This is a genomic window from Antiquaquibacter soli, assembly GCF_030580675.1.
Lineage (GTDB): Bacteria > Actinomycetota > Actinomycetes > Actinomycetales > Microbacteriaceae > Rhodoglobus > Rhodoglobus soli.
The window spans coordinates 111,149-167,499 of sequence record NZ_JAUQUB010000003.1 but is presented as its reverse complement, the minus strand read 5'-3'; the positions used below and the strand labels follow the sequence as shown (position 1 = coordinate 167,499).

At 68.1% G+C, this 56,351-nt stretch carries 56 protein-coding genes and 1 tRNA gene (2 of these 57 running past the window's edge); 35 read left to right on the top strand and 22 right to left on the bottom strand.

The features are described from left to right. Positions 1 to 18: the 3' portion of a restriction endonuclease gene (locus Q5716_RS12835; protein WP_305003547.1), read on the top strand. Its footprint begins 1,056 nt before the window's first position; only the last 18 of its 1,074 coding nucleotides appear in the window; its start codon lies beyond the left edge, outside the window; the stop codon is at positions 16 to 18. 48 nt (positions 19 to 66) lie between these two features. On the opposite strand, the gene Q5716_RS12830 is transcribed toward Q5716_RS12835, so the two are convergent. The 3 genes from Q5716_RS12830 to Q5716_RS12820 are packed head-to-tail and all read right to left on the bottom strand — an operon-like array spanning position 67 to position 6,253. Continuing rightward, positions 67 to 3,162: a type I restriction endonuclease subunit R gene (locus Q5716_RS12830; protein ID WP_305003546.1), complete on the bottom strand. Its 3,096-nt coding sequence runs from the start codon at positions 3,160 to 3,162 to the stop codon at positions 67 to 69. Beyond that, complete coding sequence (locus Q5716_RS12825; protein WP_305003545.1) at positions 3,159 to 4,307, bottom strand: restriction endonuclease subunit S domain-containing protein; 1,149 nt, start codon at positions 4,305 to 4,307, stop codon at positions 3,159 to 3,161. Before Q5716_RS12825 ends, Q5716_RS12830 begins: the two co-directional genes overlap by 4 nt. Beyond that, complete coding sequence (locus tag Q5716_RS12820; RefSeq protein WP_305003544.1) at positions 4,304 to 6,253, bottom strand: type I restriction-modification system subunit M; 1,950 nt, start codon at positions 6,251 to 6,253, stop codon at positions 4,304 to 4,306. The genes Q5716_RS12825 and Q5716_RS12820 overlap by 4 nt, the downstream gene beginning before the upstream one ends. A gap of 337 nt (positions 6,254 to 6,590) precedes the next feature. Between Q5716_RS12820 and rpmB the strand changes: the two genes are divergently transcribed. The 5 genes from rpmB to Q5716_RS12795 all read left to right on the top strand — a co-directional run bounded on the left by rpmB (position 6,591) and on the right by Q5716_RS12795 (position 9,719). Further along, positions 6,591 to 6,827 (top strand): 50S ribosomal protein L28, encoded by a 237-nt coding sequence (gene rpmB / locus Q5716_RS12815; protein WP_305003543.1) that lies wholly within the window; start codon positions 6,591 to 6,593, stop codon positions 6,825 to 6,827. Further along, on the top strand, positions 6,827 to 6,994 hold the full coding sequence (gene rpmG / locus Q5716_RS12810; RefSeq protein WP_305003542.1) for a 50S ribosomal protein L33: 168 nt from the start codon (positions 6,827 to 6,829) through the stop codon (positions 6,992 to 6,994). Before rpmB ends, rpmG begins: the two co-directional genes overlap by 1 nt. Before the next feature lie 2 nt (positions 6,995 to 6,996). Beyond that, on the top strand, positions 6,997 to 7,302 hold the full coding sequence (gene rpsN, locus Q5716_RS12805) for a 30S ribosomal protein S14 (protein WP_305003541.1): 306 nt from the start codon (positions 6,997 to 6,999) through the stop codon (positions 7,300 to 7,302). A 53-nt stretch (positions 7,303 to 7,355) separates the two neighbouring features. Beyond that, complete coding sequence (locus Q5716_RS12800; protein WP_305003540.1) at positions 7,356 to 7,643, top strand: HU family DNA-binding protein; 288 nt, start codon at positions 7,356 to 7,358, stop codon at positions 7,641 to 7,643. A gap of 87 nt (positions 7,644 to 7,730) precedes the next feature. Next, complete coding sequence (locus Q5716_RS12795) at positions 7,731 to 9,719, top strand: bifunctional copper resistance protein CopD/cytochrome c oxidase assembly protein (RefSeq protein WP_305003539.1); 1,989 nt, start codon at positions 7,731 to 7,733, stop codon at positions 9,717 to 9,719. 128 nt (positions 9,720 to 9,847) lie between these two features. On the opposite strand, the gene Q5716_RS12790 is transcribed toward Q5716_RS12795, so the two are convergent. After that, a complete protein-coding gene (locus Q5716_RS12790) occupies positions 9,848 to 10,816 on the bottom strand; it encodes a hypothetical protein (RefSeq protein ID WP_305003538.1) in 969 nt (322 codons plus the stop codon). A 73-nt stretch (positions 10,817 to 10,889) separates the two neighbouring features. Between Q5716_RS12790 and Q5716_RS12785 the strand changes: the two genes are divergently transcribed. Next, positions 10,890 to 12,191 carry an ATP-dependent DNA helicase gene (locus tag Q5716_RS12785; RefSeq protein WP_305003537.1) on the top strand — a complete coding sequence of 434 codons (1,302 nt, stop codon included), beginning with the start codon at positions 10,890 to 10,892 and terminating at the stop codon, positions 12,189 to 12,191. A 9-nt stretch (positions 12,192 to 12,200) separates the two neighbouring features. Here the strand turns inward: Q5716_RS12785 and Q5716_RS12780 are convergent, their stop codons facing one another. Genes Q5716_RS12780 through Q5716_RS12760 form a run of 5 tightly spaced genes read right to left on the bottom strand, consistent with a single transcriptional unit; the run spans position 12,201 to position 14,752 of the window. Further along, positions 12,201 to 12,848 (bottom strand): biliverdin-producing heme oxygenase, encoded by a 648-nt coding sequence (locus Q5716_RS12780; protein ID WP_305003535.1) that lies wholly within the window; start codon positions 12,846 to 12,848, stop codon positions 12,201 to 12,203. A 53-nt stretch (positions 12,849 to 12,901) separates the two neighbouring features. Next, entirely contained in the window at positions 12,902 to 13,399 is a 498-nt protein-coding gene (locus tag Q5716_RS12775) for a hypothetical protein (protein WP_305003534.1), read from the bottom strand. After that, positions 13,396 to 13,782: a DUF4383 domain-containing protein gene (locus Q5716_RS12770; RefSeq protein ID WP_305003533.1), complete on the bottom strand. Its 387-nt coding sequence runs from the start codon at positions 13,780 to 13,782 to the stop codon at positions 13,396 to 13,398. Before Q5716_RS12770 ends, Q5716_RS12775 begins: the two co-directional genes overlap by 4 nt. Positions 13,783 to 13,784: 2 nt before the next feature. Further along, positions 13,785 to 14,081: a DUF2470 domain-containing protein gene (locus Q5716_RS12765; RefSeq protein ID WP_305003532.1), complete on the bottom strand. Its 297-nt coding sequence runs from the start codon at positions 14,079 to 14,081 to the stop codon at positions 13,785 to 13,787. Positions 14,082 to 14,104: 23 nt separating this feature from the next. Beyond that, positions 14,105 to 14,752 carry a dienelactone hydrolase family protein gene (locus Q5716_RS12760; RefSeq protein WP_305003531.1) on the bottom strand — a complete coding sequence of 216 codons (648 nt, stop codon included), beginning with the start codon at positions 14,750 to 14,752 and terminating at the stop codon, positions 14,105 to 14,107. Positions 14,753 to 14,875: 123 nt separating this feature from the next. Here Q5716_RS12760 and Q5716_RS12755 point away from each other — a divergent pair, with 123 nt between their 5' ends. Next, a complete protein-coding gene (locus tag Q5716_RS12755; RefSeq protein ID WP_434056616.1) occupies positions 14,876 to 16,180 on the top strand; it encodes an ATP-binding protein in 1,305 nt (434 codons plus the stop codon). Beyond that, positions 16,177 to 17,910: a tetratricopeptide repeat protein gene (locus Q5716_RS12750; RefSeq protein ID WP_305003529.1), complete on the top strand. Its 1,734-nt coding sequence runs from the start codon at positions 16,177 to 16,179 to the stop codon at positions 17,908 to 17,910. Before Q5716_RS12755 ends, Q5716_RS12750 begins: the two co-directional genes overlap by 4 nt. Before the next feature lie 69 nt (positions 17,911 to 17,979). Here the strand turns inward: Q5716_RS12750 and Q5716_RS12745 are convergent, their stop codons facing one another. Continuing rightward, the gene (locus Q5716_RS12745) at positions 17,980 to 18,207 is read right to left on the bottom strand and encodes a LysM peptidoglycan-binding domain-containing protein (RefSeq protein ID WP_305003528.1); all 228 of its coding nucleotides are present in this window, start codon (positions 18,205 to 18,207) and stop codon (positions 17,980 to 17,982) included. 212 nt (positions 18,208 to 18,419) lie between these two features. Beyond that, entirely contained in the window at positions 18,420 to 19,718 is a 1,299-nt protein-coding gene (locus tag Q5716_RS12740; protein ID WP_305003527.1) for an MFS transporter, read from the bottom strand. Positions 19,719 to 19,831: 113 nt separating this feature from the next. Here Q5716_RS12740 and Q5716_RS12735 point away from each other — a divergent pair, with 113 nt between their 5' ends. Beyond that, complete coding sequence (locus Q5716_RS12735; protein WP_305003526.1) at positions 19,832 to 20,524, top strand: RraA family protein; 693 nt, start codon at positions 19,832 to 19,834, stop codon at positions 20,522 to 20,524. Here the strand turns inward: Q5716_RS12735 and Q5716_RS12730 are convergent. After that, entirely contained in the window at positions 20,521 to 21,189 is a 669-nt protein-coding gene (locus Q5716_RS12730) for a GntR family transcriptional regulator (RefSeq protein WP_305003525.1), read from the bottom strand. The genes Q5716_RS12735 and Q5716_RS12730 overlap by 4 nt on opposite strands. Positions 21,190 to 21,283: 94 nt before the next feature. On the opposite strand from Q5716_RS12730, the gene Q5716_RS12725 reads away from it, so the two are divergent. Further along, on the top strand, positions 21,284 to 22,681 hold the full coding sequence (locus tag Q5716_RS12725; protein WP_305003524.1) for an acyclic terpene utilization AtuA family protein: 1,398 nt from the start codon (positions 21,284 to 21,286) through the stop codon (positions 22,679 to 22,681). Further along, a complete protein-coding gene (locus Q5716_RS12720) occupies positions 22,674 to 22,988 on the top strand; it encodes a DUF4387 domain-containing protein (RefSeq protein WP_305003523.1) in 315 nt (104 codons plus the stop codon). The genes Q5716_RS12725 and Q5716_RS12720 overlap by 8 nt, the downstream gene beginning before the upstream one ends. A gap of 289 nt (positions 22,989 to 23,277) precedes the next feature. Here Q5716_RS12720 and Q5716_RS12715 read toward each other — a convergent pair. Further along, positions 23,278 to 23,351 (bottom strand) — tRNA-Gly (locus Q5716_RS12715). Between the two features lie 105 nt (positions 23,352 to 23,456). On the opposite strand from Q5716_RS12715, the gene Q5716_RS12710 reads away from it, so the two are divergent. Both Q5716_RS12710 and Q5716_RS12705 read left to right on the top strand, forming a co-directional pair. Beyond that, positions 23,457 to 29,213 carry an RICIN domain-containing protein gene (locus tag Q5716_RS12710; RefSeq protein ID WP_305003522.1) on the top strand — a complete coding sequence of 1,919 codons (5,757 nt, stop codon included), beginning with the start codon at positions 23,457 to 23,459 and terminating at the stop codon, positions 29,211 to 29,213. 101 nt (positions 29,214 to 29,314) lie between these two features. Next, the gene (locus tag Q5716_RS12705) at positions 29,315 to 29,614 is read left to right on the top strand and encodes a hypothetical protein (protein ID WP_305003521.1); all 300 of its coding nucleotides are present in this window, start codon (positions 29,315 to 29,317) and stop codon (positions 29,612 to 29,614) included. Here the strand turns inward: Q5716_RS12705 and Q5716_RS12700 are convergent. Further along, positions 29,611 to 29,823 carry a hypothetical protein gene (locus tag Q5716_RS12700; RefSeq protein WP_305003520.1) on the bottom strand — a complete coding sequence of 71 codons (213 nt, stop codon included), beginning with the start codon at positions 29,821 to 29,823 and terminating at the stop codon, positions 29,611 to 29,613. The two genes, Q5716_RS12705 and Q5716_RS12700, sit on opposite strands and share 4 nt — an antisense overlap. An 81-nt stretch (positions 29,824 to 29,904) precedes the next feature. Here Q5716_RS12700 and dcd point away from each other — a divergent pair, with 81 nt between their 5' ends. Beyond that, positions 29,905 to 30,510: a dCTP deaminase gene (gene dcd, locus Q5716_RS12695; RefSeq protein WP_305003519.1), complete on the top strand. Its 606-nt coding sequence runs from the start codon at positions 29,905 to 29,907 to the stop codon at positions 30,508 to 30,510. 29 nt (positions 30,511 to 30,539) lie between these two features. Here dcd and Q5716_RS12690 read toward each other — a convergent pair whose 3' ends face one another. Further along, a complete protein-coding gene (locus tag Q5716_RS12690) occupies positions 30,540 to 31,163 on the bottom strand; it encodes an NADPH-dependent F420 reductase (RefSeq protein ID WP_305003518.1) in 624 nt (207 codons plus the stop codon). A 75-nt stretch (positions 31,164 to 31,238) separates the two neighbouring features. On the opposite strand from Q5716_RS12690, the gene Q5716_RS12685 reads away from it, so the two are divergent. Beyond that, entirely contained in the window at positions 31,239 to 31,736 is a 498-nt protein-coding gene (locus Q5716_RS12685) for a MarR family winged helix-turn-helix transcriptional regulator (RefSeq protein WP_305003517.1), read from the top strand. Here Q5716_RS12685 and idi read toward each other — a convergent pair. Next, complete coding sequence (gene idi, locus Q5716_RS12680; protein ID WP_305003516.1) at positions 31,733 to 32,248, bottom strand: isopentenyl-diphosphate Delta-isomerase; 516 nt, start codon at positions 32,246 to 32,248, stop codon at positions 31,733 to 31,735. The genes Q5716_RS12685 and idi overlap by 4 nt on opposite strands. Before the next feature lie 17 nt (positions 32,249 to 32,265). On the opposite strand from idi, the gene Q5716_RS12675 reads away from it, so the two are divergent. The 6 genes from Q5716_RS12675 to Q5716_RS12650 are packed head-to-tail and all read left to right on the top strand — an operon-like array spanning position 32,266 to position 37,236. Further along, the gene (locus tag Q5716_RS12675; protein ID WP_305003515.1) at positions 32,266 to 33,336 is read left to right on the top strand and encodes a polyprenyl synthetase family protein; all 1,071 of its coding nucleotides are present in this window, start codon (positions 32,266 to 32,268) and stop codon (positions 33,334 to 33,336) included. Then, entirely contained in the window at positions 33,333 to 34,196 is an 864-nt protein-coding gene (locus Q5716_RS12670; protein ID WP_305003514.1) for a phytoene/squalene synthase family protein, read from the top strand. Before Q5716_RS12675 ends, Q5716_RS12670 begins: the two co-directional genes overlap by 4 nt. After that, complete coding sequence (crtI, locus tag Q5716_RS12665) at positions 34,193 to 35,773, top strand: phytoene desaturase family protein (RefSeq protein WP_305003513.1); 1,581 nt, start codon at positions 34,193 to 34,195, stop codon at positions 35,771 to 35,773. The genes Q5716_RS12670 and crtI overlap by 4 nt, the downstream gene beginning before the upstream one ends. Next, on the top strand, positions 35,773 to 36,087 hold the full coding sequence (locus Q5716_RS12660; RefSeq protein ID WP_305003512.1) for a lycopene cyclase domain-containing protein: 315 nt from the start codon (positions 35,773 to 35,775) through the stop codon (positions 36,085 to 36,087). Before crtI ends, Q5716_RS12660 begins: the two co-directional genes overlap by 1 nt. Further along, a complete protein-coding gene (locus tag Q5716_RS12655) occupies positions 36,084 to 36,383 on the top strand; it encodes a lycopene cyclase domain-containing protein (protein ID WP_305003511.1) in 300 nt (99 codons plus the stop codon). Before Q5716_RS12660 ends, Q5716_RS12655 begins: the two co-directional genes overlap by 4 nt. Further along, positions 36,376 to 37,236: a prenyltransferase gene (locus Q5716_RS12650; protein WP_305003510.1), complete on the top strand. Its 861-nt coding sequence runs from the start codon at positions 36,376 to 36,378 to the stop codon at positions 37,234 to 37,236. The genes Q5716_RS12655 and Q5716_RS12650 overlap by 8 nt, the downstream gene beginning before the upstream one ends. Before the next feature lie 99 nt (positions 37,237 to 37,335). On the opposite strand, the gene Q5716_RS12645 is transcribed toward Q5716_RS12650, so the two are convergent. After that, positions 37,336 to 39,222: a glycoside hydrolase family 2 protein gene (locus tag Q5716_RS12645; protein WP_305003509.1), complete on the bottom strand. Its 1,887-nt coding sequence runs from the start codon at positions 39,220 to 39,222 to the stop codon at positions 37,336 to 37,338. A 167-nt stretch (positions 39,223 to 39,389) separates the two neighbouring features. Between Q5716_RS12645 and Q5716_RS12640 the strand changes: the two genes are divergently transcribed. The 8 genes from Q5716_RS12640 (at position 39,390) to Q5716_RS12605 (ending at position 48,632) form a co-directional block, all read left to right on the top strand. Beyond that, positions 39,390 to 40,679: an ABC transporter substrate-binding protein gene (locus tag Q5716_RS12640; protein ID WP_305003508.1), complete on the top strand. Its 1,290-nt coding sequence runs from the start codon at positions 39,390 to 39,392 to the stop codon at positions 40,677 to 40,679. A 61-nt stretch (positions 40,680 to 40,740) separates the two neighbouring features. Continuing rightward, positions 40,741 to 41,673 carry a carbohydrate ABC transporter permease gene (locus Q5716_RS12635; protein ID WP_305003507.1) on the top strand — a complete coding sequence of 311 codons (933 nt, stop codon included), beginning with the start codon at positions 40,741 to 40,743 and terminating at the stop codon, positions 41,671 to 41,673. Positions 41,674 to 41,692: 19 nt separating this feature from the next. Further along, positions 41,693 to 42,535, top strand: a complete 843-nt coding sequence (locus tag Q5716_RS12630; RefSeq protein WP_305003506.1) for a carbohydrate ABC transporter permease — start codon at positions 41,693 to 41,695, stop codon at positions 42,533 to 42,535. A 63-nt stretch (positions 42,536 to 42,598) separates the two neighbouring features. Further along, positions 42,599 to 43,618 (top strand): LacI family DNA-binding transcriptional regulator, encoded by a 1,020-nt coding sequence (locus Q5716_RS12625; RefSeq protein ID WP_305003505.1) that lies wholly within the window; start codon positions 42,599 to 42,601, stop codon positions 43,616 to 43,618. 107 nt (positions 43,619 to 43,725) lie between these two features. Beyond that, positions 43,726 to 46,668, top strand: a complete 2,943-nt coding sequence (locus Q5716_RS12620) for a hypothetical protein (protein ID WP_305003504.1) — start codon at positions 43,726 to 43,728, stop codon at positions 46,666 to 46,668. A gap of 44 nt (positions 46,669 to 46,712) precedes the next feature. Then, positions 46,713 to 47,264: a TetR/AcrR family transcriptional regulator gene (locus tag Q5716_RS12615; protein ID WP_305003503.1), complete on the top strand. Its 552-nt coding sequence runs from the start codon at positions 46,713 to 46,715 to the stop codon at positions 47,262 to 47,264. Further along, a complete protein-coding gene (locus tag Q5716_RS12610) occupies positions 47,257 to 47,982 on the top strand; it encodes an ABC transporter ATP-binding protein (protein WP_305003502.1) in 726 nt (241 codons plus the stop codon). The genes Q5716_RS12615 and Q5716_RS12610 overlap by 8 nt, the downstream gene beginning before the upstream one ends. Further along, positions 47,979 to 48,632 carry an ABC transporter permease gene (locus Q5716_RS12605; protein ID WP_305003501.1) on the top strand — a complete coding sequence of 218 codons (654 nt, stop codon included), beginning with the start codon at positions 47,979 to 47,981 and terminating at the stop codon, positions 48,630 to 48,632. Before Q5716_RS12610 ends, Q5716_RS12605 begins: the two co-directional genes overlap by 4 nt. Before the next feature lie 102 nt (positions 48,633 to 48,734). Here the strand turns inward: Q5716_RS12605 and Q5716_RS12600 are convergent, their stop codons facing one another. Beyond that, positions 48,735 to 49,181, bottom strand: a complete 447-nt coding sequence (locus Q5716_RS12600; protein ID WP_305003500.1) for a MarR family winged helix-turn-helix transcriptional regulator — start codon at positions 49,179 to 49,181, stop codon at positions 48,735 to 48,737. 9 nt (positions 49,182 to 49,190) lie between these two features. Further along, positions 49,191 to 49,529, bottom strand: coding sequence for a hypothetical protein (locus Q5716_RS12595; RefSeq protein ID WP_305003499.1), 339 nt, complete (start codon positions 49,527 to 49,529; stop codon positions 49,191 to 49,193). 56 nt (positions 49,530 to 49,585) lie between these two features. Here Q5716_RS12595 and Q5716_RS12590 point away from each other — a divergent pair, with 56 nt between their 5' ends. Then, complete coding sequence (locus Q5716_RS12590; RefSeq protein WP_305003498.1) at positions 49,586 to 50,137, top strand: MarR family winged helix-turn-helix transcriptional regulator; 552 nt, start codon at positions 49,586 to 49,588, stop codon at positions 50,135 to 50,137. A 5-nt stretch (positions 50,138 to 50,142) separates the two neighbouring features. On the opposite strand, the gene Q5716_RS12585 is transcribed toward Q5716_RS12590, so the two are convergent. Continuing rightward, entirely contained in the window at positions 50,143 to 51,576 is a 1,434-nt protein-coding gene (locus tag Q5716_RS12585) for an MFS transporter (RefSeq protein ID WP_305003497.1), read from the bottom strand. Between the two features lie 9 nt (positions 51,577 to 51,585). Next, on the bottom strand, positions 51,586 to 52,176 hold the full coding sequence (locus Q5716_RS12580; protein WP_305003496.1) for a DUF2165 domain-containing protein: 591 nt from the start codon (positions 52,174 to 52,176) through the stop codon (positions 51,586 to 51,588). A gap of 158 nt (positions 52,177 to 52,334) precedes the next feature. Here Q5716_RS12580 and dnaK point away from each other — a divergent pair, with 158 nt between their 5' ends. The 4 genes from dnaK to Q5716_RS12560 are packed head-to-tail and all read left to right on the top strand — an operon-like array spanning position 52,335 to position 56,195. Continuing rightward, on the top strand, positions 52,335 to 54,182 hold the full coding sequence (dnaK, locus tag Q5716_RS12575; protein ID WP_305003495.1) for a molecular chaperone DnaK: 1,848 nt from the start codon (positions 52,335 to 52,337) through the stop codon (positions 54,180 to 54,182). A 3-nt stretch (positions 54,183 to 54,185) separates the two neighbouring features. Beyond that, a complete protein-coding gene (locus Q5716_RS12570) occupies positions 54,186 to 54,806 on the top strand; it encodes a nucleotide exchange factor GrpE (protein ID WP_305003494.1) in 621 nt (206 codons plus the stop codon). A 19-nt stretch (positions 54,807 to 54,825) separates the two neighbouring features. Continuing rightward, entirely contained in the window at positions 54,826 to 55,773 is a 948-nt protein-coding gene (locus Q5716_RS12565; RefSeq protein WP_305003493.1) for a DnaJ C-terminal domain-containing protein, read from the top strand. Continuing rightward, positions 55,773 to 56,195: a heat shock protein transcriptional repressor HspR gene (locus Q5716_RS12560; protein ID WP_305003492.1), complete on the top strand. Its 423-nt coding sequence runs from the start codon at positions 55,773 to 55,775 to the stop codon at positions 56,193 to 56,195. Before Q5716_RS12565 ends, Q5716_RS12560 begins: the two co-directional genes overlap by 1 nt. Before the next feature lie 67 nt (positions 56,196 to 56,262). On the opposite strand, the gene Q5716_RS12555 is transcribed toward Q5716_RS12560, so the two are convergent. Then, on the bottom strand, positions 56,263 to 56,351 hold the final stretch of the coding sequence (locus Q5716_RS12555) for a transposase (RefSeq protein WP_305003491.1). 727 nt of this gene lie beyond the right edge of the window; only the last 89 of its 816 coding nucleotides appear in the window; its start codon lies off the right edge, out of view — the gene reads right to left on this strand; it ends in the stop codon at positions 56,263 to 56,265.

Below are 56,351 nucleotides of genomic sequence, written 5' to 3'. Positions count from 1 at the left end.
GACGAGGGCGCGATCTAGCCAAGCCCTGTTGTCGTATCCACGACCGGCCCGGTCACCGCAAGTCGATCAGTCCTCCTTGGACTTCAGAAATTCGTAGAGCATCGCAGGGAGCGCTTTGCTGAGCTCGGCGAAGAGCGCGCTGTCGCCCAAGAGGTCGTCCATGAACTGTGGGGTCTCATCGCGGACCCCCACGACCGCCCTCGCAAAGGCTTTGGGGAGTGCCGGCGATTCGGCGAACTGCTCCGGAGTATTCACCTCCGCCTGATGGATCAGATCCTCGTCGGTTGCGAGTCGGCCAATGACCTGCCCCATGACGAGGGCGGGGGTGCCTTCGCCGTAATTGGCGCCGAACCGCTCGTTGAGCTTGTCGATGATTTCCTGAAGTTTCGTGCGGTGTTTCTCGTGCACTGCGCCAGAGCCGATCGCAGTGATCGGCTCGAGGCTGGCTCCCGCCTCGAGCGTGAGTTTTACGGAACCAGATTTGGTGATGTTGTAGTCCACGAGGGTGACGCTAGAGACGTCCACTGGTTCCATCAGCGTCGCCGTCGACAACTGGGGATAGATCCGCCTGTAGAAATAGTGCCTGCGAGGCAGGTCGGTGTCCTCGAGATTGCGTGCCTGGGAGATGAAGTCGTAGAACTTCACATAGGCTGCGACGTCGCTCTTGAAGAGCTGAAGCAATTCTTGGTCTACCTTCTCAGCATCCGTCACCGCGTCGAACCACCGCTTCGCGAACCTATCGACGGCTGGCGCGGTTGCAGCCGACACCTTGGAGTTCGCTTTCGTGCCCCCAGCGAGCGCGGCATCGAACGCCTGTCGAACTTCGTCCATTGTGTAGATTCCGGACGAGTCGAGCTTGGTCGCCAGGTCGTAAATCAGATTTGGGTCAGTGATCCCCGTCAGTTGCGCCTTTCGGTAGTAGGGCAAGAATGCATCGAGCACATCGCCGGGTTCGTTGACGAAGTCGAGCACGAACGTCTTGTCTTTGGCGGGATACGTGCGGTTCAGGCGGGAGAGCGTCTGCACTGCCTGCACGCCACCGAGCCTCTTGTCGACGTACATCGCGACCAGCCGCGGCTGGTCGAACCCGGTTTGGAACTTCTCGGCGACGATCATCACGTTGTACGTGGATGGTTTGAAGGCCTCCGCTAGGTCGCTTTGAGCGCCAGGGTTTTGGGTGCGTTCGGTGAGGCCCTCGCCGACATCTTCCGGGTCCTCAACCGTGCCGGAGAAGGCGACGAGCGAGCGCACATCGGTGACACCCGCGTAGTCGAGGTACTTATCGAGGTACTTCTTCCAACGCACCGCTTCCTTGCGGGAACCGGTGACAACCATCGCCTTTGCCTTGCCGTCCAGCAGCGGACGCACGTAGGCGCGGAAGTGGTCGACGACAATCTTCGCCTTCTGACTGATGTTCGTCGGGTGCAGCCGAACGTACTGCACGAGCGCCTTCACCGCTGTCGACTCGTCGACTTCCTGGTCGCTGTCGTAGTCGGCGCCAGGATGCTGCAGCTTCCACGCCACCTTGTAGGGCGTGTAATTCTGAAGCACGTCAAGGATGAAGCCCTCCTCGATCGCCTGCTGCATCGAGTACAGGTCGAATGGCTCGGGGGCATCTCCACCTTCCGGCACTCGGCCGAACAGCTCCAGCGTCTTCGCTTTCGGCGTCGCAGTGAACGCGAAGTAGGAGATGTTCGGCGCTGCTGCTGTGACCTCCATTGCCCATTGCAAGTACGCGTCGGAATCGATCGGCGCACCTTCGGCGATCGCGGCTTGCTCGGCCGGCGACAACACCTTGGTGAGCGCACCTGCCGTGGACCCTGTCTGCGATGAGTGCGCTTCGTCGGCGATCACGGCGAAGCGACGTCCCTGCAGCGCGGGGAGAGTCTGGATCGCAGTGATCAGGGCTTCGAACGATTGGATCGTGACGATGACAATGTTCTTCCCGCCGGTCAGCGCTGCCGCAAGCTGCGCGGACTTGGACTCACTGCCGTCTCTCGTGATCGACTGGACCACGCCGGCTTGCTTCTCGAACTGCGTGATGGCGTCTTGCAGCTGCTTGTCGAGCACCGTGCGGTCGGTGACGACGACTACCGTGTCGAAGACCCGGCTGTTGTCTACATCGTGGAGCTGTGAAAGACGGTGGGCGAGCCACGAGATCGAGTTCGTCTTGCCCGACCCTGCGGAGTGCTGCACGAGGTAGCGGTGACCGGGGCCTTCCTCACGGGCAGCTTCGACGAGGCGGGTGACGGCACGCCACTGGTGATAGCGCGGGAAGAGCACCTTTTCGGTGCGGGTCTTCTTGCCCGTGTCGGGGTCGGTATCGATTTCGACCTGCAGGTGCACGAACGACCCGAACAGGTGCAGCCAGCTGTCGCGTTGCAGGATCTCCTCCCAGAAGTAAGAGGATGCTGACCCGTTAGGGTTCGGCGGGTTTCCTGCGCCTTGGTCGTAGCCTTTGTTGAACGGGAGGAACCGCGTCTTCGCTGCCCGCAGGTGCGTCGTCATCCGCACTTCAGAGTTCGACAGCACGAAGTGCACGAGCGCCCGCCTCGCGAACCCGAACAGTGGCTCTCCGGCCGGGTCGCGATCGAAGCGGTACTGGGCAACAGCGTTCCCGATCGGCTGCGTGAAGTTCGTCTTCAACTCGATCGTGGCGACCGGGATGCCGTTGATGAACAGCACCAGATCTAGGGCCTTGTTCGGATGCTTCGCGGAATAATGCACCTGTCGCATTACCCGCAACCGCATCTTCGCGTAGGCACCGAGAGTGTCGGGGTTATGGGTGGTGGCGGGGCGGAACTGCGCCATCTTAAACCTTGCCGTTCCGCCGTGGGGCGGCACAAGCGTGAACCCGTCGTGAAGGACGCGGATGGTGCCGCCGTTCTTCAGCGGATCGTTGTCAAGTGTCTTCGCCAGCCGTTCAAGTAGAAGACGCCGTGCCGCATCCCGCCTCTCCGGAGCGTCGTGCGGGCGCACAACCTTCTCGAACTCCGCCTGTTGCGAGTCCTCGAGCCAGCTGAGCACATCCTCAGGCAGGAGCGCGAGCGAGCGGTCGTAGCCCGCATCGGTCGATGAATACAGCCACCCGTGCGCGGCAAGGTGCTCCGCGATCTCTATCTCAAGCACCGATTCAAGGTGCGCGCCAGCCGCGTTGCTCATGTCGCCACCCCCACATCGACCTTCCCCGTCACCGCCGCCGAGATCAGCGCTGCTCGCCGCTCGCGCGCAAGCTCGATACTCCGGCGCGCAATCGTAACTGCCCTACCCATGCGCTCATCCGCTGCTGACAGGGCTTCAATGACCTCGCGCTGAACATCGATCGCAGGAAGGTCGACAACTAGCTGTGCGAACGTCGACCAGTTCCGGTAGTCGACGCTCCGTTGGCGCACGCTCCATGCGTAGGCTTCGAGAAAGCCGCTCTTTCCGAGCGCCCGAAGCAGCCGGGCAATGTACTCAGGATCTGCCCGCGAAGTCACCTCACACACGTGATAGACGGGCGAGCAAATCCCGTCTGATTCGGCGACGCCCACCGCGCCAGCGAATCCATCGAGTCCGTGATAAACAACGTCGCCCGTCTTTACACCTTGATATGCGCCTCGGCTCTCGGTCTCGGTTTCAGTGAAGCCGTCAATCCGCCGATTTGCCCGGCTCGTGACCTGGCCGTCCCGAAAAGCCGTCACAACTGGGGCATCGTCAGGAGCGATACGACGAAGCTTCCGCAAAACGGCCTTGAGCGGCACCCGCTGGGTCGTCGGCTGCTCGAGAAGTAGCCGCAAACTCTGAGCCTCATGCCGTTCGGTGAGGAGGGCGATCAGTTCCTCGTTCTTCGCGATGAACGCGTCGATCTGCGACGTCTCCCGATCCAGATAGTCCGCAATCGCACGCTGCGCTTCGAGCGCAGGGGCCCACACCCCGATCTGCTTTACTCCGTTCCAGTCCGCTCGCGGCATCTTGGCACCGTAAACCGACGCAATCACTGGCTCCAAGAATGGCTCGGAGAGCACGAGATACGCTAGGTAGCGCGGCACCAATAGCTCGCGATTAGGCCGGTAGACGTGAAAGTCGCCGACTGCTTCCCCATCGCGGCTAGCGAGCCATGCCTTGCGGAGGTTGGGCCGGAGCTTCCCAAAAAGCACGTCCCCGGAACGAAAGACAATTCCGTCGCCGGCATACTCAGCCTCTACGTCGTCGAGAAGTCGCCCGGTCGACTTCTCGACGGCTTCGAGCCCGATGCGGAAGCTTCCGTGTTCGGAAGCTCGCTCGGTTACCAAGCGCACGATGCGCCCGAATGGTGTCCAGGTCACCGTTCTACCTCGGCGAGCATCGCGCGGAGTTCGTCCATAGCGCGTTCAAGGTCGCGGTCGATCTCCTCCAGGGCTCGCGGCGGCATGTACTGATAAAAATGACGCGTGAATGGGATCTCGGCGCCCTCTTTGGTCTTGGTGCGGTCAACCCAGGCCTCCGGGGCGTAGGGGAGCACTTCCCGAGCGGCGTAGGTGTCGATGTCTTCGTCCCACGGGACGTTCTCGGTGTCGCGAAGCGACGGGTCGGGTTCGGGATTGCCCTTAGCGTCGCGGCAAATGTCGGCCGTGTCGTCCTGCTCGCTGAGTTCCGTCGTCACGCTCTTGATCAGCGGTGCGGGCAGGGTCAGGCCTTCGGCTTTCGCAGCATTTTTTAAGGACTTATGAAACTCGGCACGGTTCTTCCAAGCTCGGTCAGGTCCGAGCCGGTTGAGAGTGGCACGAAGGGCGACGGCATCCGCTTCGTTCAATTTCTGCACGGTCTTTGCTTCGAACACGGTGTCGACGCGCTCGGGCGTCGCCCGCCAGTTGAGCTTCAGCGGACGTTCGACTGTGATCGTGCGGTAGAGGAAGTCTTCGTTACGGAAGATCTTGGAGTGCTTGTTTGGTTCAAAAACGGAGTAACACTCGACGATCGTGCGGATGTCCTCGGACGAAAGCTCGTTGCGCTTGGATCCGAGCCCCTTGCGGAGCTTGGTGACCATCTCCCGTGCGTCGATCAGCTGCACGTGCCCGCGGCGTTCGTTCTGCTTGCGGTTAGTGAGCACCCAGATGTAGGTCGAGATGCCGGTGTTGTAAAACATGTCCTTTGGCAGGCCGATGATCGCTTCAACCATGTCGTTCTCAAGGAGCCACTTCCGGATGTTCGACTCGCCGCTGCCGGCGCCGCCGGAGAATAGCGGAGACCCGCTGAGCACTATCGCCATCCGCGACCCGCCGTCTTCGGGCTTGCGCATCTTGGAAACCAGGTGCAGCAGAAACAGCATCGCTCCATCGCTGACGGCCGGAGTGCCCGGTCCGAAGCGACCCTTGAAGCCGAGCTTTGTGTGCTCGTCTTCGATAAGGGCCCGTTGGTCCTTCCAATCGACCCCGAATGGCGGGTTGGAGAGCCCGTAGTCAAACTTCTTGTCCTCGAAGGCGTCCTCGGTGAGGGTGTCGCCGAGCGCGATGTTGTCGACGTCCTGGCCCTTGATGACCATGTCGGCCTTGCAGATCGCGTAGGAGGCGTCGTTGTAGTCCTGGCCATAGAGGCTGAGTTGGATACCGGGATTGAGCCGGCGCAAGTGCTCTTCGGCGACCGACAGCATTCCGCCAGTTCCCGCGGTTGGGTCGTAAATCGATCGAACGACACCCGACTTGGTGAGTGCGTCGTCGTCGAGGGCGAACAGCAGCTGCACCATCAGCGAGATGACCTCGCGGGGAGTGTAGTGGTCGCCGGCGGTCTCGTTCGACCGCTCATTCGCCCACCGGATCAGCTCCTCGAAGACGAGCCCCATCTGGATGTTGCTGACTGTGCGCGGGTGAAAGTCGGCTTGCGCGAACTTCTCCGTCACCGCGAACAGCTTGTTCTTCTCGGTGAGCTTGTTAATAGTCTTCTCGAACTCAAACCGCTCGAAGATGTCTCGCACGTTTGTCGAGAACCCGGCCAGGTAGACGGCCATGTTGGAGCGCAAGTCTTGCGGGTCGGCGATTAGTTTGCCGAAGTCGAATGGGCTTGTGTTGTAGAAGTCTTGCCCGGCCGCCTCGCGCAATTCGAGGTCGCGTAGCACGTCGGGTTTGCCCGCCGTCGTTGAGTATGCCGCGAGCACCTCAGCTTTCGTGTCCGCCAGCACCGCGTCGAGACGGCGCAATACGGTGAAGGGCAGCACTACAGACCCGTACTCGGACGGCTTGAACGGCCCGCGTAGGGACTCGGCGATGTTCCAGATGAAGTTGACGTGATTCACCACAGAGTGGAGCTCCTACTTCCTTAGGCGTTTGTGTGGCTGCAGTTCGAGACACCGGACCCGGGGCAACCGTTCGCCATATGTGTGAATTTAGCTCGGCGGACTTGAAACCGAGCACCCCCACACCGGGGCTGATGCGCGAGGGAATGGAGCGGAGCCACACGTGACTTGCGCAGTTGTGGCGGCGACACAAGTCGCGTACCCTATACAGGTTGCGCATCCGCGCACATCGTATGCCTCCCCACCGCAGCACTCTCGGGGATCAAGGCGTGCCGACAAGTGATCTTGGGTAGGGCATCCCGCAAGGAAGTCCTACGGTAACCAGAACAGGAGTACCGCCATGGCAGCAGTCTGCCAGGTGACCGGAGCCGTTCCCGGCTTTGGGCACAACATCTCGCACTCGCACCGTCGCACCAAGCGTCGGTTCGACCCGAACATCCAGAAGAAGACCTACTACGTGCCTTCGCTTCGTCGTAACGTCACGCTGACGCTGTCCGCCAAGGGCATCAAGGTCATCGACGCACGCGGCATCGAGTCGGTCGTGAAGGACCTGCTCGCGAAGGGGGTCAAGCTCTAATGGCCAAGCAGCAGGACATCCGTCCCATCATCAAGCTCCGCTCCACCGCGGGCACCGGCTACACCTACGTGACGAAGAAGAACCGTCGCAACAACCCCGATCGCCTCGTGCTCAAGAAGTACGACCCGGTGATCCGCCAGCACGTCGAATTCCGCGAGGAGCGCTAACCATGGCCAAGAAGAGCAAGATCGCCAAGAACGAGCAGCGCAAGGTCATCGTCGCGCGCTACGCCGCCCGCCGTCTCGAGCTGAAGAAGGCACTCGTCGACCCCAACGGCACCGACGAGTCGCGAGAGGCCGCTCGCGTCGCCCTGCAGAAGCTCCCGCGCGATGCATCCCCGATCCGCGTCCGTGGACGCGACTCGATCGACGGTCGTCCCCGCGGTTTCCTCTCGCAGTTCGGCATCTCCCGTGTCCGTTTCCGCGATATGGCACACCGGGGCGAGTTGCCCGGAATCACCAAGTCAAGCTGGTAGATTTCAGGCGCTACAAGCGCACCACCTAAATGCATAGTCCGAGGAGGACACCCATGGCTGACAAGTCACTGAACCGTACCGAGTTCGTCGCGGCAGTTGCCGCTGAGTCTGGCCAGAGCCAGGCGACCGTGAACGGCGTCGTCGACGCGATCTTCTCCGTGCTGTCGACCTCGGTCGGCGAGGGCACCAAGGTGTCGATCCCCGGATGGCTCGCCGTCGAGCGCACCCACCGCGCCGCCCGCACCGGCCGCAACCCGCAGACGGGTGAGGCCATCGAGATCAAGGCGTCCTACGGCGTCAAGCTCTCCGCCGGCAGCAAGCTCAAGGCCGCGGCCAAGTAGTAGCCCTACAGACGACAGGGCGGCGATCCGACAGGGTCGCCGCCCTTCGTCGTTAAGTCCCAGCCAGCCCGCCGTAGGGTTAACCCCGTGCCTCGCCTGCTCCGGATCGCCCTGCCCGCGATCCTCCTTCTCGCAGCGCTCGCCGCACTCCTCGTCGGCCTCGCGTTCGGCGGCGGGGCCGACCCCTCCCTCATCGAGAGCCTCGACCCCGGGCCCGTCGTGCGCTACGGGCTCCCCATCTCCACCCTGCTCGTCAACCTCGCCGGCGCCGGCGCGCTCGGGTCCCTCCTCCTCGCCTGCTTCGCGCTGGATGCCACGCGCACCGAGTACAACCAAGCCCTCGACATCGCGGCCGCCTCCGCCGCCGTCTGGACCGTCGCCGCCGGAACCACCGGCTTCTTCACCTTCCTCACCGTCTACAGCCAACCGGTGCGCTTCGACGAAGCATTCGGCGACACCCTCGCCAGCTTCCTCACCACCACCGAGATCGGCCAGGCCTGGCTCACCACCACCCTCGTCGCCGCCGGCGTCACCGCCCTCTGCTTCGCCGTCCGCAACCAGACCCTCGTCGCGTTCGTCACCGCGCTCGCCGCGTACGGGATGCTCCCGCCCACCCTCCAGGGACACCGAGGCGGCACCGCCAACCACGACGCCGCCAGCACCGCCCTGTTCCTCCACGTGCTGTTCGCCGCCGCCTGGCTCGGCGGACTCCTCACCCTCGTGCTCGTGCGCGGCGCCCTTGAGAAAGGCAGGCTCGCCGTCATCCTGCGCCGCTACTCGACGGTGGCACTGGTGTGCTTCGTGGTGGTCGCGGTGTCCGGCTACGTGAGCGCGCTCATCCGCGTCGAGACGATCGAGAACCTGTGGTCGCCGTACGGTGCTCTCGTGATCGTGAAGGTGCTGGCACTGCTGGCACTCGGTGCCTTCGGGGCCGTGCAGCGACGGTTCGTCATCCGGCGCATCGAGAAGCCGGGCACAAGCGAGCGCCCGTGGTTCTGGGCGCTCGTCGCCGGCGAGCTCGCGTTCATGGGCGTCGCCTCGGGTGCGGCCGCCGCCCTCGCCCGCACCGCCACCCCCGTGCCCGAGGTGCCGACGAGCGAGCTCACCGACCCGAGCCCCGCCGAAATCCTCACCGGCAGGCCGCTGCCGCCCCCGCCGAGCTTCGAGAACTACCTCACGATGTGGAACCTCGACATCCTGTGGCTGCTGATCTGCGGCTTCGGCATCCTGTTCTACATCTGGGGGGTCATCCGGCTGCACCGCCGCGGCGACCGCTGGCCCTGGTACCGCACCGTGCTCTGGGTGCTCGGCATGCTCGTGCTGCTGTGGGTCACCAACGGCGGCGTGAACGTGTACGAGAAGTTCCTGTTCAGCTCGCACATGCTCGCCCACATGACCCTCGGGATGATGGTGCCGGTGCTCCTCGTGCCCGGCGCCCCCATCACGCTCGCGCTGCGCGCCATCCACAAGCGGGATGACGGGAGCCGGGGCATCCGCGAGTGGCTGCTCATCCTCGTGCACTCGAAGCCGTTCGCGATCCTCGCCAACCCGATCGTCGCTGCGGCGATCTTCACGGCCTCGCTGTGGGTGTTCTACTACACGCCGGTATTCAGCTGGGCGACCACCAACCACGTCGGGCACGAGTGGATGATCGTGCACTTCCTGCTCTCCGGGTACCTGTTCGTGCAGTCGCTCATCGGCATCGACCCGTCACCGCAGCGGCTGCCCTACCCGGTGCGGCTCGTCATCCTGCTCGCGACGATGGCCTTCCACGCGTTCTTCGGCCTCGCGATCATGAGCGGAACCGGCCTCCTGCTCGCCGACTGGTACGGGGCGATGGGCTGGGACACCGGCGTGACCGCCATCGAGGACCAGCAGGCCGGCGGCGGCATCGCGTGGAGCGTCGGCGAGATCCCCAACGCGATCATCGCTCTCACCATCGTGTTCCTGTGGTCGAGGTCGGACGAACGGGAGACCAAGCGCCGCGACCGGCAGGCCGACCGCGATGGCGACGCCGAGCTCGAGGAGTACAACCGGATGCTCGCCGAGCGGGCGAAGAGCGGGCGGCCGGTCTAGCCGAGGGTGGTTGTCGCTCGCGCGGGAGTTAGTGCGGTGCGCGGGTGTTGCAGCACCCGCGGGCGGCAGCAACTCCCGCGCGAGGAAGAAGGGCGGGGGATGCACGGCCCCCGGGAGGCTAGCCAGCCCTAGAACCGCGTCGTGACCAGCAGCTCGTCGCCCGGCAGGAACGCCACCGAGTAGCTCACCGAGAACGGCACGTCCTCGTCGAACGTCGACACCGAGCCGTCGAACAGGCTCCGCACGTCGACGACGAGGTGCGCCGTCGCGGGCGTCGAGGGGACGATCCAGTCCCCCGACCGGTCGCCGGCGCGCAGGCTCACCTGGGGGTACTGCACGATCGACCACGCCGGGGCGGTGATGATGCGGTTGCCCATGGACTGGCCGAACGGGCATCCCGTCGGCATCAGCACCTGCTGGGTGGCGCACGTGTCGAGGATGTCGTCGACCTGCTCCTGCACCCGCTCGAGCATGAGCGCGTTCGGCTTCACCATGAGCGCGGTGGGCACGGATGCTCCGGCGTCCGCCACCGAGACGGTGACCGGCTCCGCGTCGAGGTAGGTGGTGTCGTGGTTGAGGCGGATGCTCGACGGCGTGAACACCAGGTACCCGGCGGGATCGTTCGGGGTGGGGCTCACGAGGTCGATGCCGTTAGCGGAGAAGCGGGCATCCCCGACGACCGTCACGTACATGGTGGAGAGCGGGCCGGTCACGAACTCCCAGGAGGGGAAGAGCCCGAAGGCGAGCCCCGTCGCCTTCACCTCGAACGTGGTGCGGCCGGGGGCGCCGTCCGCCTTGTAGGTGAACGTGACCTTGTGCACCCCGCCTTCGACCTCGATGTCGCTCGTGAGGCGGATGTCGGTGAGCTCGCTCATGGCGGCGCGGCGCAGCAGGGTGTCGGATGCCTCGTCCGGGTTGTCGTAGGCGCCGATCATCTCGAGGGCCCCCGCCGCATCCTTGCGGGCCAGGGTGTCGAGGTAGCTGCGCACGAAACCGGACGCGTTGTAGACCGTGTTGTTGAGCACGAGCACCGTGAGGCCGAAGGCGCCGAGCAGGATCGCGGCCACCACGGACCAGGTGATCAGCTCGCGGCGCATCCCCACATTCTACGTTTCCTCAGTGCGCCCGAGCCTGAGCGATTGCGCCCGCGCGCGGAACTACAGTGGACCGGTGGCCGACGTCCCTCTCTCCCCCGAGCAGCAGGCCGTCTTCGATCGCATCGAGACGACGATGGACAACATCTTCGTCACCGGCCGCGCCGGCACCGGCAAGTCGACGCTGCTCACCTACCTCTCCGAGGAGACCTCCAAGCAGCTCGTCATCTGCGCGCCGACCGGTGTCGCCGCCCTCAATGTGGGGGGCCAGACCATCCACTCGCTCTTCCGCCTGCCGATCGGGGTCATCGCCGACCACGACATCGAGCAGTCCGATGAGCTGCGCAAACTGCTGAACTCCATCGAGACGCTCGTCATCGACGAGGTCTCCATGGTCAACGCCGACCTGCTGGATGCGATCGACCGGTCGCTGCGCCAGGCCCGCGGCCGCAAGAACGAGGCGTTCGGCGGCGTGCAGGTCGTGCTCTTCGGCGACCCGTACCAGCTCGCCCCGGTGCCCGGCGAGGGCGACGAGCGGGCCTACTTCGCCGACCACTACCGCTCCATGTGGTTCTTCGACGCGAAGGTGTGGGACGAGACCGACCTCACCGTCTACGAGCTCGCGACCATCCACCGGCAGTCCGACAGCGAGTTCAAGTGGATGCTCAACGCCGTGCGACACGGAATGGTGACCGCCGAGATCGCCGAGCGGCTCAACACCACCGGCGCGCGCCCCGCCCCCACGGACGGCGCCATCACGCTCGCCTCCACCAACGCGACCGTCACCCGCATCAACGCGACCGAGCTCTCCCGACTCCCCGGCCGGGCGCTCACGGCGCGGGCGGAGATCAACGGGGAGTTCGGCGGCCGCACCTTCCCGGCCGACGAGGCGCTCGACCTCAAGGTGGGCGCGCGGGTGATGTTCCTCCGCAACGACACCCAGTGGGACGGCGGCCCGCCGCGCTGGGTGAACGGCTCGGTGGGCACGGTGCTCAAGATCGACTCGACCGTGTGGGTGGAGATCGACGGCACCCGGCACGAGGTGAAGCCGGCGGTGTGGGAGAAGTTCCGGTACTCGTACTCGCCGCTCACGAAGTCGCTGCGCAAGGACGTCGTGGCCGAGTTCACCCAGTTCCCGCTGCGGCTCGCGTGGGCGGTGACCATCCACAAGTCGCAGGGCAAGACGTACGACCGGGCGATCGTCGACCTCGGCCCGCGCTCGTTCGCGCCGGGCCAGACGTATGTGGCGCTCAGCCGCATCACCGACCTCGAGGGGCTCTACCTCACCCGCCCCCTGCGCCCGAGCGACATCATCGTCGACGAGAACGTGGTGCGGTTCATGACGCGGGTGCAGGCGATCCCGGCGATTCAGGCGTAGTGGTGCGCGCTACGCCGCCGCCTTCGCCGCGCTCAGGTCGATGAACAGCTCCGTGTTGAAGCGGTATGCGACGATCACCTCGTCGATGACGCGCTCGCGCTCCTCCGGCGACCACTCGACCGCGTCGAGCTGCTCGCGGTAGGTCTCCTTGAACTCCTTGGGGCTCGCGATCTGGTCGAACAGGTAGAACCCGACGCCGTTCGTCTCGAACCCGAAGTGGCGCTGCATGAGCCGCCCGATCGCCTGGCCGCCCGACAGGTCGCCCATGTACCGGGTGTAGTGGTGGGCGATGAAGCCGCCCGCCCAGCCCTCGGCGGCGACCTCGTCGATGCGCTGCACGTAGCGCACGGTCGTCGGGAGCGGGGAGATCGCGGAGCGCCAGTCGGCACCCAGGAGGAACTCGAGGTCCTGCTCGAGGGCGGGCATCCGGGTCAGCTGCGGGGAGATGAACGCGGACGCGACGGGGTCGCTCGCGAAGCGCGCCGCGGCCGCCTCGAGCGCCTCGTAGATGAAGTAGTGCTGGGCGACGAGCGCGATGTAGTCCTCGCGGGTGCCCGCGCCGGTCATGAGGTCCTTCATGAAGCTGGCGCCCTCGCTGTCGCCGTGCGACGACCAGGTGCGCTCGCGGAGTGCCTGCGAGAAGGGGATGACAGACACGGGAGCTCCTGACGTGCGGCGTGCGTGGTGCGGCGGGTAAGGCGACCCTTAGTTTAGCCGCTGTGCCCGTGTTCGTCGAAGGGCGATTCGACGCCCCCGGGGTGGCCGCCGCCCACGACGGTGGCGCCGAGCGCGGGCAGGGTGAGCGCGACCACCACGACGAGCGCGGCGACGAGCCCCACTGCGAATCGGACCGTGCCCGGGATGCCCGCGCGCGGCCCCGACCGCAGGTGCACCCCGAGGGCTGCCGCCACGAACAGCGTGAACAGGCTCGCCACCCCCAGGGATAACGGCGCGAACGTCTCCGGCACGGTGCGCGTCACGAGCCCCACCACCCAGAGCAGCACGGGCACGAGCGCCACGACGAGGGCGACGCGCGGCACGGGCGGGGCGTCACGGGAGAACGTGATGGCGCCCCAGACGAATTCGGCGAGGCCGAGCATCCCGACGAGCACCGCCGCCCACGCGGGGGCGCCGACGACGAGGGCGACGTGGATGAGCCCGGCGCCGATCGCCGCGAACGACACCCAGACGCGCGTGAGCGGGCTCACGAGGGCCGGTTCGCTCCGAGGCCGACGGCGAGCAGGAGAGCCGACGCGGCGAAGTGGATCGCGTTGGCGGTCGAGGTGAGCACGAGCACGTTCGGCTCCGGGCCGACGAGGAACAGCCCGACGAAACCGAGCACGAGGAACCCGAAGCCGACCCACGCGTTCGCGGTGCGCGACGCCCGGAGGCTCACCAGGGCGGCGGCGAGTACGGTGCCCCCGAGGGCGATCAGCATGACCGACAGCGCCGGGTTGATCGCGATAACGCCCCCGAGCGAGACCCCCAGGCCGGCGAAGCCGCCGCCCCACGACACCACGAGTCCGACGAGGCCGAGTAGCACGAAGAGCGACCCGGTCACGAGACCGACCACCCGGTTCGCGACGCGCACAGTCAGTGCTCTCGCGGCTCGACGCCGAGCTTCTCGCACGCGTCGTCGTAGAGGAACACGACCTCGCGGCGGATCTCGGCCCGCTCGGAGATCTCTTTCGACCACGGCACCGTCGCGGTGCGGGTCTGCCCGTCCACCTCGTACTCCCACGTGCCGCCGAGGTGGTCGAGGGTCGTCATCGTGGCCGTGGACGCGGCGGGGTCGGCAAAGGCGCGCACGATGAGCAGGCTGTCGTCGGTGTGGTCGTCGTTCATGTGGTGGAGCACGGCCGCCACGACGTCGTCGGAGAAGGTGGGCACGGGACAACGCTACCCGCCGGCCGCTACTCCTTCAGGTGCTTCTCGAGGAACACGGCAGTGCGGGCGAATGCGAGGGCAGCGGCCTGGGCATCCACCTTTCCCGGCAGACTCGCGTTCGCGAACGAGTGGCGGGTGCCGATGTAGCGGTGCTCGGTGACGGGCGTGCCGTGGTCCTTGAGGCGGGAGACGAACGGCTCGGGCTCCTCGCCCGCGTCCCACTCGTCGGTCTCGGCCCAGTGCAGCAGCACCGGGCAGGGGATGACGCCGTGGTCCTGCGGGGCGAGGCTCGCGTAGTAGGCGACGACGGCGTCCGCGGCCCCGGCCTGCGCGTGCAGGAGCGCGAGCCATCCACCGAGGGAGAAGCCCACGAGGGCGACCTTCTCGTCGCCGGACTCCTGCGCGCCGGCGATGGCATCGTCGATCTCGGCGAGGGCCGTGCCGATGTCGAGGTTGCCCATGAGGCCCTGGGCTGTGGGGGTGTCGACGGTGCACACTCCGTCGTACAGGTCGACGACGGCGACGCGGAGGCCGCGGCTCGCGAGCGCCTCCGCGAACGACACGAGCCCGGGCAACCGGCCGTAGATGTCGTGGACGATCACCACGACGGGGTCCCCCGGTGTGCCGAAGAACACCGGGATGCCCGGCGACGGTATCGGCACGAGCTCGGTCATACCCCCGATGCTAGCCACGGCCCTCGTGTGCGGTCGAGGTCGGCCCTCCGGCATTCGTACCCCGTTCGGGTGACACCCCGCCCGGTCCTCCGGTAGCGTGGAATCCTCGACAACCTTTGGGGGATGCCCGTGAGCGAGATCCTCGACGCCCTGGCCGCTGCCGTCGCGGCGGCTCCGGACTCGACCGCGTTGCGCGTGCACTACGGTCGGCTGCTGCTGGAGGCGGGCCGATCGCCCGAGGCCCTCGAGCAGGCGAGCGCTGCACTGCGGACCGCGCCGAACGACGCCGACGCGCTCGCGCTGCTGCGGGATGCCTCGGCACCCGGCTCCGCCTCACTCACCGACGTCAGCTCGGCGTCCCCGTCGAGTGCCTCAGCGAGCGGCGAGGAGCCGCCCGCGCCCGAGCAACCCGCCACCGCCGTGCCGGCACCGGACCCGGAGCATCCCGACATCGACTGGCACGCCCTCGAGCAGGACTTGGCCGTCGACGTGCCGCCGCCGTTCGCGCAGGCGAGCACCGGCCCCGACCCGCTCGCGTACGAGGGGCTCGGCGAGGTCACCAAGGAGCACATCACCCTCGACGACGTCGGCGGGCTCGACCAGGTGAAGGAGCGCATCCGCATCGCGTTCCTCGAACCGATGCGCAACCCGGAGATCGCGAAGGCGTTCGGCAAGAGCCTCCGCGGCGGGCTGCTGCTGTACGGCCCTCCCGGCACGGGCAAGACGTTCATCGCGCGAGCGATCGCCGGCGAGCTCGGGGCGAACTTCCTGAGCGTGACGCTCGCCGACATCCTCGGCGGCATCATCGGCGAGAGCGAGCAGAACGTGCACCGGGTGTTCCAGCGCGCCCGTCAGCTCGCGCCGTGCGTGGTGTTCATCGACGAGCTCGATGCCCTCGGCGGCAAGCGATCGCAGTACATGAACGTCGGCTGGATGCGCAACGTCGTCAACCAGATGCTGCAGGAGATGGACGGCATCGGCTCCGACAACGACGGCGTCTTCCTCCTCGGCGCGACCAACCACCCGTGGGATGTCGACACCGCCCTCATGCGCCCGGGCCGCTTCGACCGCACGGTGCTCGTGCTCCCGCCCGACGAGCCGGCGCGAGCCGCGATCCTGCGCCACCACTTCTCTGGCCGGCCCATTGCGGGCATCGACATCGACGCGGTCGTCGCCAAGACCGACGGCTTCTCCGGCGCCGACCTCGCGCACATCGTCGCGACGGCCGCCGAGCGCGCGATGAGCGACTCCATCAACTCGGGCACCGTGCGGCCGATCGACATGAAGGACGTCGGCAAGGCGCTCGGCGAGATCAAGCCGAGCATCATGCCGTGGCTCCAGTCGGCCCGCAACGTCGTGACGTTCGCGAACGAGGACGGCCGGTACGACGACCTCGAGGAGTACCTGAAGTCGAGGAAGATGCTGTGACCGGAGCGGGGGCATCCGGAGCATCCGAGCCGATCGACCCGGCCGTTCTCGCGCTGCGGAAGGCGAAAGCGCTCGGCGACCTCGGCAAGCTCGACGACGCGCTCACCGCCGCCGAGGAGGGACTGCGCCACGCTCCGGATGACACCGCCCTCCTCACCCTCGAGGCGTGGCTGCTGCTCAAGGCCGAGCGCCCCGCCGAGGCGAAGCCGCTCCTCGTCGAGCTCGTCGCTGCGCAGCCCGAGGACGCGCTGTGCTTGTTCCTGCTGTCCGTTGCGCACTCGTCGCTCGGTGACCTGAAGGATGCCCGGCTCGCCGCCGACCGTGCGCTCGAGCTCGACCCGCAGACTGCCCGGTACCACCTGCAGATCGCCCTCCTCGCTGTAGAGGGGCCCATCAGCGCCGCGGACCGCGAGCTTGCGATCGCCCGCGTGGCTTCGGCGTTGGAGCTCGAGCCGGAGTCGCCCTCGACGTTGCGCAGCGCGGCCGAGATCTACCGGTCGCTCGGCGACACCGACGCGGCGAAGGGCTTCGTCGCGAGGGGACTCGCGGTCGCCCCCCAGGACCAGTCCCTGCTCTTCATGCGCGCTGTGCTCATCGGCGACTACACCCCGACGAGCGCTACCGACCAGGGCGGACTCCCGCACGTCGCGAACCAGGTCACCGCTCTCGGCGAGCTGCTCGGGATGGCTCCCGACAACGTGCAGGCGGGCCAGGTGCTGTTCGGCCGGGTCTGGGGCCAGCTGCTCCGGCTCGTGGACACACCGCTCATCATGATCGCCATCGTTGCGCTCTCGGTCGGCGCCGCCATGGGCAGCGGTCCGAGCCTGCACAACATCTACTGGGGTGCCGGGTTCGCTGTCGTGTGGCCGCTGTTCCGCGTGATCACGACCAGGTCGGTGCTCTCGAAGGCACCGCGCGGCTACCTGCGTCGGATGACGCGCGGCGGAGCGGATGCCCGGCTCCGGCTCACGGCGAGCGTCGTCACCGTCGGCATCGGCGTCGTGGGTGTGCTGTGCCTGCTGTGGTTGCGCGAAGCATCCCTCGTCCGCTGGCTGCTTCTGCTGCTCGTCGTCGGGGCGGTCGTGGGGGCCGCCGCGTCGGTGCTCTGGTATCGACGCTACTTCGACGCGGCGATCGAGTCCGGAATCTTCGCGCCGACCGAGCTCGGCTTCCGGTCGGCGCGGATCGCCCGGTCGAGCATCGCGCGCAGTCTCACCTGGCGCGTGGTGGTGCTCGTGCTGGCGGGCATCCCTGCCGCCATGATCTCGGTGCTCACGCGCGCGGACGCGGCTCCCGTGCTCATGCTTGCGGTGGCCGCGTGGGTGTCCCCCCTGGTCTACGCGCTGTGGCGCACGCGAGCCATCGCCTCGCGCCTCGCCGACGTGGACCACGCTCCTCCCGGGGTGCGCCCGTCGCTCGTAGGCGGACCGGTCGCTGGGGTCGTTTCGCTCGCCGTCGCCGCGGTCGCGGTGCTCGCGATCGTGCAGGCGCCGTGGCTGCCCTCGGAGCGGGACGCGGCCGGCACCTACATCCAGGTCGACAGCACGAGCGATCTCTACGACGACTGCACCGGCCGCTACGCGTCGCGCCTCACGTGCATCGTCGACAAGAACGAGGAGCGCATCGAGGAGATGAACGACGACCTCGACGAGCTCGACATCCCCGACTTCGATGTGCCGACGCTCCCGCCTCTACCGACGTTCACGCCGCCGCCGACGGTGGGGCCGTAGGGACTAGCCCGCTACGGGTGCGATCACTGCTGCATCCTACGGGCGGCGCGAAGAGGGCGCCGCGATTGTCTAGTCCGGCTCCTCCTCGAAGGCGACGACCGACCCGGTGAAGGTCAACACATCGCCGACGTAGATCGTGGGGATACGGGGAAGCCGCGTGCCCTCGGCGTCGGCGAGCTGATCCCACCAGATGTCGAATCGCGCGCGGATCTGATCCGCGGTGTCGCCTTCGACGACCGTGTAGGTAAGCGGAGTGCCATCGTCGTCCACCGTGACCGGGCCCATTGCGCCCTCCATCGGGCCACCATCGACGACACGCAAGGATGGCACGTCAGTCGGTGCGGGGGCGGCGTGGCTTGCGGTGGGCTCGGGACTCGGCGGCGGCGCGGGGTCAGAGCATCCCGTGAGCACGAGCAGGCCTACTAGGGCGACGCAGGATCGACGATCCCTCATTTAGGCACGCTAACTCAGCCGACCTACATTCGCAACGGCTGAACGCCAACGCCAGCTCAGCCCGCGCGCTCCGCGTCCCCGAACTTCTGCTCGGCGAGCTGCGCGTCTGAGTACTCGCGGCGCACGCCGAACGTCAGCAGCAGGCCGATGAGCGAGAGCACCGCGACGAAGAGCATGAGGAAGCTCCAGTCCGTGGCATCCACGAGTCCACCGACGGCGGCCGGGCCAGCGGACGAGCCGATCGCCTGGGCAACGGCGAAGATGCCGGTGTAGACGCCGAGGAGGCGCTGCGACGGGGCGAGGTTCCACAGCATGACGGCCGCGTTCGCGGCGAAGCCCGCGAAGCCGGCCGCCGCAATGAGGATGCCCACGAGGGTCGCCGTCGTCGAGCCGCTGAAAGCGAACGCGGAGAGTGTGCCGATCGCGAAGACAATGATCCCGATGCGCATCACCCGGCGGCGACCGAAGCGGTCGGAGAGGATGGCGAGGGGGATGATCACCAGGAGGAACGCGACGCTCGCGGGAAGGGTCAGTCCGCCCGCCTCGCCGCGCGAGAGCCCCAGCTGCTCCACCCCGTAGAGGGTGAGCAGGGCGCGCACGGCGGCCCAAGCACCCCACGTCACGATCACCGCAAGGATCATCACGAGTCGACTGCGGTCGCGGTCGGTGACGATGTCTTTGAGCACCCCGAAGAACCCTGTCGTCTCGCGGCCGAGCTCCTTGTCCTCGTCGACGACGGCGCGATAGGCGACCGTGCGCGACTCCTTGAGCGAGACGAGGAGGATCGCGAAGCACGCGATCATCACGACGGCGGAGATGACGTACGCGAGCTCGACGCTCTCATCGACGACGAAGAGGCTCAGCAGCGCCGAGACGATGATTGTGAGCCCGGATGCGAACCTGCCGACCGCATTGGCCTTGCTGCGGTGCTCCGGCACCTGCTGGTCGGCGATGAGCGCCTCGGTGATCGGCTTGAACGAGTTCGCCGTGAGGGAGAACAGCACGATGACCGCGATAAGGATGGGGAAGGTCGGTGCGAGCGGGATGAGCACGAACAGCAGCGCCGCGATCGGCGCCCCCACGACGATGAACGGCGTCCGCCGGCCCCAGCGCCCACGGAAGCGGTCGCTGAAATAGCCCATGAGCGGCTGGACGACGATGCCGATGATGTTGTCGAGCCCCATGATCAGCCCGATGAGGGCGACGCTCGTGGTGTACTCGGCGAGCGTGACCGGGGTCTGCGAGTCGTGGAAGTTCCACACCGACTCCTGCGCGAACACGCCGAGGGCGACGAGGAGGGCGAGGCGCAGCTGGAATCGCCGCTGGGTGGATCGTGCTGGTTGCGCAGTGGTCACGTTGACTCCATTGTCACCGGGGGCACGTCGGCGTGCCGGATGCGCGATGTTACCATTTGATATTGCAAATAGTAAATGGGCGTGGGCCCACCGTCACGAGGGAGTGAAGGACCATGACCGATTCGCGGATGCTCGCTGAAGCGGACCTCGACTACCTCCGCAGCGTCGACAGCCCCACAATCGCCAACGCTCTCGAGCGGCTCGACCTCCGCGACCGGAGCGACGGCTATATCGGTGGCTCCGTCCAGTGCGCGTTCCCGGAGCTCGGCGTCATGGTCGGCACCGCGCTCACGGTCACCGTCGACAACGCCGTCGGCAGGACAGCGCGACAGGAGGGCTACTGGGCGCTGTGGGAGGCTCTCGAGCAGAGCACCGGGCCCACCGTCATCGTCATGAAGGACGCGAGCGGCACCCCGGAGCGCGTGGCCTACGCCGGCGAGATCATGGTCACCCTCGCGAGCCGGCTCGGCGCGATCGGCATCGTCACCGACGGAGCGTTGCGGGATGTCGCGGAGGTTCGCGCTCGGGGCTTCCACTACTTCATGCGCTACCCCGTCGTGTCGCACGCCAACTTCGAGCTCTCGAAGGTCGGCGACCCGGTGCACCTCGACGGGCAGCTGGTGCACACGGGGGACATCCTGCACGGGGATGTGAACGGGGTGGTCATCGTTCCGTGGGAGTCGCTGCCGAGCATCCGCGACGCAGTGTCGGGCATCCAGGCCGCGGAGCGACGCGACCTCGACTACATCGACGGGCCTGATTTCTCGCTCGAGGGCTACAAGCAGATCCGGGGCTACGGCCGTTAGAGGTTCTTGATGGCCGAGCGCGCGTGGCGTCGCATGACCGATTCGGCGGCGTCCTCGTCGCCGGCGGCGAGCGCCTCGACAATCGCGCGGTGGTCGGCGATCCTCCGCTCGACCCAGGCCGGGTCCTTCGCATCCTCGGCGGCTCGGCTCAGCCGGAAGTCGCTGCCGTAGATCGCGTAGCTGTCGAGGAGCGCGCGGAGGGCGGGGTTCGCCGCCGCCCTCGCGATCTCGGCGTCGAAGCGCTGCGCCATCTCGAACTGCTCGGCGAGGGTGAGCGAGTCGCGCGCCGTCACGAGTTCGTCGATGGATGCCCGCATCCGCTCGATCGCGTCGGGCGTGATCTTGCGCGCGGCGAACCGGGCTTCGGCGCCGCGCAGCATGATCTCGACCTCCATGAGCTCGTGGAGGGTCTCGGCGGGATGGTCCGTGACCCGGAGTCGACGGGAGTCGCTGCGCTCGACGAGTCCCTCGTGCTCGAGCTTGCTGAGAGCCTCGCGCACAGGTGTGGGGCTGACGTCGAGGGCGGCGGCGAGCTGTCGCTCGGTGATGCGGCTGCCGGGGGCGAGCCGCCCGTCGGCGATGCTCTCGCGCAGCGACTGGTACACCTGCTCGGACAGCGAGCCGGCTCGCGCCACCTGGGGCAGGACGCGATCGAGACTCTCCACCCCTTCACGCTAGCGGGCGCCGAGCCTCCTGATCGGATGACCCGCTTGACACCATTTGCTATAGCAAATAGATTGCTCCGGGAGAGGGAGCCTCATGACGTCACAGACTCCGGACGCGACGACGCGTTCGGTCCGCATCATCTTCCCCATCGGGATGCTCGGCGGCGGCATCACCGAGGAGACGGTCGCCCGCGGCATCGAGCTCGGCGCCGACGCCATCGCGGTCGACGGGGGCTCGACCGACTCGGGCCCGCACTACCTCGGGTCGGGGATTGCCAAGACCTCGCGTGGATCGCTCAAGCGCGACCTGCGGACGATCCTCGTGGCCGGTCGGCGGGCGGGCATCCCCGTCGTCGTGACGACGTGCGGCACGTCCGGCACCGACTCCGGAGTGGAGTGGGTCGCCGACATCGCCCGCGAGATCGCGGACGAGGAGGGCCTCACCTTCACCCTGGCCCGCATCTACAGCGAGCTCACGCAGCCCACGGTGCTGGATGCCCTGGCCTCAGGTCGCATCGACGCGCTCGAGCCGGCCGGCCCCCTCGATGCCGCCACCGTCACCTCGTGCGAGCACATCGTCGGCCTCATGGGTCACGTGCCGATCACGGAGGCGCTCGCCGCCGGGGCGGACCTGGTGCTCACGGGACGGGCATCCGACACCGCGTCCGTCGCGGGCATCGCGCTCGGTCGGGGCCTCGCCGCCGGACCCACCTGGCACGCCGCCAAGACCGTCGAGTGCGGGAGCCAGTGCACGACCGACCCGATCGGCGGGGGAGTGCTCGTCGAGATCGACGACGAGGGCTTCACCGTGCATCCCCTCACCGAGACGGCGGCCGCGACCCCGATGACGGTCGCCGCCCACATGCTCTACGAGAACGCCGACCCGTACCGACTGCGGGAGCCGGGCGGCACCCTCGACACGAGTGCCGCCGTCTACACGGCGGTCACCGACCGGGTCACCCGCGTCGAGGGCTCGATCTTCGAGGAGGCCGAGCAGGCCACCATTAAGCTCGAGGGTGCGGCGATCGGCGGCTACGAGACCGTCTCGCTCGTCGGCATCCGCGACCCCCACGTGCTCGCCCACATGGACGACTGGATCGCGCGCTTCTCCGGAGAGCTCGCCCGCCGGGTCTCCTCGCACCTCGGCCTGGAGAAGGGGCAGTACGACGCCGAGCTGCGGGCCTACGGCTACAACGCGGTGCTCGGCGACCTCGAGCCGGGCGGCCCGCCACCGCGTGAGGTGGGGGTGCTGTTCCGGGCGCGGGCCGCCGACCAGGCGACGGCGACCGCGATCGCGAAGGTCGCCAACCCGCTCCTGCTGCACCTGCCGCTCGAGGGGATGACCCACCTCCCGAGCTTCGCCTTCGCGACCTCCCCGGCCGAGATGGAGCGGGGTGCGAGCTACGAGTTCGTGCTGCAGCACACCATCGCCGTGGACGACGAGGCCGAGCTGTTCCGCACGGAGTACGAGGAGGTGGCGCCGCGTGGCTAGCCAGACCCTGGACGAGATCGCCGACCTCGTTCGCGCCAAGAACGCGGGGCCGTTCTGGATCACCCTCGACGTCTTCTTGCCGACTGACGAGGCGTATGAGCGGGTGCGAGCATCCGACGTCACCGACCCGCGCGTGATCGCCGAGCTCTACCGCACGACTCCGGAGAAGGTGCGGGTCTTCCCGATGCCGGCGCTCAAGGCGATCAAGATCTCCTTCCCGCGACCGGTGACGCAGGGCAGTTTTGCCGACCGGGACATGCACTCCGGGCAGCAGCATGTGCTGCTGGCGGCGCTGAGCATCCCGTAGGGCTCCCGCAAGCATCGAGCTGAGAGGAGTCGGGGTGCTCGCTCGGATGTGGTGCCCGCCTTGTCTCACCTCGGTGCTGGAGCGGCGGCGGGATGCTCCGCTACCGTGAGCAGATGGCGCGAGCGACGGTCACTGAGCGCGACGATCGGTGGTTTCGCGAGCCCAGGGCGATCGGGGAGGCGAGGCGACGGATCGATCCCTATCGACCACGGTGCGCTCCTCCGGCAAGCCGGACTCGACAAGCGACTGCCCTGGTGGCAGTGGCTGACGGGGATGCGCTGAAGCGCTTTGGAGCGGATGACGGGAATCGAACCCGCGCTATCAGCTTGGGAAGCTGAAGTTCTGCCATTGAACTACATCCGCGAACTGCTTCCCCGATTGTAGCCGGTGTGCCCGCGTCATGTTTGGGCGATGCCGACCTCTTCCCAGGTAACCCTTAACCCGAAGGGCTTACCCGAAGGCTTACCCATGAACATTCGGTCCTTACTGGCGCCTGCGCTCGTCGCGGCGATCATCGTCTCCCTCGTCCCCACGGGCGTCGCGACAGCGGCACCGCTGCCTCCCACCGCCGAGGTGCCCACCGCGGCCACCGTCATGATCCCGTCGACAGAGAAGTCGTCGTGGCAGCGGACCGGTAGCTGGGCGTCGACCTCCGTCGGCACTGGCGCCGAGTCATCCTCGTCGTCCGTTGGCTCGCGAGCGACGCTCCAGTTCGTCGGCAGCGCCGCCGAGATCGTCGGCACGCGCGTGCCTTCGGGCGGCGATTGGCGGATGACCCTCGACTGCACGAAGGTGGTGACCGGCAACTCGTTCTCGGTGCTGACGCAGACCAATCAGACGCTGGCGAGCTTCAGCGGGCTCACCGAGGGACTGCACACTGTGGTGATCGAGGTGCTGGGAACCCAGCCGTGGCCGTCGACCGGATCGATGGTGTCCATCGCCGGTGCACGCGTCACCCCCGGTGCACCCCACCGCGACGCCATGAAGCCCTACATCGGAGGGTCGGGGGACTTCAACGGCGACCCCTGGGAGCTTCGTCGGCCCGGTTGCGGTTCCGCATCCAGCCTTCTGGAGGTCATCAAGTCGCGCACGACCGGTGGCCAGTTCGCCGTGCCCGGTGCCAACGGGATGCTCGGCGAGGTGAACTCGCACGCACTCACCGTCGGTCAGCACCCGTCCGCGATCGATCCGCTGACCGTGGGCGGAGCGCCCCGCGAGGCGGCGTCGCTCCCCATCCTCGATGGGGTGACGCAGCACATCATGCTGGCGCTTCCCGACCGTCCGCGCACGCTCGTGCTCGCCCTTGCGTCCGACGAGGCGATCGGTCGCCCGGTGAGCGTCGCCGTCACGACGGCGGCGGGTGACATCCTTCCCTTCGTCACCGTCGATCAGGACGGCGTCGTCACCGCGCACTCGAGCCCCGCCTCCCTGCCGATCCGATCGCAGTTCGCCGTGCTCGCCGACCTTCGCGACGTTGCCGGCGCCGGCGGCTATGACGACGTCAGGCTGACCGTCATCCCCGACGGACCGCAGCTCGCCGAGCTCACGATTCTCGGCGGACGCACCACCGACGTCGCGTTCGAGAGGGCGGCCAACCAGCTCTCCACGGGCTACGTGACCGCGGATGCCGAGCGCCTGTCAGCCCCCGCGTCGGCGTTCCTCGCCGGCCCCGTCGTGCTCTCGCGTGTCCTCGCCGACGCCAACCGCTACGCCTGGACCGGCACGCAGGCGACGACCCCGACCGACCCGGCACTCGCGGTTCCGCTGCGCTTCGGCACCACCCCCGCCGCCACGGCCCCCTCGGTCAACGGCGTCGCCCAGCCGGTCGACACCGTGACCGTGCAACTTCCGCAGACCCCCGGCCAGGCGACGACCAGTGTCGTGCTCCGCTTCGACATGCAGCAGCGCTGCCGCACCCTCACCGCCTCCGTCGGCATCGACGACAGCACCCCGTCGCGCTCGACCGCGAGCGTCTCGGTCGGCGTCTACGGCGACGGCGAAGCCATGACGATGCACCACAACGGGTCGTGGGCGCCGTCCGTGCAGGCGGGCACCGACAACCCGGTGACCAACGGGTACACCCGCCAGTCGATCGCGTCGCAGCTGCGCGACCTCAAGACCGCCTGGACGACCGGCACGGGCATCCCGGCCGAGTCTGCGAAGGCGCTCACCGCGATCATCAACGCCGAGTACGCGGCCCGCTCCGCCTCAGCCACCGACGGGTCGCACGCGACGATGACCTACCCGCTGCCCAACCCGGCGACCATCGGCGCGGGATCGACCCGCCCGGGACCTCAGATGTACGGACTGCCCCAATCGGATGTCACGTACGCGCACGACACGGCATGGTCGACTCAGCGCCAGGTGAAGGCCACGCCCGAGGCATCCGACTCCCTGCTGCCGATCGCGGTCGACCTGCTCACCGCTCGCGGCAAGGAGATGCTGACTGCCGCCGCGACGCGAGTCCAGGCCGGCGTCGGCCAGGTCGAGAGCGCCCTGCCCCGACTCGTGTCGATCGTGATTTCGGGAACGCCGGGTGCGGTCGTGGACCTCGTCGGTGCCGGCGTCGACTGCGTCAGCGCCCAGCCCGGCGCGGATGGCTCGCCCGCTCCGGTCGCGATGCCGCTGTACTCCCAGCTCGGCGTGCCGCCGCTGTTCCTCCCCGCGCCCCGCAACGCGGCTGGCGACGAGCTCAAGCTGCTCGCCAAGAACCCGGTGTGGTGGGACCTCGCGTGCCCGAACGGCCCGTCGACGACCGGCCTCGAGTACACGGCGACGCGGGAGCGGACCACCACGTACGTGCCCAACTACGGCGCTGCGTCCGGAGGGGGCTACGTCATCGTCGACGGCGGCTACAGCACCGTCGACCGTGCCGTCGCGCAGAAGCCGGCCTGCGGGTTCCCCGCCGACCAGCTCGCCGACGACTACGGAGAATTCGCATTCTCCCACCAGGTTGGCGAGCGCATCCAGCCCGAGTACAAGTACGTCGTGAAGGCGACGATGGTCAAGGACAGCATCCAGGGCCAAATCCAGGAGATCACCAGCAGCTGGACCCTCAGCCAGGCCAACTGGTACGACAAGGTCTGGTCGTGGGCGAGCAATCTCACCCGCGAGACGAGCGAAGACTCGAGCACGATCGCGATCTGGCTTCTCCTGCTGCCGATCGACCTCCCGGGTGCGATCGTGTTCAACCCGATCACTGCGCACGCGCTCCCGCTGTCCGCGCAGGTCGCGCTCGGCGCGGCGATGATGAGCCCGAGCCTCGTCGAAGGGGCGGCCGTGAAGGCACTGCCGGGAGCCTCCGGGCTCGCGCTCGCCGCCGGACGGGGGTTCGAGGCATCCAACGAGCTGCTCCTGCTGAGCACGGAGCAGGCGGCGCGCTCCAACTACGCCGTGCTCAAGGTCGGCGACGAGCTGGCGGTGGGCATTCCGCTGAAGACGGGCACGAGCGAGGTCGTCGCGGATGTCCGCGTGACCACCGAGTCCCGGCAAACCATCGGCACGGATGCTGCGACCTCGCGAATGGCCTCCACCAACGACTTCGCGCCCTGGGTGAGTGACGTGCGGGTGATCGAGCCCGACGAGCCGCACGTAGTGTGCAAGCGCGGGGATGACTTGTGCGATGAGGGGCTGGAGTCCGGCGTCGCGAGCGCTACGTCCCCCCAAAGGCTCACCGCATTCGAGATGCCCGCGAGTGGGCACTCGTTCGGGGGCCGCTACGCAAGCGCCGCTCAGCTCGCGCTCGCACCAGCAGCGAAGAGCGGCCCTGCCGCGTCGGCAGCCTTGAAGGCGACCGAGGCAATGCAGAGCAATACGATCTTCGGAACTCTCGTCTCTGCCGATCAGGTGTTTCTCCAAGATTGGCGCGAGGAGGTCGGACCGGACGCGCCGAAGTTCGCGCCGTGGCTCGCAACGGACACCGCCCCGCTTTACTACTACACGAACCACGACCCGGATGCGGTGTTCGCCTGGGGGCTCGGCCCCGAAATCCACGAGGGAGTTGCGATTCGCGACGCGCACAACCCCTCCGCACCGAACCTCGCCCTCTACAGCTCCCGCACTCGACCGGACGTGACTGGAGCATTCGTGTCCACAAGCCGAGACCCTGACCTTCTCGGGTCGGGGTTCGATTGGGCTGGCGAGGCACCACATTGGCGGTATACCATCGCCCGTCCTGAGGGAGGCGGCGGATTCGACATGGCCGCGAGCCTTGCGGGTGCGGGCGAGCGTGGATTCGATTTCCTCTTGAGCACGCCGAACGTCCAGCACGGCGGCGAGGTGACCTTCTTGTCCGTCCATACGAGCTTCATCGTCCGCGCGGACTACATGGAGTTCGACTCCCTCAGCCACCGGTTCGTCGTCACGGAGACCGTTCAGAACGAGAGGTTCTCCTCCAGTCTTCCTCAATGGACCGGTGCTGGTCGGATCCCTAGCGGAATCGAAGCCGCCGGGGCCTCCGTGAACGGCTCACAGGCGCACAAGTGGGCTGACTTCGACTGGGCGCCGTCAAATGCCGAACAAGATGTCAATATCCCGATCGTCCGGCCTGACGCGTCGCTCTATGAGGCGGCTGCGGCCGGACACGGCACGATCTACTGGTCGCGGGGCTCGCAGAGCTGGCGCATCCTCGATCTCTCGCGGGTCGGGCTTTCCGCGGAAGCGCTTATCACCCGACGGCACGACGGGTTCCAAGCGTGGTTATTCGATCGCAGTGATCGAATCGTATTCATCCCCGAGGAGCGAGTGGGAGAAAACGGAGCGCATCCCGTTGTCGTGGAGGTCTCTGGCGACGACTACTCGGACTTCTATCCGGATACGGACCCAGGATCCGACCCTGACACCGACCCGTTGCCGACCCACTTCGAAGACCTGAATCCGTACGACTTCTATTCAGACGACGACTCCGCGCATACTGCCCCCGCCGCTCGCGGCGAGTGGCCGACCGCGCCCATCACGATCAACTCCGCATCCGGCGTGCTCGCCGACACGGGCACGACGTACCGGGGCATGGGCGGCGTACACGTCGTGGGCGTCTCGACCGGTGGCTCGTTGGCGGGGGCATCCTGGCGCCTGCAGCCCGTGGGGGATGGCTCGTTCCGCATCCTCAACACTGAGACCGGCACCGCGCTGCACGCCACCGGCAACCCGTACGACAACGCGCCGTCCGGCGCTTCCCTGAACGTCGTCGCGACGCCCGAGTCGTGGCACAGCGCGGAGCAGCGGTGGACGCTCACGCAAAACCCGAACGGCACGGTGCGTATCACGAGCACGTCACACCCGGGCCTCTCGCTCCTGAGCGACAAGGGCACGTGCGCGGCGTGCGGTTCAGCGGCCACCTCGGTCGCCGCCGCGACGATGGGCACGGCATGGGGGCTCCGGGCACTCCCGGCGTTGCCCACGTCCACCTTCGCCCTGAGCATCGGCGGTAGCGCGATCGTCGACACCGACGAGACCTATCGGGGCGTCGCTGGCGCCCACGTCGTCGGCGTGACGACGGATGTCGCGGCCGCGGGATCGGGCTGGAAGCTGCAGCCCGTCGGCGACGGAACCTACCGCATCCTCAGCACCACAGAGGGAACTGCGCTGCACGCCACCGCCGACCCGTTCGACGGCGCGCCGGGCAGCGGGGCGATGAACGTCGCGGCCACGGGCGAGTCGTGGAACTCCGTCGAGCAGCGGTGGCGCCCGACAGTGTTCGCCGACGGATCCGCGCAGTTCGAGAGCGTCGGGCATCCCGGCCTCTTCCTCCGACTCGATGGCGGCACGCTGAGCGCCAGCCCGACCGGAGCGGCGGGCAGCATGCGGTGGTACTTCGGTGCCGACGCCAGCGGTGAGCTCACGCTGACCACCCGCGGCGGGTCCATCGTCGACGCGGGAGGCTCCTACCGCGGCGTGGCCGGCGCCTCCACCACCGGGATCTCCACGGCTCCGGCGACCACCGGCCACTGGGTCGTCGAGCGGACAGCGGCGGGGTCGTACCGATTCATCAACAGCGGCAGCGGAAGGGCGCTGCAGTCAACGGGTGAGGCGCTCGACAGCGCGCCGACGAGCGGTGCCTTCAACGTCGCCGTCACGGAGGCGTGGTGGAACCACCCTCACCAGCAGTGGCTCATCACCCGGAACCCCAACGGAAGCCTGCGGATCGAGAGCGTCGGGCACCCCGGCCTCCTCCTCACGGTGAAGAACGGGGCAGTCGCCGTCGCACCCCCGCCGGCCGCGAAGTGAGAGACGGGGCTCGCGCTCGCGCCACAAGCGCGGTGCGAGCCCCGCGCCCACCGCTGTCAATCCCTTCACTGCCTCCGAATCGCGGTGGCAGCGTGGCGGGCATGAACGTGACAAACAACTCGCTCCGCGCGACCCTCCTGTTCGCCGCCACGAGCATCGTCGCCGCGATCGTGGTGGGGGCGATGCTCGTCTCCGGCTGGGGCGGGGGCATCCTCGACAACCGGGTGGAGTGGGTCTACTGGGCGGGGGCGATTTTCGGCGCGGTCGGCATCGGGCTGCTCGGCGCAGCCACCGTGGCGCCGGAGCGAGCTTCGGGGAGGCTTACCGTCGCGGGTGTCGCGCTCTTCCTCGTCGCCCCGGTGCTGTGCGTCGTGGCGGTGTTCACCGACTACTGGATCTAGCGCCCAGCATCCTTCGGCAGCAGGTCATCCGGCACCGGAACCTCCACGACGAGCCGCTGCTCCGCGTCGAGGATGTCGCGCGCGTGCGTCGCCGAGGGCTGCCACACCTGGTCGAGGGATGCCCCGAGCAGCCCCGACCCCGGAGCGCTCGCCCCGCGCATCCCCGGCCGCCGCATCACGAGCCGCGCACCCACGAAGAGCCCCGCCACGACCGCGGCGAGCGCGCCGGTTATCAGCAGCCCCTTGAGGATGCGCCCACCCTACGCCGACGCGTCAATAGACTGAACCGCATGCTGCTGTCAGACCGCGACATCCGGGCCGAGCTGAATGCGGGACGCATCGGGCTCGAGCCGCTCGACCTCGAGATGATCCAGCCGTCGAGCATCGACGTGCGGCTCGACCGGTTCTTCCGGCTCTTCGACAACCACAAGTACCCGTTCATCGACCCCGCCGAGGACCAGCCGGAGCTCACGCGGCTGATCGAGACGAAGGCGGACGAGCCGTTCATCCTGCACCCCGGCGAGTTCGTGCTCGGCTCCACCTTCGAGCTCGTCACCCTGCCCGACGACATCGCCGCCCGCCTCGAGGGCAAGAGCTCGCTCGGGCGCCTCGGCCTCCTCACTCACTCGACCGCGGGCTTCGTCGACCCCGGGTTCTCGGGCCACGTGACGCTCGAACTGAGCAACGTCGCGACCCTGCCGATCAAGCTGTGGCCGGGGATGAAGATCGGGCAGCTGTGCTTCATCCGCACGAGCTCGCCGGTCGACAACCCGTACGGCTCGGGGCAGTACCTCAACCGCTACCAGGGTCAGCGCGGGCCGACGGCATCCCGAAGCTTCCAGAACTTCCACCGCACGGACGTGCGGTCGACGGATGCGGGTGCCGCCGGTAACTAGCCCTGCCGGTGTGAGAAACAGGGTTCGGGCTACTTCGCGACCGCGAAGCCGCCCGTCCACCCGATGACGTCGCGGGCGGCGCGCGAGATCTGAAGGAAGCCGAGCGACTCGAGCTCGCGGGCGCGCTTGAGCGATCCCGCGTCCTCGGCGTTGACGCCGCCGGCGGTGACGAAGGCGATGACGGCATCCTTCGCGTCTTGGTCGTCGCCGGCCACGAGCACGGTCGTGGTTCCGGTACCGACCGAACCCGAGGCGAGGGTCGCGGCGAAGGTGGTGTTGAAGGCCTTCACGACCTTCGCGGTCGGAACCGCGGCGGCGATCACGTCGGCAGCCGAACCGTCGGCGGGGACGACGAGTCCGTCGAACGTGGAGAAGTCGACCGGGTTGGTGATGTCGACGACGATCTTTCCGCCGAGCTGCTCCCCGTAGGTAGCCAGGATCTCCTCGACCGCACCGAAGGGCACGGCGAGGACGACGATGTCGCCGGTGAGGGGGGCGCCGAAGAGTGCTGCGGTCGCGCCGGTTCCGGCGGCGAGGGCATCCACCTTCTCCTGGTCGCGGCCGACGACCTGGACGGACGCTCCGCTCTTCGCGGCGATGCCCGTGATGGCCGAGCCCATGTTCCCGATGCCGATGATGCTGATGCTTGTCATGATGACCTCCATTAGTTGTCGCAACAACTATAAACACAGATTACTTGTAGATACAACCATTGCTACACTGGGGTCATGGCCACCGTCCCCCGGATGAACGAGCAGGAGTCGGCCGCGTGGCTCTCGCTCATCAGCCTGCTCGAACTGCTTCCCGCGGCCCTCGACGCGCAGCTGCAGCGGGATGCCCGACTCACTCACTTCGAATACGTGCTGCTCACCATGCTCCAGCGCGCGCCGAAGCACGTCATGCGCATGAAAGCGCTGGCCGCCGCGACGAGCTCGACGCTTCCGCGGCTCTCGCACGTGGTGTCACGGCTGGAGGGCAGGGGACTGGTCGAGCGCTACCCGTGCGAGGAGGACCGCCGCGCGACCAATGCCCGGCTCACCCCCGAGGGCCGGCGCACTGTCATCCGTGCGACTCCCGAGCACATCGCGACGGTCCGCCGACTCGTCATCGACGTCGTGAGCCCCGAGCAGCTCGATCAGATCGCGGCGATCGGCGATGCGATACTGCCGGGCCTCGATCCCGAACGGCGCCTCACCCGTCTGTTCGACGGCGACGTCGCCGACTAGCCCAGCTGCGCGAGCTGCCACCCGAGCCAGGGGCTGAACGCGTAGGGCGCGGCGGCGGCGGCCGTGGCGAGCGATGCGGGGTCGACCCACGCGAACTCCGCCACTTCGGCCGGGTTCGGCGCCACGACGGACGTCGTGAAGGCCCGATAGACGGGGCACACCTCGTTCTCGACGATGCCCGAGGCATCCACCGCCCGGTAGCGGAAGTCCGGCAGGATGACCTCGAGCCCGGTCACGACGATGCCGAGCTCGTCGGCAGCCCGCCGTGCAATGGCCGACGCGATGTCCTCGTCGGGAGCCGGATGGCCGCAGAAGCTGTTGGTCCACACCCCCGGCCAGGTCTGCTTGGACAGCGCCCGGCGGGTGACGAGCACCTGGCCGGATTCGTTGTAGACGTGGCAGGAGAACGCGAGGTGCAGAGCGGTGTCCGTGGTGTGCACGGCGACCTTGTCCGCGACGCCGATGGCCGAGCCGTTGTCGTCCAGAAGCACTACCTGCTCGGGGTGGGTCATCGCGGTACTCTGCCTATGTGGACGGAACTGGACTGCTCGCACTCTCGGAGGAGAGGCAGGGGCAGGTCGACGCCGTTCTGGCGCGCTTCTTCAGCCTAGCCAAGAACCGCGCGGCCGCCTTCGGGCCGCAGTACGTCACCCTGTGGGAGACCCTCGAGCAGAACACGATCGGCGGCAAGCGCTTCCGGCCCCGCATGGTCATGGCCGCGTACCAGGCGCTCGGCGGGCAGGATGCCGAGGCCGCCGCCAACATCGGGGCCGCGTTCGAGCTGCTCCACACCGCGCTCATCGTCCACGACGACGTCATCGACCACGACTTCGTGCGCCGCGGCGTCCCGAACATCTCGGGCACCTACCGCGACTTCGCGACGGCGAACGGCCGGTCCGATCGGGTCGCCGAGCACAGCGGTATCTCGGCCGCGGTCATCGCCGGCGACCTCGCGCTCTTCAACTCCTACCGGCTCATCGACCGCAGCGGGGTGAACGACGTCACGCGCGCCCGCCTCATCGAGGTCATGGACGAGGCGCTCTTCGCGAGTGCGGCCGGCGAGCTCATCGACGTCGACTTCTCCATTCAGGCGGAGGTGCCGCGCGTCGACGACATCCTCACGATGGAGCGGCTCAAGACCGCGGTCTACTCGTTCGAGTGCCCCCTGCAGGCCGGTGCCATCCTCGCGGGTGCGAGCGACGAGGTCGTCACCACTCTCGGCGACTTCGGCCGCGAGATCGGCATCGCGTACCAGATCGTCGACGACCTGCTCGGCGTCTTCGGCACCGAGGCCGAGACCGGCAAGACCACCGTCGGCGACTTGCGCGAAGGCAAGCGCACCGTCCTGATCGCCTACGCGACGAGCACCCGCGAGTGGGCGGAGGTGGGCGACCTGTTCGGTTGCGAGGACCTGACCGACGAGGATGCCGCGCGCCTGCGCGACGTACTCGTGGCGTGCGGCGCCCGCTCCTTCACCGAGGGGCTCGCGCGCTACTACGCGAACCGCGCCCTCGCTCGCCTGGCGGAGCCGCACATCCCGCCCGCGCTGCGGGCCGAACTCCATCCGGTCGCCGACGCGGTGCTGGGGAGGGTGCGGTGACCACTCGCCTCGCCCTCTACGACCGGGTCGCGGAGGAGACGGCGAGTATCGTCATCCGCCGCTACTCGACGTCCTTCGGTCTCGCCTCGCGCCTCCTCGGCTCGGACGTGCGCCAGCACGTCGAGAACATCTACGCCCTCGTCCGAGTCGCCGACGAGATCGTCGACGGCCCCGCGACGGAGGCCGGTCTCGACACGATCGGGGCGGGGCGCGCGCTGAACGAGCTCGAGCGCGAGACGCACGGCGCGATGGACTCGGGCTTCAGCTCCAACCTCGTCGTGCACGCCTTCGCCATCACCGCCCGCGAGGTCGGCTTCGGCGAGGACCTCACGGCCCCCTTCTTCGAGTCGATGCGCATGGACCTCAGCGAGACGGTCCACGATCAGCCGAGCTTCGAGAGGTACGTGTACGGGTCGGCGGAGGTCGTGGGGCTCATGTGCCTCGAGGCCTTTCTGCACGGGCATCCTGTCGACGACGCGGAGAAGGCGCGATTCGTCACCGGCGCCCGGGCCCTCGGCGCGGCCTTCCAGAAGGTCAACTTCTTGCGCGATCTCGCCGCCGACTTCGAGACGCTGGGCCGCAGCTACTTCCCCGGTGTGAACGTGGGCAGCTTCACCGAGGCGGACAAGCATCGGCTGCTCGACGACATCGACAAGGACCTCTCCGTCTCGGCCGCGGTCGTACCCGACCTGCCGAAGTCGAGCCGTCGCGCGGTCGCGCTCGCCCAGTCCCTCTTCGCGGAGCTGTCGGTGCGCTTGCGCGCGACGCCCGCCGATCAGCTCGTCCGCGCCCGCGTGCGCGTGCCCAACCCGGTCAAGGCGCGGCTCGCGCTCGCGGCCGCACTCGGAGGAAAGCCGTGAGTCGCATCATCGTCATCGGCGGCGGTATCGCCGGGCTCGCGAGCGCCGCCCTGCTCGCTCGCGAGGGCAACGAGGTCACCCTCCTCGAGGGGCGACCGGAGGTCGGCGGTCGTGCGGGCTCGTGGGAGCGCGACGGCTTCCGGTGGGATACGGGGCCGTCCTGGTACCTCATGCCGGAAGTCTTCGACCACTTCTACAAGCTGCTCGGTACTAGTGCCGACGAGCAGCTCAACCTCGTCACGCTCGACCCCGGTTACCGCGTGTACTTCGAGGGGGAGGCGCAGCCGCTGGATGTCGCGGCCGAGGTGGAGGACAACCTCGCGCTCTTCGACCGCGTCGAACCCGGCGCGGGCGATCGGCTGGCGCGCTACCTCGACTCCGCGCGCGAGACATACGAGCTCGCCAAGAAGCGATTCCTCTACACGACGTTCGCCGACTTCCGGCCGCTCCTGCGCAGCGATGTGCTCTCGAAGGCGCCGCGGTTCGTGCAGCTGCTGCTCGAGCCGCTGTCGAGCTTCGTCGGACGCAAGTTCCGCGACCGGCGCCTGCAGCAGCTGCTCGGCTACCCGGCGGTATTCCTCGGCTCGTCGCCGTACCTGACCCCGAGCATGTACCACCTGATGAGCCACCTCGACCTCCAGGACGGTGTGCTCTACCCGCTCGGCGGGTTCACTCGCGTGATCGAGTCGATCGCGGACCTCGCCCGGGCCGAGGGGGTGAGCATCCTCACCGACGCGGAGGTGACGCGCATCGTCGTCGACGACGGCGCCGCCACGGGCGTCGAGTACACCGACGGGGCCGGAGCCTCGCAGCGCCTCGACGCGGACCTCGTCGTCTCGGCTGCGGACCTGCACCACACCGAGACGCAGCTGCTGGCCCCCGAGCAGCAGACCTACCCGCAGGAGTACTGGGATTCCCGCACCCCCGGTCCCTCGGCCCTGCTGCTGTACCTCGGCGTCGAGGGGGAGCTGCCGCAGCTCGAGCACCACACGCTGCTGTTCACGCGCGAGTGGGAGAAGGGCTTCTCCGCCATCTTCGGGCCGGAGCCGAGCATCCCGGAGCCGGCATCGCTGTACATCTGCAAGCCGAGCGGTGTCGACCCGGATGTCGCGCCGGAGGGTTCCGAGAACCTCTTCGTGCTAGTCCCGATCCCCGCGGAGCCGGCGCTCGGCCGCGGCGACGCCGACGGTCACGGGGATGCCGAGCTCGAGGCGGTGGCCGACCGGGTCATCGCGCAGATCGCCGACTGGACGGGCATCCCGGACCTCGCGGAGCGCATCACCGTGCGCCGCACGGTCGGTCCCGGCAACTTCGAGCAGGAGCTCCACGCGTGGCGCGGCACAGCCCTCGGGCCCGCCCACACGCTCAAGCAGAGCGCGTTCTTCCGGGCGGGCAACGTGTCGAAGAAGGTGCGCGGGCTGTACTACGCGGGAGGCTCGAGCATCCCGGGGATCGGGCTGCCGATGTGCCTGATCAGCGCGGAGATCCTCGTGAAGAGGCTGCGGGGCGACACGTCGACGGGCCCGCTGCCGGAGCCTCTGGCGCCCTCGTCCGTTCGAGAGCCGCAGGAAGCCTAGTGCCGCTCGTCTACCTCGCCGCGCTGCTCGTCGCCCTCACGGGGATGGTGCTTCTCGACCGCCGCTTCCGGCTGTTCTTCTGGCGCGACGCCCGGCGAGCGGCGATCGTGCTCGTGGTCGGCGTGGTGTTCTTCCTCCTGTGGGATCTCGCGGGGGTGAGCCTCGGGGTGTTCTTCCGGGGCGAGACGAGCTTCATGACGGGCATCCAGATCGCCCCGGAGGTGCCCCTCGAGGAGCTCTTCTTCCTCACTCTGCTGTGCTATCTCACGATGAACGTCTACGGCTTCACGACGCGGAAGCGGCAGGGCGCATGACGTACTGGCTGCTCAACGCGGTGTTCCTCGTGCCGGTTGTGATCGTCGCGGTGCTCGCATCCCGCCGCATCCGCTGGGCCGCGCTCGGCCTCACGCTCGCGGTGCTGCTCGTCATGACCGCCGTGTTCGACAACATCATGATCGGCATCGGCCTGGTCGCCTACGACCCGGCGCTCATCACCGGGTGGTTCATCGGCATCGCGCCGGTCGAGGACTTCGCGTACGCCCTCGCCGCCGTGCTCGGTCTCCCTGCGCTGTGGCACCTGCTCGCGCGGCGGGAGGAGCCGCGTGATTAGGGCGCTGTTCGTGTCATCCCGCCCGCTCAGCTGGGTCAACACGGCGTTCCCGTTCGCGGCCGCCTACCTGCTGACCACGCGCGAGGTCGACCTCACGTTCGTGCTCGGCACGATCTTCTTCCTCGTGCCGTACAACCTCGCGATGTACGGCATCAACGACGTCTTCGACTACGAGTCCGACCTCCGCAACCCGCGCAAGGGCGGCGTCGAGGGCGCCCTGCTGGATCCGCGGATGCACCGGCCGACGATCATCGCGTCGATCGTCACGACCGTCCCCTTCGTCGTCTACCTCGTCGCCGTGGGGTCGCCGCTCTCGTGGCTGGTGCTCGCGATCAGCCTGTTCGCCGTGGTCGCCTACTCGGCGAAGGGCCTGCGGTTCAAGGAGCGACCGTTCCTCGACTCGGTCACGTCGAGCACCCACTTCGTGTCGCCGGCCGTCTACGGGCTCGTACTCGCGGGCGCGGAGTTCACGCCGCAGCTGTGGGCGGTGCTCGCGGCGTTCTTCCTGTGGGGCGTGGCATCCCACGCGTTCGGGGCGGTGCAGGACATCGTGGCCGACCGCGAGGGCGGGATCGCGTCGATCGCGACGGTCATCGGCGGTCGTGCGACGGTGCGCTTCGCGGTGATCGCCTACGGGCTCGGCGGTCTGCTGCTTCTGCTGAGCGCCTGGCCCGGCCCGCTCGCGGCGGTGCTCGCGGTGCCGTACGTGCTGATGTGCGCACCGTTCTGGAACGTGACGGATGACGCGGCCGAGACCGCCAACCGCGGCTGGCGCAAGTTCCTCTGGCTCAACTTCGTCACGGGGTTCTTCGTGACGCTGCTGCTGATCTGGTACTGGGTCATCACGGCCTGAACCCCGCTTCTCAGGAATATCGCTCCGCCGACCGCACTATCCAGTCTGCGGCGGCGTATTCCTGAGAAACGGGGTTCGGGTGGTGGCTTCCGGTCGGTGCTACTCGGTGTCGACCAGGTCGGGGTCGATGAGGTCGTGGTCCGGGCGGCGCGGTCGGCGCTGCCATGTCGTGTCGACCCGGTCTCCGATCACGATCGATCGAATGGTCGCGACGGGCAGCTTCGGCCTGCGGTCGGCATCCACGAGCCCGTTGGCCTCCTGGCGGGTGTCGCTGAACTGCGTGTAGCAGAAGCCCGCGACGACGGGGCTCAGCTGGATCGCCGAGAACAGCGCCCGCAGGAGCGCCTCGAATTCTTCGGGAGTCTGAGCGGTCGAGTAGCCCCACGCCTTGTCGTCACCGGGGTTGACATAGCCGACCCCGCCGAACTCGGTGACCATGAGCGGTTGCCCCCGGTCGGCGACGTCGAGCAGGCGCATCCGTCGCCCGACGGGCCCGATGCTGTCCATGAGTTCGAGGGCCGTTTCGGCGTTCGCGTAGCTCGCGGCCACCTCGGCGTGGGTGGTGCCGTAGTCATGGACCGTCCAGATGTCCGAGTCGGCGTGCTCCCACCCGTCGTTGCTCACCACGGGACGCGTGGGGTCGAGCGCCTTCGTGAGGTGGTAGAGCCCCTGCGCGTAGCTGAGCTGCGCGGGGTCCAGGGAGATCTGAGGAACGCCCCAGCTCTCGTTGAGCGGTACCCACGTGACGATGCAAGGATGCGAGCGGTCACGTTTGATCACCGAGATCCACTCGGTGGTCATCCGCTCGATGGCGGTGGGGGAGAACTCGTAGGCGCTCGCGTTCTCACCCCAGATGAGCAGCCCGAGTCGGTCGGCCCAGTAGAGAAAGCGCGGGTCCTCGACCTTCTGGTGGATCCGAGCAGCGTTGAAGCCGAGCGCCTTGATGAGCTCCACCTCGCCGCGCAGGGCGTCGTCGCTTGGTGCCGCGAGGTGCGACTCGGGCCAGAACCCCTGCTCGAGCACCGAGCGCACGTAGTACGGACGGTCGTTGAGCAGGAAGTGGCCGTTCGCGACCGACGCGCTGCGCATGCCGAAGTAGGACGCGACCTCATCGCCGGCACCGGCGCCGGTCACCGTCACGATCGCCTCGATGAGGCACGGGTTCTCGGGGGACCACTGGAGCGACCCCTGCTCGGGCCCGTTGCGGTAGCGGTCGATTCGGATGCTGTGAGTGGCGGTACGGGCACCGGGGGCGAACGTCACGCGTTCGAGAACCTCGCCGCCGAGGTGCAGCACGACGCCCACGGTGGTCTCGGGGCTCGGGTCTCGGTTGAGCTCGACTGCGAGCTCGACGGAGCCGGAGGTGAGGTCGGGCGTCCAGCTCAGGTGCTCGATGAAGAGCTCCGGTACCTCCTCGATCCACACGGGCTGCCAGATGCCCGTTGTGCGCTCGTACCAGATACCGTGCGGATCGTCCTGCCAGTCCTGCTTGCCTCGCGGCTGCGCGACATCTCTGGTGGCGTCATGGGCGCGCACGACGAGCACGGGCGACGACGGGCCCTCCGCCAGGAGATCGGTGACGTCGAACCAGAACGGCGTGCTGCCGCCCTCGTGGCTGCCGAGGTACTGCCCGTCGAGCCAGACGTCGGCGCGGTAGTCGACCGCGCCGAAGTGCACGAGCGCCCGCCGCCCGTTGCGGCGCTGAACGGGCAGGACCCTGCGGTACCAGACGATCGGGTGAACGCCGGTGTCGGCGATGCCGGAGGCCGTGGACTCTGGCGGGTAGGGGACGACGATCTGCCGGTCGAATGCCGCGTCGGCGGCAGTGCCCGCGGTGTACCAGCCGTCCGCGATTCCGCGGTCGTCGTCGTCATGGCTGAAGTCCCAGTGGCCCGAAAGGTCGGTCCACGGCGAGCCGGGCCGCTGCAGCTGCGGGCGGGGGTGAGAGGGCGCGAGAGCGCCGGAGAGGGGAGCAAGGGTGTTCACGAGAGACATCCTCCGGCATCGGCATCCAATTTTGCAACGCTGAAATGCCACGTTGCAAAATTCGCTTCGCTCTGTCACAGTGGGGACCAGGCAGCACCCGGACCCTCGTGAATCGGGCCGCGACGACCTAGTAGCAATCACAACCCCAACAGAAAAGGTGCACAACGATGTCACTTCACTTGTCCCGCGTAGTCGCGGGAGTCGCGACGGCCGCGGTGGCCGGAGCACTCCTCGTCGGATGCTCGTCCGGCGGTTCCTCGGACGGCGGCGTCACCACCATCAGCCTCTGGGCCCGCGACGCTCAGGAGTCGTTCATGCCGGAGCTCGTGGACGGCTTCAACTCCACGCATGACGACATCCAGGTCGAGCTGACGATCATCTCGGGTGGTGAGTTCACCCAGAAGTTCGCGTCTGCGACCGCCGGCGGAAACCCGCCCGACGTGGCATCCATGGACCTCGTCCTCGTGCCGTACTACGCGCAGGCGGGAGCGCTCCTCGACCTGAGCGACCGCGTCGCCGGTCTCGACTACTGGGACGACTTCGACAACGCGCACATCAAGACGACCGAGTGGGACGGCAAGACCATCGCCGTGCCGTTCTCGGCCGAGGCGAGCGTGCTGTACTACAACAAGGACCTCTTCCGTCAGGCCGGCCTCGACCCCGAGGACCCGCCGTCGACGTGGGACGAGATGACCGCGGCGGCGGAGAAGATCACCGCCCTCGGCAACGGCAACTACGGCTTCTACATGTCGGGCAATGCGACGGGCGGCAACCTGTTCACGGTGACGCCGTACATGTACGCCGGTGGCGCGGACCTCCTCACCGAGGGTGCGGGCTCGGCGAACATTGACTTCGACTCGGAGCCGGCGACCGAGGCGCTCGCCTTCCTGCGCAACATGTGGGAGTCCGGCTACATGCCGCAGGACGCCAAGTCCGACACGGGGGCGAACTTCTACGCCACCTTCGCCACGGGCACCATCGGCATGCAGGGTGGTGGAGCGTTCGGCATCCTCGACGTGATCGACAAGGGCACCGTCGACCTCGGGGTCACCTTCCTGCCCGGCAAGAACGAGGGCGAGAAGTCGAGCTTCGCCGGTGGCGACGACCTCATCATCCCCGCGGGAACCAAGAACCCCGATGCGGCGTGGGAGTTCGTGAAGTGGGCGACCTCGGTCGAGGCTCAGGAGAAGTACCTGGCCGACCTCGGCACCACCCCGACCCGACTGAGCGTCGCCACGGGCTACTACTCGGACATCGACCCCCGACTGGCGACTCTCGCTCAGGCGCTCGCCCTGGGCAAGACCCCGGTGAGCCCCGACGTCTACCCGATCTTCAACAACTCGGGCAGCCCGTGGAACAACCTCCTGCAGGGCGCGATCTTCGGGTCGGACAGCGTGGAGAATGTGGCGACGACTCAGCAGGAGGCTGCTGAGAAGCTCATCACCACAGGCAAGTAGCTACGACAGGGAGCCGGCGCTCGGGACGGGCGCCGGCTCCCTCAGCAAGAAGAGGTGTGAATTGACCGCGACAACCCGCAGCGTGCCCGGCTCGAAGGCGAGCCAGCGCAGCAAGCGCTCGAAAAGGGAAGCCCGCATCGGGATGCTTCTTGTCCTCCCGGCAGCACTCATGCTGCTGATCTTCTTCGCGGTCCCCCTCGTGCAGATGATCTGGATGTCCCTGTTCGACTGGCCCCTGCTCGGCCAGCAGACGTGGGTGGGCATCCAGAACTACATCACGATGTTCCAGGACTCGAGCTTCGTGCGCAGCCTCGCGTTCTCCGGCGCCTACACCCTTGTGCTGGTCCCCGTGCTCCTCGTGCTGGGGATGGCGCTCGCGCTGCTCGTCCGACCCAAGCGGCGCGGCGTCGGGGCGTTCCGCACCATCTTCTTCGCCCCGGTCGTCATCGGCTTCTCGTCGGCGGCGTACATCTGGATCTACCTGCTCAACCCCCGGGTGGGCCTCTTCGACGAGCTACTGCAGACCCTGGGCCTGACGCAGGAGCCGGTCTACTGGTTCGCATCCCCGAATCTCGCGCTCCTCTCGGTCGTCGTGATGGTGGTCTGGAAGTCCGTCGGATTCGGGATGCTCCTGCTCCTGACCGGCCTGCTGGCGATTCCCGACGAGCTCACGGATGCCGCACGCATCGATCGCGCGGGCCGCTTCCAGACCTTCCGCTACGTGACCCTTCCCCTGCTGCGACGGCCGATCGCGCTCACCCTCGTCTTCAGCGCCGTCGGCTCGGTGCTCGCCTTCGAGCAGTTCTACCTGCTCACCGGCGGCGGACCGGAGGGCAGCACCACCACTGTCGTGATGGAGATCTTCCGCGTCGGGTTCAACAACTTCCAGCTCGGCCTCGCGTCGGCGATGTCCATCTTCCTCATGGTGATCCTCGTGGTGATCAGCGCAGTCCAGCTCGTGCTGCTGCGCGACCAGAGCAGCCTGAACGACTAGTCCGGAGAGAAGCAAGACCATGCGCAAGGCATCCGTGTTCCGTTCGCTCGGCTGGGCGGTGACGTGCATCGCGATCGCGATCGCATTCCTCTTCCCCCTCTATGCGGTCTTCACCGCCGCGTTCAAGGACCCGACCGAGCTGACCACCACTCCCGCGACGCTGTTCCCGCAGTCGTTCACGCTCGAGAACTTCCAACTGCTCAACGACCTCGGCGACGGCGTGTGGACGCACATCGGCAACAGCGTGTTCCTCGCGGTGTTCACCGTCGTCGGAACCGCGGTGCTCGCGACCCTCGGCGGCTGGGGCTTCGCCCGCTACCGTTTCCGAGGGCAGGGCATCCTGTTCATCGCGATGCTCTCGGCGCTCATGGTGCCGTTCCAGCCGCTGCTGACTCCCCTCTTCCTCGTACTCAAGTCGCTCGGCGTCGGCAACAGCCTCGTGGGTGTGGGACTCGTCTACGTGACCTTCCAGCTGCCCTTCGCGCTGTTCGTGATGCGCAACGCGTTCCTCAACGTGCCGCAGGCGCTCGAGGACGCGGCCCGCGTGGATGGCGCGACCGGTCCGAAGCTGTTCATGAATGTGCTCCTCCCGGTGGTGCGTCCGGGAATCATCACGGTCGCGCTCTTCGCGTTCCTCAGTTCGTGGAACGAATTCCTGGCGGCGCTCATCCTGCTCAACAACCAGTCCCTCTTCCCGCTCCCGGTGGCGCTCGCCGCGGGCGCCGTGAACGGCAACAACGGCGTGCGGTGGCCCATGCTCGAGGCCGGCGTCGTGGTGACGATGCTGCCGTGCCTGCTGCTGTTCTTCATGCTCCAGCGGTACTACACGTCAGGTCTCGTGGCGGGCGCGGTGAAGGAGTAGGACGCCTCGCATTCGGCGTTTGCAGCGATGCAACATCGGCCCGGATCTTGGTAGTGTGATCAAATGTCGAAACGACAGACCCTGCTCGACATTGCGAACCGCGCGGGCGTCTCGCCACGTACGGTGTCCAATGTCGTCAACGGGTACGTGCCCGTCTCCGACAAGCTGCGTAAGCGCGTCGAGCAGGCCGTCGAGGACCTCGGCTACCGCCCCAACTTCATGGCTCGGAGCCTGCGCAACGGTCGCACGGGACTCATGGCGCTCGTAGTGCCCGAGATCGACGTGCCGTACTTCGCCGAGCTGTCGCGCACGATCATCGAGGAGGCGGATGCCCTCGGCTACCGCGTGATGATCGACCAGACCGCCGGGCAGATGGTGCGCGAGCGCGCGCACATCGCGAATGCCACCCAGTCCACGCTCTTCGACGGCATCATCTTCAGCCCGCTCGCCCTCTCGCCCTCCGACCTCGCCGACATCGCGGGCAGCACGCCCTTCGTCGTGCTCGGCGAGCACTCTCACGGCGGGCTCTTCGACCATGTGGCCCTCGACAACGTTCAGGCGGCGGCAGACGTCATCGCGCACCTGCACTCGATCGGGCGCACCCGGATCGCCGCGATCGGCCAGGGCGTCGGTCCGTCGGACGGAACGAAGCAGCTCCGCTACGACGGCTACGTGCGCGGGCTCGAGCAGGTGGGTCTGCCGTTCGACCCCGGGCTCGTGCCGCAGAGCTCTCGCAGACACCGCGAGCTAGGGTTCGATGCGACGATGCAGTTGCTCGATCGAACGGACTTCGACGCGCTGTTCTGCTTCTCCGACCTCATCGCGATCGGCGCGATGCGAGCCCTCGCGAGCCGGGGCATCCGTGTTCCTGAGGACGTCGCGGTGGTCGGCTGGGACGACATCGCCGAGGCCGAGTTCAGCAACCCCCCACTCACGAGCGTCGCCCCGGACAAGTCCGTGCTCGCGAAGACGACGCTCGGCTACCTCATCGACCGGATGTCCGACCCGGCCATTGCGCCGCGGGACTTCGTCGTGCCGCACACCCTCCAGATCCGCGAGAGCTCCGTCGGCGTCGCACTCTAGGCGTGGCCGTGTTGCGCTCGCTGCCTTTCGCGCACTAGATTTGCAGCGTTGCAAAATGGGAATGCAGAGACGCGCCCGCGTCCTCCGCTTTGCAGAGGGAGGAACCAGTGGCGGTAGCGGGATCCGGACTGCTCGAGGCCGTGGGCGACGGCGACGCGAGAATCGCGCTCGAGACCGATGAGTGGTCCATCGAGGTCGACGGCGTGATCATCCGCTCGAGCGACCTCTCCCTGTCGGCCGACCCGGATGCCTCGGTCGAGCGCTTCCTCGGCGCGGCGGGCGCCTTCGCGATCGCCGTCGACTACCGAGCCATCACCGTCGCCGAGCGACGGGCCGTCCAGCGGATCATCACCGTCAGTGGCGACGGGCCGTTCCGGGTCGGCCGTGTCTCCTTCCGGGTTGTCCCCGCCGAGCCGGTCCACGACGCCTTCGAGCTTCGTACCTTCTCCGAGAGCCCGTTCGCGGCCGTCGCGCGGCTCGACCGGCTGTCGCTGCTCACGGGAGTCCAGAACCCGCACACCACGACGAGCGTCGAGTCGGGCATCCTCATCGAGTACTCCGCCGACCTCGTCGCCACCGACTCGTTCCAGACCTCGGCACAGTTCTTCGCGGTCACCGAGCGCTCCGGCGTCACCCTGCAGCCGGTGCATCCGAAGTCCCGCACGGGTGTCGGCGAGGCGCGGCCGCGCGGTCGCTTCCGCAACCCGTCGGAGGCCCGCGCGATCGACACCGGAGAGATCGGGGCGCTGCGCGCCGTGGTTCGCGACTACCTCCAGCCCCTGCCGGAGCGCAACCGCTTCATCCTCTACACGTACTGGTACCCGCTGCCGCACGCCCCCGAGACGCCGGCGGACGAGCGGCGCTGGGTCGACACGATCGACAACTTCGCCGACCTCGGTGGCGAGCTGCTGCTGACCGTCCCGATCGCTGACGCCACCACCCCGACGGCGAGCAGCGACGCCTATTGGGACCTCGAGCCGGAGGGGTCGAGCGCCGCGCGCATCATGAACCACGCGCGCGAGTTGGGTCTCGAGGTCGGCTATTACATGGGCGTCGCCGCCGGCAATCTGCCCTACTCCAACGCGCCCGGTCTCGGTCTCCCGCTCGACGGCCCGGATGCCTGGCGCAAGGTCCGCAGCGACGGCACGCTCGCGCTCGAGAACTGCCTCGCTCACGAGGACTACGCCCGGTGGCTCGAGTCGGTCTCGGCGAACACGATCGAGCGGTTCGGGCTCTCCGCGTGGTCGTGGGACCCGGGGCCCGGTGACGGAGCGCACTGCTTCGCCTCGCACCACGGGCACGAGCCCGGCCGCGGCGAGCACCTCGGATGGCTCCGCGGGATGGCGCTGGCGCGAGCGCTCCACGCCCGCTTCCCCGGCTTGCACCTGCAGGGCTACTACGGCCAGAAGCAGGACGGCACGTGGGGCCTCGCGGGCATCAGCCAGCACGAGGGCTATTGGGAGCAGCAGGGGGAATGGGGCGGCGGCCTCTACCCGGAGGTGAGCGCCGAGCGCCTCAACGCCAACGGAGTGCGGCACCAGGCGTGGTGGAGCCAGAACTTCCGCTTCCTCCCCGCGGAGACCAATCACGCGCTATTCGGTCGGATGAGCCAGATCTGCGTCGAGGACCCGGTACTCGCCGACGACTTCGACTGGTGGGGGTGGCGGTTCGGACTGCTCTCCGCGATCGCGGTCGGAGGAGCACCGACCGCGGCCACGCTCCCCCCGAGGGACGCTCCCGCCGCGCTCCGCGACGAGTACCGCTGGTGGCTCGAGTGGGCCCGCACCCACGCTCGCCCGTGCCTCGTCGATGTGGCCGGTGGAGCGCAGGTCGAACTCGGGGCCGGCGACTGGTACCTGCGGTTCGATGGAGACGAGGCCCACCTCTTCGTCTGCAATCCCGGCGCGCGCTCCACCCGAGTCGCCGTGCCCCTCGCGCAGCACCTCCCCGTCGAACTGCTCGCGGGTGCCCGGCTGATACGCCTCCAAGACACCGGTGCGGATGCAGCCCCCGACGACTCCCCCGTCCCCGATGTGCTCGAGCTCGAGGTGCCCGCCTCCGACGTTCTCGCCTTCACGATCAGCCGCACGCCCGAGCGGGTCGCCCGGCGGACGGTGCCGAGCAATGAGCTCCCGGGCAGCGCGATGGTCGCCGTCGATCGGTGGTGGGACGACTCCGGTGCCGCGGTGACCGTCGCCCCCGCCGCGGGAACGACGGCGCGTCGCATCCGCACCGTCCTGCCCGCGCTGCCCCGGCCGCTCGATACGACGCACTGGGCCGCCGAGCTGCGCGAGCGCCTGCCGCTGATCCCCGAGACCTTCGCCTACGTCGACGTCGATCGAGTGGTACTGGTCATCCCGCTGCTCGACGCGGACGCGGTCGGAGAGCTTCGCGTGCGGGTGGGCGGGGCGGATGCCCGAGCCGAGGTCTTCGAGTACGTCCACACGCAAATGGGCCGCTACTCGATCGCTCCTCCCGACCTCGCCCAGTGGCCGGAGTCGAAGGTCGTGTGGTGGTGCGACCTCACCCCGTATCTCGGTGCTGAGCCGGTCGATCTTGTCATTGAGCTGCCCGACCTCGGCCCCGAGCAGTTCCTCGGTCCCTACGTGCAGGTGCCCCTCGATCTTGCGTCCACCTACGCTGTGCTGTCCGATTCCACGGCCGGCTACGCCGGGCGACCCTTCGGTTCGCTGCCGCCGTTGACCCCCGCCGGAGAAGGTGGGCCGCGCGTTCTCGACGCGTGGATCGAGCAGCACGCGGTGCCGTCGAACTCTGAGTTCACGCTGTTCGCGCGGGCTGAGAACGCCGACGAGGTGTACGCCGGGCTGCACGTCGGCTCCGGGAGCCTCAGCGATCGACGGATGACGCCGGTCGAGGGGCAGCCGGGGCTGTGGAGGCTCGACGCCCATGTGTACCGGAGGGCGGCGATCATCCTCGACCGGTCCGCCGCCGTGATCTGGGCGACCCGCGGCACCGAGGTCGGCGACGATCACCGGGTGGCGATCCCGTGGGAGCTCGACCCGCTGGAGTCGACGCGAACTGGAGGATGAGCCGCCCGCTTGACGGGTAAAATGTTAGTCACTAACATTTAGGCGTGACCACACCACCAGGCAAGAAGGAGCGCACGCGCGCCCGCCTGCTCGCCGTCGCCCTCGAACTCTTTGCCGACCAGGGCTACGACGACACGAGCATCGCCCAGATCGCCGAGCGCGCGGGGGTGAGCGAGATGACGTTCTTCCGCTACTTCCCCTCCAAAGAGAGCCTCCTGCTCGACGACCCCTATGACCCGCTGATCGCCGCCGCGGTCCGCGATCAGCCCGCCGACCTTGCGCCGCTCGCCCGGGCCGCCCGGGGAGTTCGATCGGCATGGCATGCCCTGCCCTTCCCCGCCACGGACGAGGTGCGCACTCGCACCAGGATCGTCGCCGAGTCCCCGGGACTACGCGCGGGCATGTGGCGCAACAGCGCTCAGACCGAGGCATCGATCGCTGTCGCCCTCGGCGGTGATGCCGTGGCGGCGCGGATCGCGGCCGCGGCAACGGTCGCCGCGCTCAACACCGCCTTGCTCGAGTGGAGCCTGGGGTCGGACACCGACCTTGGCGCCGCCATCGACGCCGCGCTCGACGTTCTGGAACACCGTGGCTGAGGCGCGGCTCGCGGCTCAGGGGCTGGTGCGCACCTTCGACGGCGGGGTTGGCATCCGCGGTGTTGACATCGATGTGCAGCCGGGGGAGATCCACGCCCTGGTCGGTCTGAACGGTGCTGGTAAGTCGACCCTCATGCGCGTGCTGCTGGGCATGCTCCGGCCGAGCGATGGTTCGGTCGCGATCGAGGGGCACGATCTGCGCGCCGCGCCGAACCGGATCTGGGCGGGGGTCGGACACCTCGTCGAGTACCCACTCGCATACGCCGAGCTCACGGTCCGCGGCAACCTCGCGCTCGGCGCGAGGTTGCACGGCGTGCGGGCGGAGGACATCCCCCCGACGGTAGCGTCCGTGATGGAGGAGTTGAATCTCGAGCAGTACGCGGATCGGCGCGCTGGTCGACTGTCGCTCGGCAATCGGCAGCGTCTCGGCCTCGCGTCCGCTATCCAGCACGACCCACGGTTGATCGTCCTTGACGAACCAACGAACGCCCTCGACCCCTCCGGCGTGATTCTGTTGCGCGAGGCACTCCAGCGCAGGGCTGAGCGTGGCGCTGGAATCCTGGTGTCGAGTCATCACCTCGATGAGGTGGCGCGCATCGCCGACAGGGTTACCGTGCTCAACTCCGGCATCATCATCGGTTCTCTGGATCCGAACGGAATCGACATCGAACGGGCCTTCTTCGATCTGGTCCACACGCACGACAAGGAGTCGGCATGAAGGCCGCACTGATCACCGAGACGATGAAGTTCGTTCGAGCGCGGGTGTCGATCGCGACAACGATCATGCTCACGGTCGGAATCGGCCTGCTGTGCTCGTCGATGCTGCTGGCCGCCTCGGGCGACGACCCGAACCTTGCCGCGAAGCTCGGTGCCCTCGTCGATCCGGGCGGGTGGGCGGGGTATCTGTCCACCGCCTCACAGATCACGGCGATCGCTGGTCTTCTCGGCTTCGGAGTTGTGCTGTCGTGGCTGTACCTACGGGAGTTCTCCGAGGGCACCGTCACAGGCCTGTTCGCTCTACCGGTGGGGCGGGGGACAACCGCACTAGCGAAGCTGATCGTCTACCTGCTCTGGGCGGCCGTTGTATCTGCCGTCCTTGTGGCGGCGCTAGTCGCGCTCGGGTTCGTATTCGGATTGCCGAGCGTTCCGGATGCCGCGGCGCTCGCCACGCAACTTATCGTGTCGCTCTTGACGGCCTGTCTCGCGCTCCCGGCGGCGTGGGCTGCCACACTCGGCCGTGGTGCTCTCGCCGGGATCGCGACGATCGTCGGCGTCGTCGTGGTGGCCCAGGTCGCGGCCATCGGCGGGATCGGGGCGTGGTTCCCGTTCTCATCACCTGGTTTGTGGGCAACGGGTGCGCCTGTGTGAGGGCAGCTCGCACTCGTGGCTCCTGTGCTCGTTCTTTTCGCCGCCGCGACCGTCCTTAGCTGGCGCCGACTTCAGCTGGACCGCTGAGCGCCGACTGCGCCCCTACTCGCTCCACCCGAGGTTGCGGGCCATCCGTTCGAGCACCGCGACGGTCTGCTCGTACTCCTCGGGCGCGACGCCCTGCGCGACGATGGTGCGCTGCTCGGCGACGACGGCCTCGAGCCGCTCGAAGGCGGAACGGCCGCGGTCGGTGAGCTCGTAGCCGGTCGGCGTCGCGTCCACCCAGCCGCTCTCGATGAGTTCGGTGAGGTGCTCGACGGATGACTCGGGCTCGCCGACTCCGACGCCCTCCCCGCTGGCCCCCGCAGACAGGAACGGCGCCACCGCCGCATCCAGCTGCTGCACGCTCGACGCCTCTCGAGAGAGGACGTTGAGCAGCTGCCACTGGCGCCGGGTGACGCCGTGCTCCTCGAGGGTGGCGGCGAACTGCTCGTCGATCAGTCGATCGACGAGCTTCAGCCAGTACCCGATGGGTCGAGTCGCGGTCATGGTTCGAGGCTACGCCTGGGTGTCTTCCGTGGGGAAGGGCCGCTCGTCGCGGTCCTGACGGCGGAAGCCGCGGGCGCCGAACGGGTGGCCGTGGTGACCGGAGCCGGCGAACGGATGCCCGGGGCCGAAGCCGCGGCGCGGAATCTCTTCGCCGTCGTAGCCGAGGTTGCGGGCCATCTTCTCGAGGGTCGCCATGGTGGTGGCGTAGTCCTCGTCGGAGATGCCCTCGCGCGCCTGGTCGGCGAGCGAGTCGCGGAAGGCGCGGCGCTGCTCGCGCATCAGCTGGTGCTTGCGGTACTCGATGGCCCGGAGCCAGTAGCCCGGGCGGTTCGTCTTCGTGGCGTTCATCGTGAACTCTCCTTCTGTAATGCATGTCATATGACAATGAATGTAAGATTACATATATGTCCGACTCGCGTCAAGCGGATGCTGTCCGCCAGATCGAAGAAGCCCTCCTCGCCCTGCGACCCGGGCCGGGGAGGGGCGGCCCGTTCCCCGGCGCGCCGTGGGGTGAGCGGCGACCGCCGTGGGGCGACGGCCCGCCACCGTGGGCGGGAGGTCACGGGCCGGGCCATCCCGGGCATCCGGGCGCGCGGATGCACGGGCGCGGGATGCACGGGGGTGCACGTATCCGCCTGCTCGAGGTGCTCGCCGCCGCGTCACCCGACGCCCGGCTCGGGATCTCCGAGGTCGCCGACGCGATCGGGGTGGACCAGCCGCGGGCATCCCGGCTCGTCGCCGACGCGGCATCGCGGGGTCTCGTCTCCCGGGAGGTGGACCCGCGGGATGCCCGCAAGAGCGTGCTCGCGATCACTCAGGCCGGGCGATCGCTCCTCGACCAGATCCGCTCCGGCCGCCGCTCCGCGGTGACGGACGCGCTCGCGGGCTTCAGCGAGGAGGAGGCTGCCCAGCTCGCCGAGCTCCTCACTCGATTCGTCGCCGCCTGGAAGCCCTAGCGCCGCTACTTCTCGTCGGCGAGCTCGTGCCGGCCGAAGCGCGGCACCTTCACGAACACCAGCAGGATGGCGCCGACGAGCAGCACGAGCGCGACGCCGAGCACTCCGAAGATCGTCGAGCCGAAGATCGCGATCGAGAGCGCCCACAGTCCCGGCGAGATGAAGCTCGCGACGCGGCCGGTCGTCGCATAGAGACCGAACACCTCGCCCTGGCGGCCGTCCGGCGTGACGCGCGCCAGTAGCGACCTGCTCGCCGCCTGCGCCGGTCCGACGAAGGACGTGAGGATCAGACCGCCGACCCAGAAGACGATCGGCCCGAACCCGTGGAAGACGAAGAGGGCGACCGCGAGGATGACGAGCCCGAAGAGGGCGAACAGGATGACGCGCTTCGGCCCGAAGAAGTCGTCGGCTCGGCCGGCGAAGATCGTCGAGATGCCGGCGACGATGTTGGCGGCGACGCCGAAGAGGATGACCTCGTTGTCCGAGAACCCGAAGCCGACGGCGGCGAGGATGCCGCCGTACGCGAACATCGCGGCGAGCCCGTCGCGGTAGACGGCGCTCGAGACGAGGAACCAGAACGTCGGCCGCGACTCCCGGAACAGCCGGCCGATGTCTTTGACGAGCACCACGTAGCTGGCGAAGAAGTTCACGCGGCCGGCGGCGGCTCCCGTCGCCGGGGCCTCGGGCACGTTGAAGGCGAGCGGGAGGGAGAACACGACGGTCCACACGGCCGCGCCGACCGCGATGAGGCGGTAGGCGAGCCCGTTGGAGGTGTCGAGCCCGAACCACGAGAACGACTGCAGCACGACGACGATGACGAGCGCGACGATGCCGCCGATGTAGCCGAGGCCCCAGCCGAGGCCGCTGACCTTGCCGATCGTGCGCCGGTTCGAGACCTGCACGAGCATCGCGTTGTAGTTGACGCCCGCGATCTCCGACACCACCTGGCCGAGAGCGAGCAGAATGGCGCCGAACCAGAAGAACTGCGGGTTCGCGAACACGAAGAACAGCAGGAACTGGATGAGCGCGAGCACGGCGGTGGCCAGCAGCAGCCAGCGCTTCTTCTTGCCCGAGGCATCCGCTCGCTGGCCCAGCACGGGGGCGAGCAGCAGGATCAGGAGTCCGGCGATGAACCCCGCCACGCCGTAGCCGGCGGAGAGGTCGGCGAGCGCCTTGACCTTGAGGGGGTCGCCGTCGTCGAGGGCCGCGATGTCGGCGGGCAGGAAGTTGTCTGAGACGAGGTACAGCGACGCGAAGACGAACGTCAGGATGACCGAGTTGAACGGCTGGGTAGCCCAGTCCCAGAAGGCCCAGGACACGACCTGCTTGCGCGGGATGACCCGGTCGTCGTCGAGCGCGCGCGGGGTGACGCCCACGGCGAGCGTGTTGGCGGGCATGGGGGGAGTGACCCCGGTCGGGTCCGGCGTGCTGTCCGTCATGGGGGAACCTTAGTGGGTCGAGGTGTTCTCGGGGTTAACCTTGCGGACCCAGCCCTGCGCGGTGGTGTGGATCAGCACGAGGGTGATGGCCGCGAGCACGGCGTTGCGGAAGGCCGGGTCGAGGCCGTTCCACGATGTCGAGCGCCACATCTGGAACCACTCGCCGCCGATCGTGATGAAGCCGCCGAAGAACAGCACGATGATCATGAGGAGGCCGATCGTCGAGAGGGTGCGGGCGAGGTTGTACGGGCCGCGGATGACGAATGCCCGCAGCCACGCGACGCACGCGCCGATCAGCACCAGGGCCGCGAGGCTCTCCCACACGATGACGCCGATGTAGGCGATGTTCCAGATCACCGGATCGGTGATGGCTCGCCACATGACGTCGGGGTCGAGGCCGGTGCCTTCGGCGGCGCCGAAGTTGGTGGTGTCCATCGAGAGCACGTGCTGCACGAAGGCGAAGTTGGTGTCGTAGTCGGTGATGTTGCCGAGGGCGACGAGGAAGATGTAGAGCGCGTTGCACGCGACGAGCACGGCCACCGCGAAGGGGAGCGAGCCGAGCTTCTGCCACCAGGTGCGGTTCTCCGACGACGTTGTCATGGCTGCACCCTAGCCCGGGCATCCGTCGCGGTCACCTTGAGTCGAGTCGGCTCAAGTTCGACTTGACAGAGTTATCCACAGGCTGCCAAACTTGATACATCGCGGCTCAAGGCTGCGAGCAGACCTAGCAGGACGAGCAACAAAGGAGAACAGAGCACATGGCTCGAGCAGTAGGAATCGACCTCGGTACCACCAACTCGGTGGTCGCGGTCCTCGAGGGCGGCGAGCCCACGGTCATCGCCAACGCCGAGGGCTTCCGCACGACCCCGTCGGTCGTGGCATTCACCAAGGACGGGGAGGTGCTCGTCGGCGAGACCGCCAAGCGCCAGGCCGTCACGAACGTCGACCGCACCATCTCTTCGGTCAAGCGCCACATGGGCACCGACTGGAAGACCGACATCGACGGCAAGAAGTACACCCCGCAAGAGATCTCGGCGCGCATCCTCGCCAAGCTCAAGCGCGACGCCGAGCAGTACCTCGGCGAGCCCGTCACCGACGCGGTCATCACCGTTCCCGCCTACTTCAACGACGCGGAGCGCCAGGCCACCAAGGAGGCCGGCGAGATCGCGGGCCTCAACGTCCTCCGCATCATCAACGAGCCCACCGCTGCTGCCCTCGCGTACGGCCTCGACAAGGGCAAGGAGGACGAGCTCATCCTCGTCTTCGACCTCGGTGGTGGAACCTTCGACGTCTCCCTCCTCGAGGTGGGCAAGGACGACGACTTCTCCACGATCCAGGTGCGCGCGACCGCCGGTGACAACCGCCTCGGCGGCGACGACTGGGACCAGCGGATCGTCGACCACCTGATCAAGCGCTTCAAGGAGACCACCGGCGTCGACGTCTCGAACGACAAGATCGCCAAGCAGCGCCTCAAGGAGGCCGCGGAGCAGGCCAAGAAGGAGCTCTCGAGCCAGACCTCGACGACCATCCAGCTGCCCTACCTCTCCCTCACGGAGAACGGCCCGGCCAACCTCGACGAGACGCTCACCCGCGCCCAGTTCGAGCAGATGACGAGCGACCTGCTCGACCGCACCAAGAAGCCGTTCGAGGACGTCATCAAGGAGGCCGGCATCAAGGTCTCCGACATCGACCACGTCGTGCTCGTGGGTGGTTCCACCCGCATGCCGGCCGTCACCGAGCTCGTCAAGAAGCTCACCGGCGGCAAGGACCCCAACAAGGGCGTCAACCCGGACGAGGTCGTCGCCGTCGGCGCCGCCCTCCAGGCCGGCGTCCTCAAGGGCGAGCGCAAGGACGTCCTGCTCATCGACGTGACCCCCCTCAGCCTCGGCATCGAGACGAAGGGCGGCATCATGACGAAGCTCATCGAGCGCAACACCGCCATCCCGACCAAGCGGAGCGAGACGTTCACGACCGCCGACGACAACCAGCCGTCGGTCGCGATCCAGGTCTTCCAGGGCGAGCGCGAGTTCACCCGGGACAACAAGAACCTGGGCACGTTCGAGCTCACCGGCATCGCGCCGGCGCCGCGCGGCATCCCGCAGATCGAGGTCACCTTCGACATCGACGCGAACGGCATCGTGCACGTGTCCGCCAAGGACAAGGGCACCGGCAAGGAGCAGTCGATGACGATCACCGGCGGCAGCTCGCTGTCGAAGGAGGACATCGAGCGCATGGTGCGCGAGGGCGAGGAGCACGCGGCGGAGGACAAGGCCCGCCGCGAGGCGGCCGAGACCCGCAACAACGCGGAGCAGCTCGCGTACTCGGTCGAGAAGCTCATCAAGGACAACGAGGACAAGCTGCCCGAGGACGTCAAGTCCGAGGTGCAGGCCGACGTGGATGCCCTCAAGTCCGCTCTCGCCGGTGACGACGAGGCCGCGGTGAAGTCCGCCGCCGACAAGCTCGGCGAGAGCCAGCAGAAGCTCGGTGCGGCGATCTACTCGGCGCAGTCGGAGCAGCCGGCCGAGGCATCCGAGCCCGCAGCCGAGAGCAGCGACGAGGACATCGTCGACGCCGAGGTCGTGGACGACGACGAGGACAAGAAGTAACCGATGGCTGACGAGAACATCAACCCGGAGGAGAAGGACGAGCCGGTCATCCGGGACAAGCGTCGCATCGATCCCGAGACGGGCGATGTTCGCGAGCCTCAGGCCGACAGCGCTGCTGCCGAGGAGGCGGGGGACGACTCCGCCTCCTCGGAGGGCGACGCCCTGAGCGAGGAGGACCGCGCGCTGCTCGATCAGGCGGAGCGCGACCTCGTTGCCGAGATGCGCAACGACATGCTGCGCGCCCAGGCCGAGCTCGTGAACTTCCGCACGCGCGTCGAGCGCGACCGCGCGGCCAACCGCGAGGCGGTCATCGCCGAGGTCTTCCGCACGTTGCTTCCGACGATCGACGACCTCGCCCGGGCCGAGGCCCACGGCGACCTCGTCGAGGGCGCCCCCGTGACGCTCATCGCCCAGAAGCTGCGGACCGCGTTCGACAAATACGGGCTCAAGCCGGTCGGCGAGAAGGGCGAGCCCTTCGACCCCGCCTTCCACGAAGCGGTCGTGCAGCTGCCGACGCCGGACGTCACCGAGAACACCGTCGCCGACGTGATCGAGCTCGGCTACGTTCTCGGGGAGCGGCTCATCCGCCCCGCGAAGGTGGCCGTCTCGGTCCCCGCCGAGTAACCCCGTAAGAGAGGTACCAGTGGCAAGCCAGGACTGGTTCGACAAGGACTTCTACGCGGTGCTGGGCGTCTCGAAAGATGTCTCGGAGGCCGAGCTCAAGAAGGTCTACCGCAAGCTCGCCCGCCAGTACCACCCGGACTCGAACCCGGGGGACGCGGCGGCCGAGGCGAAGTTCAAGGAGATCAGCGAGGCGCACTCCGTGCTCTCGGACCCCGAGCTGCGCCGCGAGTACGACCAGATCCGCGCGATGGGCTCCGGCGCCCGCTTCACGGCGGGCGGCGGGGGCCAGGCGGGCGGCTTCGAGGACGTCTTCGGCGGCATGTTCGGCAACCGCGGCGGCGCGTACCAGAGCGCGAGCTTCGAAGACCTCCTCGGCGGGATGTTCGGCGGCCAGGGCGGCTTCCGCACCGGCCCGACGCCCGGCCGCGACATCAGCGCCGCGACGACGCTCGACTTCGTCACCGCCATCAAGGGCGAGACGATCAAGCTGCAGGCCGCGGGCGGCGCCCCGATCACGGTCAAGATCCCGGCCGGCGTGAGCGACGGCCAGAAGATCAAGGTGAAGGGCAAGGGCGAGCCGAGCCCCAACGGCGGCCCGGCAGGCGACCTCGTGCTCACGGTGACGGTGCGCAAGCATCCCGTCTTCGAGCGCGACGGCCTCAACCTGCGGGTGACCGTCCCGGTCACCTTCACCGAGGCCGCGCTCGGCGCGACGATCGAGGTGCCCACGCTCGGCGGTGAGCCGGTGAAGCTGCGCGTCGCCCCGGGCACTCCCAGCGGCCGCATCCTGCGCGTCAAGGGGCGCGGGGTGACGACGGCGAAGGGGTCGGGCGACCTGCTTGCCGAAGTGGAGGTGGCCGTGCCATCCCGCATCCCCGACGACGCGCTCGCCGCGCTCAAGGCGTTCGCCGATGCCATGCCCGACGAGAACCCGCGGGCGGAGCTGCTCGAGAGGGCCAAGGCCTGATGGATGCCGAGACCCCCGTCTTCGCGATCGCCGTCGCCGCGGAGCTCGCGGGGATGCACCCGCAGACGCTCCGCCAGTACGACCGGCTCGGACTCGTGAGCCCGACGCGGACGGCGGGCCAGTCGCGGCGCTACTCGATGCGCGACGTCGTGCAGTTGCGCGAGATCGCGGCGCTCAGCGCCCAGGGGCTCAACTTGGAGGGCATCCGGCGCATCCTCGAGCTCGAGAACCAGGTGAGCGAGCTCTCGAGCCGCGTGCGCGAGCTCGAGCACGCGCTCGCCGAGGAGCTCCTCAACCGCCCCGGCCGCCGGGTGTTCGCCGCGGGCGCGGCGGGCGACGTGGTCTCGCTGCGAGCCGGCGCCCGCGCCGAGAAGGCCAACCAGGTCGTCGTCTGGCGCCCCCTGCGTCGCGGCTCGGAGTAGCCGACCTCCCACCTCGTCGAGGTGAGAATAGGCGGGGCGCCTGACGGCCCGTCGAGCCCGGCTTCTCTCACCTCGCGCCGCGACGAGCGGCATCCGCGGCGTCGGCGGCGATGTTGCGGGTGGATGCCGCGGCCTTGAGCGCCTTCTCGGCGGCGG

What these genes read in the sequence shown, in the direction of transcription:
- Q5716_RS12745 (WP_305003528.1), bottom strand. Translation starts at nt 18,207, where the DNA reads ATGGAGGGCGCAATGGGCCCGGTCACGGTGGACGACGATGGCACTCCG.
- Q5716_RS12830 (WP_305003546.1), bottom strand. Translation starts at nt 3,162, where the DNA reads ATGAGCAACGCGGCTGGCGCGCACCTTGAATCGGTGCTTGAGATAGAG.
- rpsN (WP_305003541.1), top strand. Translation starts at nt 6,997, where the DNA reads ATGGCCAAGAAGAGCAAGATCGCCAAGAACGAGCAGCGCAAGGTCATC.
- Q5716_RS12640 (WP_305003508.1), top strand. Translation starts at nt 39,390, where the DNA reads ATGTCACTTCACTTGTCCCGCGTAGTCGCGGGAGTCGCGACGGCCGCG.
- Q5716_RS12560 (WP_305003492.1), top strand. Translation starts at nt 55,773, where the DNA reads ATGGATGCCGAGACCCCCGTCTTCGCGATCGCCGTCGCCGCGGAGCTC.
- Q5716_RS12625 (WP_305003505.1), top strand. Translation starts at nt 42,599, where the DNA reads ATGTCGAAACGACAGACCCTGCTCGACATTGCGAACCGCGCGGGCGTC.
- Q5716_RS12570 (WP_305003494.1), top strand. Translation starts at nt 54,186, where the DNA reads ATGGCTGACGAGAACATCAACCCGGAGGAGAAGGACGAGCCGGTCATC.
- Q5716_RS12690 (WP_305003518.1), bottom strand. Translation starts at nt 31,163, where the DNA reads ATGACAAGCATCAGCATCATCGGCATCGGGAACATGGGCTCGGCCATC.
- Q5716_RS12600 (WP_305003500.1), bottom strand. Translation starts at nt 49,181, where the DNA reads ATGACCGCGACTCGACCCATCGGGTACTGGCTGAAGCTCGTCGATCGA.
- idi (WP_305003516.1), bottom strand. Translation starts at nt 32,248, where the DNA reads ATGACCCACCCCGAGCAGGTAGTGCTTCTGGACGACAACGGCTCGGCC.
- Q5716_RS12800 (WP_305003540.1), top strand. Translation starts at nt 7,356, where the DNA reads ATGGCTGACAAGTCACTGAACCGTACCGAGTTCGTCGCGGCAGTTGCC.
- Q5716_RS12595 (WP_305003499.1), bottom strand. Translation starts at nt 49,529, where the DNA reads ATGAACGCCACGAAGACGAACCGCCCGGGCTACTGGCTCCGGGCCATC.
- Q5716_RS12655 (WP_305003511.1), top strand. Translation starts at nt 36,084, where the DNA reads ATGACGTACTGGCTGCTCAACGCGGTGTTCCTCGTGCCGGTTGTGATC.
- Q5716_RS12630 (WP_305003506.1), top strand. Translation starts at nt 41,693, where the DNA reads ATGCGCAAGGCATCCGTGTTCCGTTCGCTCGGCTGGGCGGTGACGTGC.
- Q5716_RS12735 (WP_305003526.1), top strand. Translation starts at nt 19,832, where the DNA reads ATGACCGATTCGCGGATGCTCGCTGAAGCGGACCTCGACTACCTCCGC.
- dcd (WP_305003519.1), top strand. Translation starts at nt 29,905, where the DNA reads ATGCTGCTGTCAGACCGCGACATCCGGGCCGAGCTGAATGCGGGACGC.
- Q5716_RS12685 (WP_305003517.1), top strand. Translation starts at nt 31,239, where the DNA reads ATGGCCACCGTCCCCCGGATGAACGAGCAGGAGTCGGCCGCGTGGCTC.
- Q5716_RS12590 (WP_305003498.1), top strand. Translation starts at nt 49,586, where the DNA reads ATGTCCGACTCGCGTCAAGCGGATGCTGTCCGCCAGATCGAAGAAGCC.
- dnaK (WP_305003495.1), top strand. Translation starts at nt 52,335, where the DNA reads ATGGCTCGAGCAGTAGGAATCGACCTCGGTACCACCAACTCGGTGGTC.
- Q5716_RS12710 (WP_305003522.1), top strand. Translation starts at nt 23,457, where the DNA reads ATGAACATTCGGTCCTTACTGGCGCCTGCGCTCGTCGCGGCGATCATC.
- Q5716_RS12705 (WP_305003521.1), top strand. Translation starts at nt 29,315, where the DNA reads ATGAACGTGACAAACAACTCGCTCCGCGCGACCCTCCTGTTCGCCGCC.
- Q5716_RS12580 (WP_305003496.1), bottom strand. Translation starts at nt 52,176, where the DNA reads ATGACAACGTCGTCGGAGAACCGCACCTGGTGGCAGAAGCTCGGCTCG.
- Q5716_RS12725 (WP_305003524.1), top strand. Translation starts at nt 21,284, where the DNA reads ATGACGTCACAGACTCCGGACGCGACGACGCGTTCGGTCCGCATCATC.
- Q5716_RS12790 (WP_305003538.1), bottom strand. Translation starts at nt 10,816, where the DNA reads ATGCGCCGCGAGCTGATCACCTGGTCCGTGGTGGCCGCGATCCTGCTC.
- Q5716_RS12760 (WP_305003531.1), bottom strand. Translation starts at nt 14,752, where the DNA reads ATGACCGAGCTCGTGCCGATACCGTCGCCGGGCATCCCGGTGTTCTTC.
- Q5716_RS12585 (WP_305003497.1), bottom strand. Translation starts at nt 51,576, where the DNA reads ATGACGGACAGCACGCCGGACCCGACCGGGGTCACTCCCCCCATGCCC.
- rpmG (WP_305003542.1), top strand. Translation starts at nt 6,827, where the DNA reads ATGGCCAAGCAGCAGGACATCCGTCCCATCATCAAGCTCCGCTCCACC.
- rpmB (WP_305003543.1), top strand. Translation starts at nt 6,591, where the DNA reads ATGGCAGCAGTCTGCCAGGTGACCGGAGCCGTTCCCGGCTTTGGGCAC.
- Q5716_RS12755 (WP_434056616.1), top strand. Translation starts at nt 14,876, where the DNA reads ATGCCCGTGAGCGAGATCCTCGACGCCCTGGCCGCTGCCGTCGCGGCG.
- Q5716_RS12605 (WP_305003501.1), top strand. Translation starts at nt 47,979, where the DNA reads ATGAAGGCCGCACTGATCACCGAGACGATGAAGTTCGTTCGAGCGCGG.